We start from the raw sequence: 57,671 nt of genomic DNA, 5'->3' as shown, positions 1-57,671 counted from the left end.
CCTTGCCGAACTCCATCCCCACGAGCGCCCCGGACACCGTCCTCCAGGTGGCCCCCCTGCTCCCCGCCCTGGAGGGCGCGCTGGCCGAGCACTTCCACACGGTCCGCCTGCCTGAACTCTCCGACCCCGCCGCCTACGTGCGCGACCACGGGAAGGACGTGGTGGCGGCGGTGACGAGCGCGCGGGCCGGCGTGAGTGACGCGCTGATGGACGCGCTGCCGCGACTGGGGGCGATCGTCCACTTCGGTGTCGGCTACGAGACGACGGACGTGGTCCGGGCCCGGGCGCGGGGCATCGACGTCAGCAACACCCCCGACGTACTCACCGATTGTGTCGCCGACCTCGCGGTCGGCGCCCTGATCGACGTCATGCGCCGGATGTCGGCCGCCGACCGGTACGTGCGCGCCGGGGGGTGGGCCGACGCCCCCTTCCCGCTCACTTCCCGGATGAGCGGGAAGCGGGTGGGCGTCCTGGGGCTGGGCCGTATCGGCCGGGCCGTCGCGCAGCGGCTCGACGGCTTCGGCGTGCAGGTCTCGTACTGCACGCGCTCACCGGTCGCCGGCGTCGGCTACCGGTACCTGCCCACCGCGGAGGCCCTCGCCGAATGGTGCGACGCGCTCGTCGTCACCGTCGCGGGCGGACGCGGCACCGAGGGGCTGGTCTCCGCGGCGGTGCTGGACGCGCTAGGCCCCCAGGGGCACCTGGTCAACGTCGCGCGGGGCAGTGTCGTCGACGAGCCGGCCCTGGTCGCGGCGGTGGAGGCGGGACGGATCGCGGGTGCGGCACTCGATGTCTTCACCGACGAACCGAACGTGCCGCCGGCCCTGTTGGAGTCGGACCGGGTGGTACTGCTCCCGCACATCGCCAGCGCCACCCGGGAAACCCGTGCGGCCATGGGCGACCTGACCCTGCGCAACGTGCGGCGGTTCATGACCGAGGGAGTCCTGCTGACCCCGGTGCCGGAAGCCTCCCCGTCGGCCCATTGACGCCGCAGAGCATCCACACATACAAATGTTGTCCATAGATGAGAACGCTGCTCACCTGAGGATGGCCTGCATGGCACGCACCTCCGAACGCATCGCCGACGTCACCGTGACCCCCGTGGCCTTCCGTGACCACCCCCTGCTCAACACGGTGGGCGTGCACGAGCCGTACGCGCTGCGCACCGTCGTGGAGATCACCACGGAGAGCGGGATCAGCGGCATCGGCGAGACCTACGGCGGCACGGTGCACCTGGAACGGCTGCGCCGCGCTGCCACCGAGCTGACCGGCATGGACGTCTGGAGTCTCAACGATCTGACCGCGCGCACCACGCGTGCGCTGGGAGCCGACACCACAGGTGGCGACGGCATGTCCGGGATGGTCACCGGCAGCAGCACCGTGGACCGGATCATGGCACCGTTCGACGTCGCGTGTCTGGACATCCAGGGCAAAATCGTCGGCCGGCCGGTATCCGACCTGCTGGGGGGAGCCGTGCGCCCCACGGTGCCCTACAGCGCCTATCTCTTCTACAAGTGGGCCGGGCACCCCGGTCAGGACGACGACGACTGGGGCGCGGCCCTCGACCCGGCGGGCCTGGTCGACCAGGCCCGCCGCATGATCGGGACGTACGGCTTCTCCTCCATCAAGCTCAAGGGGGGCGTCTTCCCGCCGGAGGAGGAGATCGCGGCGATCAGGGCGCTGCGGAAGGCCTTCCCGGACCTTCCGCTGCGCCTCGATCCCAACGCCGCCTGGAGCACGGAGACATCGCTCCACGTCGCCCGCGAGCTGGACGGCGTCCTGCAGTACCTGGAGGACCCGACGGAGGGCATCGAGGGCATGGCGTCCGTGGCCGGGCGGACACCGACCCCGCTGGCGACCAACATGTGCGTGGTCTCCTTCGACGACCTGGCCCCGGCCGTGGCCCGGGGAGCCGTCGGCATCGTCCTTTCGGACCACCACTTCTGGGGCGGACTCCGGCGGTGCGGCCAGCTCTCCGCGATCTGCGAGACCTTCGGGCTGGGCATCTCGATGCACTCCAACTCGCACCTGGGCATCAGCCTCGCGGCGATGACCCACCTGGCGGCGGCCACCCCGCGCCTGACCTACGCCTGTGACACGCACTGGCCCTGGAAGCGGCCGGACGAGGACGTGGTGGATCCCGTGCCGCTGCGGTTCAGCGAAGGCAGCGTCACCGTACCGACGGCTCCCGGTCTGGGCGTGGAGCTCGACCGCGACGCACTCGCACGGCTCCACCGCCAGTACCTCGACTGCGGACTGCGCGACCGCGACGACACCGGCTACATGCGCCGTTTCGACCCTTCGTTCTCGGCCAAGACCCCCCGGTGGTGACCCGCTCGTGCACATCATGATCGATCACCGCATTCTCAGCCGGTTCCATGAACCGCTCACGGCGCGTACGGAGGGCCGGCATGTCTGGCTGGCCGCCTCCGACTGGGACGCCGACCGGATCTCCGACGCCCTCCCTGACGTCGAGGTGTACGTCGGGTCGAGACTCCGGGCCGAGGACGCCCGGCGGGCAGCCCGGCTCCGGCTCGTGCACGTCGTCGGCGCCGGCTACGACGGCATTCCGTTCGACGCGCTCGGCCCCGAGGTGACGGTCGCCACCACCCACCACCACGGCCGCTCCATCGCCGAGCACGTACTGATGTCCGCACTGATGCTCTCCCGCGACGTACTGTCGGCCGACCGCGCGCTGCGCGCCGGACGCTGGCGCAACGTCGCTGTCGATCCCGGACTCCCGTTCGGGTCGACGCTGCACGGCCGGAGGGTCGGGATCATCGGTTTCGGCGAGACCGGGACCGAGGTCGCCCGGCTGTGCCAGGCGGTCGGGCTCGGGGTGCGTGCCGTGCGGCGCGACCCCACCGCACCGGTCCCAGCCGACCTGCGGCCCGACTGGGTCGGTGGCAACGGCCGGCTGCCCGAACTCCTCGCCGAGTCCGACATCGTGGTGGTCACGGTCCCCCTGAGCCCCGCCACCAGAGGGCTGATCGGCCCGGCCGAGCTGAAGGCCATGGGGCCCGGGTCGTTTCTGGTCAACGTAGCCCGGGGTCCGGTGGTCCAGGAGGAGGCGCTCTACGAGGCACTCCGCTCCGGTGCCATCGGCGGCGCGGCCCTGGACGTGTGGTGGTCCGGACCGCCGGACCCGCCGAGCCGGCTTCCCTTCCACGACCTGCCCAACGTGCTCATGACCCCCCACAACTCGGGCCACACCACGGACACCTTCGCGGCCCGTGCAGCGGAGATCGCCGACAACATCGGCCGCCTGCGACGCGGCGAACCGCTGGTGAACGTGGTGCGCGCCGGCTACACCCGGGCGACGCCGACAACCGACGCTGAGCCCAGTGACCCTGCCCGTCCGTCCGGCGGTCCCCTCTCGTCCGGCCGCTGACACAAGGACTTCTTCCACCCCTTGGTCCGGCTGCGGCGACGAGTGTCCGGTTACGCGGTGGCACTGGTGAAGGCAGGGGTGACCCTGGCGGGAGTCAAGGCCGGACCGGTCCGCCCGCCTCTGACCTCCTTCACCGATCCGGAGATCGAGGAACTGTCCGCCATCATCGCCGGGGAAGGGCGGTGCTCGCCCCCTGAGCTGACGGACAGGACCTCGCGCCGTTGCTACAGGCTCATCTCGTATGCCCCGGACAGCGCCTCGACCCGGTCCCAGACCCGTGCCGAGCGAGCGGCGTCCACGACAGGACGCCGCACCGCGGCGATGGCCCAGCGCTGCTGTCCCTCGGTCGCGGAGTCCTTGCCGTGCAGCTCGACGGCGTTCGCGGAGAAGTCGCGGACGAGTACGGAGAACAGCTCGTCGAGCACGTCCTCGTCCAGTCCGGTCAGCCTCGCCTGCTCCAGGATCAGCTGCCCGTGCACCACCAGTGCGAAGAGCTGGCCGACGGACAGCAGGAAGTCGAGGTCGCGGCTCTGCTCCTCGTCGGGCGCGGAGTCGGACACGAAGTCGCACAGCGCGTCCGCCTGCTCCCGGAAGCGGGCGACGTTGGGGAGCGCGGCGTAGGCGTCGTAGGCCGGACGCCAGTCGTGGAAGCGTACGGAGCCGAGGCCGCGGGCAGGTCCCTGCCGGAAGAGGAACGCGTCGTCCGCGGCGTCCAGACGCGTCGCCACGGGTTCGTACCCGGCGGGGTCCAGCAGGTGGTTGCGCATGAACTTCAGGATGAGGGCGAGGTTGACGTGGACCGTGCCCTCCAGCTTGGGCAGGCTGCGGATCTCCACGCCCGCCTGGGCGAAGTACGTGTCCTTCTCGAAGCCCTTGGCGGCGATGACGTCCCACATCAGGTCGATGACCCTCTCGCCCTCCGTGGTCACCTTCATCTTCGTCATCGGGTTGAACAGCAGGTAGCGGCGGTCGTCGGGGCCGGCCGAGCGGAAGTAGTCGACGGCACGGTCGCTGAACAGCTTCATGCCGACGAGCCGGACGTAGGCGTCGGCCAGCTCACGGCGGACGTGCGGGAAGGCGGTGACGGGGCGGCCGTAGAGGATGCGGTTCTGCGCATGGGTGACGGCCTCGTACATCGCGTGCTCGCAGATGCCGATCGAGGCGGTGCAGAGGTTGAACTTGCCCACGTTGACGGTGTTGAGGGCGGCGTCGAAGGCGGCGCGGCCGGTGTGCAGGACGTCGTCGGGGCCGACGGGGTAAGCGGCGAGGCGGAACTCGCTGACGTACTTGGAGGAGTCGACGACGTTCTTCACCAGGTGGTAGGCCGGGTGGCGGCTGTCGGCCGCGAAGAAGACATAGCCCTCCGGGCCCTCGACGTCGGTGCGCCTGCCGAAGACGGAGACGAGTCCGGCGGCGTTGCCGTTGCCTATGTAGTACTTGGAACCGGTGGCCAGGAAGCCTCCGTCGCCGTCCGGCTCCAGGAGCATGTCGGTGGAGTAGATGTCGGCGCCGTGCGACTTCTCCGAAAGGCCGAAGGCGAACACCTCGCCCTGGGAGAGGAGTTGTGCCGCGCGGCTGCGGGCGGCGGCGTTGTCGCTCTGCCAGACCGGGCCGAGACCGAGGATGGTCACCTGCCAGGCGTACCAGTAGTCGAGTCCGTAGAACCCGAAGATCTCGTTGAGCGCGGCGATCCGGGCCGTGTCCCAGCGCTGGTCGTCTCGCTCCGCGGCGGAGGCGGGGGTGAGGAAAGTGGCGAAGAGGCCTTCCTTCGCGGCGAATTCGAGGAAGTCGCCCAGCCAGGCGCGCGACCGGTAGTCCTCGATCAGCCGGCGCTTGCCGCGGGCCTCGAACCAGTCGACGGTCGCGCGCAGAAGCCTGCGGGTCTCCGGGTCGAAGTGCGCCGGGTCGTAGGTACGCGGGTTGAACAGCAGCGGGTCGGCCATGGTGGCACGCCTTCCGGGAGGTTGTGGGCGGGAGGATGCGGGACGGGTTCAGCTGCGCGGGTGGTCCGCGCCGAGCCGGTGGAGAGTGGCGAGTACGTCGTCGAGCCAGGCGACCGTCATGCGCTCGTAGGCGATGCCGCCGCGCAGCACGACGTGCTGCAGCTCCTGCCCCGCGTCGAGCGGCGCGGGGGCGCCGGGGCCGGTGAAGTCACGCAGCTCCCCGGCGAGGTAGTGCGCGAGCCGGTCGCTGTGCACCCGGTGGTGCCGCTCCACCTCGTGGAGCAGCGCGCCCGGGTCGTCGAAGGCCGCACCACGGATCTTCACGGCGAGGTCGTGGCGGAGGCTCTCGGGTTCGATCGGTTCGTGCAGCCAGCCGGAGAGGGCGGCGCGGCCGGGGCCGGCGACGGAGTACTCCTTCTTGTCCGGTCGGCGCTCCTGCGGGACGTCGCGGACGTCGAGCAGGCCGTCGCTCTCCATGCGCTTGAGGACGCGGTAGATCTGCTGGTGCGTGGCGGTCCAGAAGTATCCGATGGACCGCTCGAACCGCCGGGCGAGCTCATAGCCCGAGCCCGGCTGTTCCAGCAGGGAGACGAGGATCGCGTGTTCGAGCGCCATGCCCCGATCGTTCTATGCAACTGGTTGCATAGCAAGCGGCGGCGGGCGGGTGAGACGCTCCTCACGGCTGCCTCGGCCACGGCGGACAGGCCGCCAGGTCGAGACCGACGAGCCAGGTGTCCGAGCCCGGAGGAGCACGGCGTACGGCGGACGGCGCGCGCCTCAGCTCCTCCGCTCCTCCGCGGCCGGACCGGCCGTCAGCTCGGAGGGCCGGCCCTGGCCCGCGGAGCGGGTTCGTCCTCGGTGCGGGATCGGTGCAGGGCCAGCATGGCCTGGTCGTCCTGTGGCCGGCCGCCGACGTGGCGCCGGACGTCCTGGATCAGCGTGTCCAGGATCTGCCCCGGAGCAAGGCGTCCGCCGGAGCGCGCCCGTCTGCCGAGGACGAGCGGCAGGCGTGCGACGGGGTCGTAGAAGCGCCCGGCGGCATCGCGCGACTCGGTGACGCCGTCGGTGAAGCAGAGAAGGGTGGAGCCGGCGGGGAAGGGGAAGCTGTCGACCGGAGAGGACCACGCGCCCAGATCGCTCATCCCCAGCGGGGGCGCCTCCTCGGATGCCTCGAGAAGGGTGGTGCGGCCCTGTGCGTCCAGGAGTACCGGGGGCGGATGGCCCCGGTTGACCAGGCGTACGGTCTCCAGATCCGTGGAGAACTCGGCGATGAGCGCTGTCGTGAAGCCCTCCGACTGCTGCTGGCCGCCACGCCGGCCGCCCTCGCGCAGGAGGGCCCGCTCCAGCCGGGTCACGAGCTGCGGGAGATCCTCGGCCTCGTCCGCCGCGTACCGGAAGGCGCCGAGGTCGGCGCTGACGGCGCTGACCGCCCCGAGGCCCTTCCCCCGTACGTCCCCGACCATGACCCGGATCCCGTACGGCGTGCTCTGCACCACGTACAGGTCGCCGCCGATCAGTGCCTCGCTCTCGGCGGGCACGTACCGCGCGTCGATGTGCAGGTCCCCCAGACGCGACGGGGGCCTGGGCAGCACGGCCCGCTGGGCGACGGCCGCGACGTGCTGGGCGCGCCGGGCGCGGGCGTCCTGTCTGCGCAGCGTGCGGTGGATCAGGACGGCGAGGGCGGTGACGGCCGCCAGGGTGATCTGGTTGGCGATGTCCGCGCGCCAGCCGAAGGTTCCGTCGAGCCGTGCGAGGAACGCGTGGACGACCATCGCCGTGAGTCCGATGCCGATGATCGCGCGGATGCCGCAGAGCGGCGCGGCGGCGACGGGTGCCGCCATGAGCAGCGGCGCTGACGTCACGTCGTGCGGGGTGACCAGGTCGACCACCACGGCCAGCACGATGAGGCCTACGGGGATCCACTGGGTTCTCAGCAGCTGCGGCACTCCCCCACGCTGCCCGCAAGCACGGCCCACCGCATCCCCGGAGCCACGGTCCGGCGTACATGGCGGGGCTTCTGACGGGCATGAGCCTCTTGTGGTCGCGGGGCGGGCCGGTGTTCTTCCCGAGGTGATGATCTTCGGTCCGGCGCGCACCTGTTCGCGGGACAGTCGCGTGCATTGCCCACGTAAGTGCTCGTACGGAGCAGCCGGTGCCTCATCTCAGGGGACGTCATGCGCCTTCGGAAGACATCCGCCGTCATCGCCGCGGCAGTGGCGGCCGCCCTCTCCCTCACCGCCTGCAACGGTGAGGACACCAGCGAGAGGGGCGCGGCGGCGTCCGCGCCGGCGGAGACGTCCGCCGGCTCCGGCAGCCCGAGCAGTGCCGGTGCCACGGACACCACGGAGGGTTCCGGCGGAGGGGACGGCCAGGCCTCGGCATCCGCCTCGGCCTCCGGGGCCCCGTCCGCGTCCTCGGCCGGGGGTATCTGCCGGACGGCGGACCTCTCCTTCAGCAGTTCCGGCGGCATGGCGGAAGGCGAGGTGCTGATCAACCTGGAGAACACCGGCTCCGCGTCCTGCTCGATGCACGGTTTCCCCGGCCTGGACCTCACGGGCGAGGACGGCACCGTGAGCGCCGAGCGCAACAGCGGCCGGTCGGTGCCGAGTGTCACGCTGGCACCCGGGGAGCGCACGACCTTCTCCTTGTACTTCCCGCCGAACACCAGCGGCGGCTCGGGCGTCACGTTCACCTCGGCGGTCGTGACGCCGCCGGACGAGACCCGTTCGCACACCATGCCCCTCTCCGTGAACATCCCCGCGGGGTCCGGCTCCGCTTCCCGCGTCACGGTGACCCCGGTGGGCTCGGGCAAGTAGGCATGACGGCACCTCAGGACCCGGGGGCGGCCGGCTGCTAGGCTCGCCGTGGACATCGCTCTCTCGGTGAGGAGACCGGACGTGGTGGGAGACGACGACATCTCCGGGTGACACCCGGATGTGATCGCCCGTGGGCAGGTGCGCGACAGCGCCGCTGCCGCGAGGCCCTGTGTCGTTCCCGTTCCCCCTGCCCGCCCCGGGCGGAAGCCTGTCCGCCCGCACGCACACGAGGTCATCTCCCATGTCCGACGCCTCCGCAGCCCTGCTCGCACGCGACATCGTCCGTTCCTTCGGCGACGGGCGCGTGGTCGACGGCTTCTCCCTCACGGCACCCCCTGGCCACCGCATCGGGCTGATCGGGGAGAACGGCGTCGGCAAGTCGACACTGCTCCGTCTGCTCGCCGGGGCCGACGAACCTGACGCGGGAAGCATCACCCGCCCGGCCGATCTGGGCTTCCTGCACCAGGAGATGCCGTTCGCCGCCGCCGCCACGATCGCCGACGTGCTGGACGAGGCACTGAGCGAGGTCCGCGACGATCTCGCCGAGGTCGAGCGCCTCTCCGGAGAACTCGCCCGCGCCGACGAGGACTCCCCCGGATACGCCGCGCTGCTCGACACCTACGGCCGGCGGCTGGAGCGCGCCCAGGAGCAGGAGGCATGGGACGCCGACCGGCGCGCCACGATGGTGCTGGAAGGCCTCGGCCTCGGCGGGATCCGGCGGGACCGGACGCTCGGCTCCTTGTCCGGTGGGCAGCGCGGGCGTCTCGCCCTGGCTTCCCTGCTGGTCCGGAGGCCTTCTGCGCTGCTGTTGGACGAGCCGACCAACCATCTCGACGACCGTGCCGCGGAGTTCCTGGAGGAGCAGGTACGCGGCCTGCCCGGCGCCGTCGTCGTGGCGAGCCACGACCGGGCCTTCCTCGACGCCGTGTGCACGGACCTGGTCGACCTCGACCCCGCCATGGACGGGCCGGTGCGGTACGGCGGCAACTACACCGCCTACCAGGCCGAGAAGCGGGCCGAACGGGGGCGCTGGGAACGGCGTTTCGCGGAGGAGCAGGAGGAGCTGGAGGCACTTCACCGGTCGATCGGCACGACCACGCACCGCGTCGCCCCGGACCGTGGACCGCGTGACAACGAGAAGATGGGTTACGGCGTCCGGGCAAATCGGGTGCAGAGCCAGATCTCGCGACGGGCGCGCAACGCCGCCCGTCGGCTGGACGAACTCGAACGGCACCGGATCGCCGAGCCTCCGCAGCCGCTGCGGTTCCGGCGCACCGCCCTCGCCGGGCCTTCCGGGGACGGGCTCCTCGTCTCCCTTCGGGACGTGCGGGTGCGGGGCCGCCTCGCCGTCGACCGCCTCGACGTGGCGGCGACCGAGCGGCTGCTCGTGACGGGTGACAACGGGGCGGGGAAGTCGACGCTCCTGGCCGTCCTCGCCGGACGTCTCGCGGCGGACGGCGACGTGCGGCGCAAGGGCGGCCTCTCGGTGGGGATGCTGGCCCAGGACACCGTTTTCGCACGGCCGGACCGCACCGTCCGGGCCACCTACGCGCACGCCCTCGGGAGCGAGCGTGCGGAGGCCGTACCACTGGGTTCGCTGGGGCTGATGAGCGAGGCGGACCTGGGCAAGCAGGTCGGGCGCCTCTCCGTCGGCCAGCGCCGCAGGCTCGCGCTGGCCCTCCTGGTGGCGCATCCGCCCGAGTTGCTGCTGCTCGACGAGCCCACGAACCACCTGTCCCCCCGGCTCTGCGACGAACTCGAGGCCGCCATGGGTGCGGGCCCCGGAGCGATCGTCCTGGCCGGTCACGACCGCTGGCTGCGGAGGCGCTGGCAGGGGCGCGAGCTGCGCCTCCGGCCCTGGTAGGCGGGGACTTCGAGTGGACGCATCCTGGACATCGCGTCCGCATGGTGAGACGCGTTTGCGAAGGCCCACGCCTGCGGCGTCTCATCGCGCCTGTGCAAACCGAACAGATATCCCCTGATCAACCGGCCTCCGACGACAAGGCGGCGAGGCGCGCCGTCACGGTGTTCCCCGTCCTCGTGCTTGTGGCGGGCGTAGCCGGTCTCGTCACCCCCGGCACGTTCGACGGCTGGACGGAATCGGTTCCGTACCTGCTGGGGATCGTCATGTTCTGCATGGGCCTGACGATGACTCCCCTCGACTTCAGGGGTGTGGCGAAGCGCCCGTGGGCCGTGGCCATCGGGCTGGTCGCCCACTACGTGATCATGCCGGGGCTGGGCTGGGCCATCGCCCACCTGCTCGGGCTGCCGCCGCAACTGGCGGCCGGACTGATCCTGGTCGGCTGCGCGCCGAGTGGCACGGCGTCGAACGTGGTGACCTTCCTGGCCCGCGGCGACGTGGCACTGTCGGTCTCCGTCGCCACCGTCTCCACCCTGGTCGCCCCTCTGGTGACGCCCCCGCTCACACTGCTGCTCGCGGGTGCGTACCTGCCGGTGGACGCCGGTTCGATGATCACGGACATCCTCAAGACGGTGCTGCTTCCGGTTCTCGGCGGCCTCGTGGTGCGGCTCGTCGCGGGCAAGCTCATCGACCGGGTGCTGGGCCTCATGCCCTGGCTGTCGTCGCTGGCCATCGCCGCGATCGTCTGCGCCGTCGTGGCGGGCAGCGCCGGCACGATCAAGTCGGCCGCCGTGACCGTGCTGATCGCCGTCGTGCTGCACAACGGCCTCGGACTCGCGCTCGGTTACGGCGCGGGCAAGATCTCAGGGCTCGGCCGGCCCGCAAGCCGCGCCATGGCCTTCGAGGTCGGCATGCAGAACTCCGGGCTCGCCGCCTCGCTGGCGACCGCTCACTTCAGCCCGCTGGCCGCCCTGCCGGCCGCGGTGTTCTCCGTGTGGCACAACATCTCGGGCGCACTGGTCGCCGCCTGGATGGCCCACCGGTCACGGCGTGACGAGTCGGCACCGGCGGTCGCCGCCCCGGCACCGAGGACCGCGGCCGCCGAGGAGTCCTGACCGGTACTCAGCCAGGCTCTCCCACCGCTCGAAGGCGTTCGTCCGGGGTTCCGGACGAACGCCTCGCGCGTTTCGCGGCCGGGACACCGCCCGCCCCCGGACAGGGCCTCAGGAGTACGGCCGGACAGCTCTGCGGAGGAGCTCACGCGGAACCGGCCGACATGCTCCGTATCAGGCTCTTGGGCCGCAGGTCCGTCCAGTTCTGCTCCACGTAGTCGAGGCAGGCCTGACGGGTGTCCTCCTGATGGACCACGGTCCAGCCGCCGGGCACCTCGGCGAAGGCAGGCCACAGCGAGTGCTGTCCCTCGTCGTTGACGAGCACCAGGTAGGTGCCGTTCTCGTCCTCGAAGGGGTTGGTCACCGGAACTCCTTGAACTTAGGTAAGGCTACCTTCACTTAGTTGCTGTCACCTTACCCGGCCCGCTCCCGGTTGACGCCTCACAGGTCACCGACGGTGGCTACGTGGATGGTGCGGCTGCGAGGACGCCCAGGAGACGCAGGCCGTCGTGGGAGGCGTGCCGTGCGCGGCGGTCAGGGCGATGAGGTCCGGGTCGGACGCGTCGGTCAGTGCGGACCGGTCGAGGGCGAGTTCGCCCCACGACCGGGTGGCGAAGCGCCTTGGTTCCCGCCGTCCGTGTGCCACGCGGTGGTCGCCCCACCACGTCAGGAACTCCGGGTCCCCCACCGGCACTTCTCCCACCAGCGTCGTCAGGCGCGGATTCTCCGGATTCCGTCACCGCACCGAGGGACGCCGGTGTGTGGCCCAGTGTTCGGCGGCGGTGATGCCGAGCAGCACCACGTCGTGGTAGCCGCCGGCGAAGAACTCGTGCTCGCGGAGCCGGCCCTCCTCGACGAAGCCCAGCCTGCGGTAGAGCGCGAGTGAGCTTTCGTTGAAGGCGTAGACCTCCACCTCGCACTTGTTGTAGCGCTGCTCGGCGAACATGTAGGTGAGGACGAGTTCCGTCGCCTCGGCCGCGTACCCTCTGCGGCGGTGGTCGCGGCTGATCACGATGCCGGTCCTGAACCGTCCGGCACGGCTGTCGGTCTCTCCGACTGTCACGGACCCCGCGAAAGCCCGGTCCGCCAGCCCCTCGACCACCAGGCGGAAGGCTTCGCCTCCCGGCGGGCGCCCGGCCCGATCGGCGGTCCAGGACCGGAAACTCTCGGCGGAGCGCGGAGGTTCGACCTGGTCCGCGTCACGGACGTCGAGGGTGTTCCGGGCCAGGTCGCAGAAGCCCTCCCAGTCGTCGGGCTCGACACCTCGCAGACGTACCTTCTCCCCGGTCCACATGTCGCTCATAGCGCCCACCCGTCCTGTGTCGGTTGCATGGCGCTCACGGCCATTTGCCTTTCGGACGGGAACACTAGCGGCGGCGCACGGTCGCCGGCCCGGCGGGCACGGGGCCGGCTATCCCAGAAGCGCGGCGACGGTGATCAGTACGGGGATCGAGGCCACGGTGGACAGCAGGATGGACTCCCGGGCGATCTGTTCGCCGACCCGGTACTGCGAGGCGTAGGTGTAGAGGTTCTGCGCGGCGGGCAGCGCCGAGGTCACGACGACGTCGAGGAGAGCGGCGCCCTGCAGATGGAAGACGCCCGCGCCGATGCTCCAGGCGATGAGCGGCTGGACGGTCGTCTTGAGGGTGGCGGACAGGACGATGGCGGGCCGGTCGTCCCCCCGGGCTGGTATGCCGCTGCCTCGCAGGGAGATCCCGAAGGCCAGCAGGACCGCGGGGACCGACATGTTGCCGATGAGGGTGAGGGGTTCGAGGGCCGGCGACGGGACGGTCCATCCGGTGGCGGCCACGATGACACCCGAGAGTGAGCCGACGGCCATCGGATTGCGGAGCGGTGTGGTCAGGCGCTGCGCGAGAGGACGGGGCTCGCCGGGCCGGTTCAGGTCGAGGATGGTCAGGGCCAGCGGGGTGACGACGATCTGCTGGAAGAGCAGGACGGGGGCGACGAGGGAGGCGTCGCCCAGCACGTAGACGGCGATCGGGATTCCGAGGTTGCCGGCGTTGACGTAGCTGGAGCACAGGGCGCCGATGGTGATCCGTCCCGTGCCCCATCGTCGTAGGAGTCCTACGGTGATGAAGAGGGCGGCCGCGGAGGCGGTTCCCGCCGCGGTGACGAGGAGCCGTTGGGAGAAGATGACCGACAGGTCCGCGCCCGCCAGGGTCGTGAAGAGCAGGGCGGGGGTCGCCACGTTGAAGGCGAGCCTGGTCAGGACCGTCCGGCCTTCGTCTCCCAGGTGTCCGCGGCGCCCGAGGACGTAGCCGATGCCGATGACGACGGCGATCACCGCGAAACCGGTGAGAACTCCCTGCATGGACTTCCTTGCTGATGGATCGTACGCGTCCGGTCAGCGGGCGGGCCATGGCCGGCCTGTGCCGGAACCGCGCAGGGCTCAGGCCCCCCGCCCCCGCTCGGAAGCCGCCCGCCGATGCGTTGACCAGGGCTTAGCCTACGGTCACCGTGGCGCAGTGCTCAGCGACCGGTCGCCCGGAGCGGGGCTCTGCGCGCGCCCCCGGCCCCTGCGGCCGCGAAGCGGGACGGCGGCATGCCGAAGGCACGCGTGAAAGCTGCGGTGAACGCGGCGGGAGAGGCATAGCCGAGGCGGCCACCGACCTCACTGACCGACGCGGTGCGCAGGAGCGGCACAGCCGCGAGCAGACGGGCACGGGCCCGCCAGACAGCCGGGCTCTCACCGGTCTCCATGCGGAAACGCCGGGTGAAGGCCCGCTCGCTCATGTTCGTTCCGGCGGCCCAGGCGGCGTTGGTGACGCCGGCGTCCGGGGCCGCCAGGTACGCGCGGCAGATCCTCGCGAGATCGGTGGAGGCCGGGATCCCCACGTGGAACGGCAGGGGGGCGCGCTCGGAGATCTCGTGCAGGAGGAGCGCGGTGATGGTTCCCTCGCGCCCCGACAGGCTGTAGTCGGGCTCGAACTCCACGGCGGCCAGAAGCAGTTCACGCAGGAGGGGAGGAACGTCGACGACCGTGCAGGTGGCGGGCCACCAGGGGATGGCGTCCGGCTCGATGTACAGGCTCCGGGTGCTCACCCCGAGCATGCGGACACGGTGCCGGGTAGCGGCCGGAATCAGCACGGCACGCTCGGGCGGGACGGTCCAGGTCCCGTCGGCGGTGTCCACGACCATGACCCCTGTGGCTCCGTAGAGGAACTGCGCGCGGCGGTGTTCGTGCCAGTCCAGTACGTGACCGGGCGGGTAGTCGGTGCCGATCGGCAGGACGACCCGGTCGACGTGGTCGACCTCGGTCAGCGGGATGTTCCTCACCCCTCAACCGTACTGGCTGGAACGCGAAAGAAGTGCGCCGACCATCGCATGCGGGACGCCCTCTGCGGCTGGTGGAGTAGGGCGCATGGACGTGGTGATGCTGACAGGGGTCGGGCTCCTCACCGGGGTGACGACGGTGCTGTTCGGGTTCGGAGGCGGATTCGTCGCGGTGCCGGTGGTGGTGTGGGCCGACGCCGCACTCGGCGGGGACGCGATGCGGGTGGCGACGGCCACCTCGGCCCTGGTGATGGTGGTGAACGCGGGATTCGCCACAGCCGTCACACCGCGGCGGGTACTCGTCGCCCTCCGGGGCAGCCGTCCGCTGCTGCTCCTCCTGTCGGCCGGCGCCGTGGCCGGCGCCCTCGCCACGCGCCTCGCCCCGGCCGGGCCGACCCGCTGGGCGTTCGTCGCCTACGTCGCTCTCACCGTCGCCGACCTGCTTCTGCGCCCCGGCTTCCTGCGTACGGCCGCCCGGACCCGGGCGGCCTCGGACGCTCCACGGCCCCTGCCCGCCGTCCTCTGCGCGCCGGTCGGTGCCGTCGCGGCGTTCCTCGGGGTGGGCGGCAGCGTCATGACCGTGCCCGCCATGCGGCGGGCCGGACACACCATGCACACGGCGACCGCGCTGGCCAACCCTCTGACCCTCGCCATCGCGCTGCCGGCCACCGCGGTGTCCCTGGGCGCCGCCGCTGTCCCCGCCGCCATCGACGCGCACGTGCACCTGGTGGGGCTCATCGACGTCCGCGCCGCCTCGGCGCTGCTCCTCGGGGCTCTGCCGGTCATCGCGGTACTGCGACGCATCCCGCCGCGGATCCCCGACCGCGCCCACGCATGGGCCTACATCGGACTGCTCATCGCCGTGACCGCGGCGATGGTGGGGTCGGCGTAGAGGAACGGCTCCCCACGGCTCCCCCGGGTTCCGCGGGCGCGGGCATGTCGAGCGCCCGCGCGAAGGAGGCGGTGTGGGGGCACCCGGTTTCGCACACCGGCCGGTGCGGAGCCGCAGCCGACGTCAGCGGGGCTCGGGGCCCTCCGTGCTCTCACGCAGGACGAGTCGGTGAGCCACCACGCGGTCCTGAGGCGCCTGGACACCGAAGCCCCCGGGGTCGTCCGTCCGCGGGGTCAGCGCGGCCGCTTCCTCGATGCGGTGGTTCAGGAGCTGGACGGCGACCCTGGCCACCGCCGCCTTGTCCGGCGCCACGGTGCTCAGCGTCGGGACGCTGAACCGGCCCCCCTCCACATCGTCGAAACCGATCACCGCCACGTCCTCGGGCACGCGGAGCCCGTGTTCGTGGAGCGCCCGCAACGCCCCCAGTGCGAGCTGGTCGTTGAGGCACAGCAGAGCGTCCAGCCGCAGACCGGCATCGAGTGCCCGGGTCACCGCCCGGGCGCCGGCGGGCATTCTGAAGTCGTCCACCGCCAGCAGCGCGTCCGGGTGGTGGGTGAGGCCCTCCTCGGCCAGGGCCGCGAGGTAGCCACGCGTGCGGGCCTGGGCGGTCCCGAGGCCGGGGGCCTCGTGTCCACCGACCGCGAGGATGTTCCGGCGCCCGAGGGCGATCAGATGCTCGGTGGCCTGACGCGCGGCCTTCTCGTTGTCGATGGCGACATGGTCGGCCCCTTCCTCCAGCAGTTCCCCGAGCAGCACGGTCGGCGGAACACCAGCCCGCTGACGTACGTCGTCCGCGGTGAGGGCGAGCGGGCTGAGGATGATCCCGTCGACGAAGTCGGAGCCGAAGCCGGCGAGTGCGGCCAGCTCGTGCTCGCGGTCCGCTCCGCTCTGATGGATCAGCACCGTGAGGGAGAGCTGCTCCGCCTCGCGGATCACGTGCCGGGCGAGCTCAGCGAAGTACGGGACGTCCAGCTCCGGAACGACGAGGGCGATGATGCCGGTGCGCCCCTTCCGCAGATGGCGGCCCGCCAGGTTCACCCGGTACCCGAGGTGCTCGATGGACTCGCGGACCACGCGCCGGGTCCGTTCGGAGACATGGACATAGTCGTTGATCACGTTGGAGACCGTCTTCTCCGACACCCCCGCGTGCCGTGCGACGTCCTTGATCCTGGGCCGTGCCACGGCCGACCTCCCTGCCCTCGAACGCTGCCGATTCTATGTCCCGGCGCTCCGGGGGCCGTCGGAGGCGTCGGACACGGTACGAAGCGCGCCCCGCAGGTCTCCAACACCCGTACCGCTCGAACTCTTTACAGCCAATGTACATCGATGTAAAAACATGTGACCGCACCGTTTCAGCCAGTGCGGCCCCCACCTGTCGTGTGCGGTGGACCCGCCCGCACAGGCGGGTCCACCGCCGATCCGGCATGAGCGTCCGGCCGTCGAAAGGTCCGCGATGAGTTTTTCGTCCTCCGCCCACGAGGCGTCGGCCGTGCCCGGCTCCGGCCCGGCACCCGGGATCGGCCGTCGCCGGTTCCTGCGTCACGGAACAGCCGGGGCGGGCGCGCTGCTCGCCATGGGCCCACTGGCCGGGTGCTCCTCACCGGCCTCCGCCTCCGATGCCTCGGCGCTGAGCGTCTGGGACCTGTTCCAGGGCGGTGACGGCATGCTGATGAACGACATGATCAAGGCCGTCTCCCAGGGTCCCGAGGGCTTCCAAATCGACCGCACGATCCTCGACTGGGGGCCGTCGTACTACACGAAGCTCGCCGTGTCCGCCGCGGGCGGACGCGCCTCCGACGTGGCGGTCCTGCACCTGTCCCGGCTGGCCGGTTACGCGCCCGGCGGCCTGCTGGACCCCTTCGACCTCGATCTGCTGGCCGAGTTCGGCGTCACCGAGAAGGACTTCACACCGGCGGTCTGGTCCCGTACGAAGCATCAGGGGCGTGTCTACGCCATCCCCCTGGACGTCCACCCGTTCATCGTCTTCTACGACCGGAAGGCCGCGGGCGAGGCCGGTCTCCTCGACCCCAAGGGCGAACTCGCCCCCATGGGTTCACCGAAGGCGCTCCTGGAGGCGGGCAAGGCCCTGGCCGACGTCACGGGGCAATCCGGCATCCTCTTCGGCCATGTCACCGACACCGCACAGAGCTGGCGGCAGTTCGCCGCGCTCTACGCGCAGACCGGGGCGGCCTTCACCCTGCCGGACGGCGGCCCGGCCGAGATCGACACCGACGCGGCGGTACAGGTCGTGTCGTTCATGCAGCAGCTCTTCGACGGTAAGACGAATCCCAACAACCTGGACTACAACGGCGCGCTGGCCGGTTTCCTGGGCGGTCGCGGAGGCATGGCCATGCTCGGGGAGTGGGAGCTGCCGACGCTCCAGAAGTCCGAGATCCCGCTCGGAGCCGCGCCCTTCCCGCAGGTGTTCGGCCGGCCCGCCGTCTACACCGACTCCCACAGCTTCGTCCTGCCGCACCAGAGCAGCCCGGACCCGGCCCGCCGCAGGGAAGCGCACCGCTACGTGGCGCAGATACTCAAGCAGAGCCTGACCTGGGCGAGCGCGGGTCACATCCCGGCGTACCAGCCGGTGCTCGCCGAGCCGGAGTACGCGGCGCTGAAGCCGCAGTCCTCGTACGCCGACGCCGGGGAGGTGGCGGTCCTCGATCCGCCGAACTGGTTCGCCGGGGCGGCATCGAACTTCCAGAACCGCATGTGCCAGCCCCTCCAGTCGGCGTTGCTCGGCAACACCTCCGCCGAGAAGGCGGTGCGGCAGATGGTCCGTGAGGCGAACACGCTGCTGCGGCAGCCCAATCCGGTGGCCTGACCGAGCAGAAGGAGTTACCGACGTGACCACCACCACGCCCGTCGCCGCCCCCGCGCCCACCGGCGGACGGCCCCTCCCCCCGCCTCCCCGTCGCGGCTCCCGCCGGCGCGGCCCGGGCCTGCTCTTCGTCCTGCCCTTCGCGGTCCCCTTCGTGCTCTTCCTGGTGTGGCCCGTGGTCCAGGGCGTCTGGATGAGTTTCACCGACAGTTCCCTCGCGCTGCGCGACACATCGTTCGTCGGATTCGACAACTACGCCGAGGCCTTCGGCGATCCGGACGTCTGGAGCAGTCTCGGCAACACGGTCCTCTTCACCGCCCTCTCCAGCATCCCCCTGGTGCTGGTCGCCCTGGTCATGGCGCTCCTGGTGCACAGCGGGCTGGCCGGCCAGTGGGTGTGGCGGCTGTCCTTCTTCGTGCCGTACCTGCTGCCGGTGACCGTCGTGACCCTCATCTGGACCTGGCTCTACCAGCCGGACATCGGCCTCGGCAACGAACTGCTCAGGACGCTCGGCTTCGAACCGGTCGGCTGGCTGTCCGACGAGGCCGTCGCGATGTGGTCGGTGGCCGCTCTCACGGTGTGGTGGACGGTCGGCTTCAACTTCCTGCTCTACCTCGCCGCTCTGCAGTCCCTGCCGACGACGTACGACGAGGCCGCCGCGCTCGACGGCGCCGGCGCATGGCGCCGCCTGTGGTCCGTCACCCTCCCCCAGCTGCGCAGGACCACCGTCCTGGTCTCGATGCTCCAGATCCTCGCGTCGCTGAAGGTGTTCGACCAGATCTACATCCTCACCAAGGGCGGCCCCAACGGCTCGACCCGCCCCATCCTCGAGTACGTCTACGACGTCGGGTTCACCGGTTACCGGCTGGGCTACGCCTCCGCGGTCTCCTACGTCTTCTTCGCCCTCGTGATCGTCGTCTCGCTCGCGCAGCTCCGTCTCTTCCGCCAGGAGGACTGACCCATGTCCACCACCGCAACCACCGTGCGGACCCGGCGCCGCCCACCCAGGGACTCGGCCGGATCCCCTCTGCTCCTCGGCCACGGCCGGCTGCCGCGCGTCCTGGCCGGGACCGCGCTCACCGTGCTGGCGGCCGTCTGGCTGCTGCCGTTCCTCTGGGCGGTGGCCACCTCTCTCCAGAGTGAGCAGGACGTGTCCAAGCCGGGGCTGTCCCCGTTCAAGGGCGCCTTCACCCTGTCCGCCTACGAGCAGATCCTCGAACGCGGCAACGTGGTCCTCTGGGCGGCGAACAGTTTCCTGGTGGCCGGACTGGTCACCCTGATCACCGTCGCGATCTCCACCCTGGCCGCCTACGGCTTCTCGCGCGGGACGTTCCGCGGCCGCCGTGGGCTGATGGCCGTGACCGTCGCAGCCGTCATGGTCCCGCCGCAACTGCTCGTCGTGCCCCTGTTCGAGCAGATGATGATGTTCAACCTGGTGGACACCTACGCGGCGATGATCCTGCCCCAGGTCGTTGCGCCCATGATGGTGTTCATCCTGAAGCGGTTCTTCGACGGCATACCCCGGGAGCTGGAGGACGCGGCCCGGCTCGACGGCGCGTCCGAGGTGCGCGTCTTCCGGTCGGTCGTGCTGCCGCTCTCCCGGCCGATCGTGGCGGCCGTCTCCATCTTCGTGTTCATCGGTGCGTGGAACAACTTCCTGTGGCCGTTCATCGTCATCAACGATCCCGACCTGATGACGCTCCCGGTGGGGCTGGCCACCGTCAAGGACGCCTTCGGGATCCAGTACGCCCAGGCCATGGCATCGGCCCTGCTGGCGGCGCTGCCGCTGGTCGTGGTGTTCCTGCTCTTCCAGCGCCGCATCGTCAGCTCGGTCGCCACCACCGGGCTCGGCGGATCCTGATCCGCCCCGCACTCCCCTTCCTCCGCACCACCCCGGGGCCGGCGGTCCGCCGCCGGCCCGACGACTCACTGGAGCATGTGTGCCCACTCACTCCGTACCCCGCCCGGAGTACCCGCGACCGCAGTTCGTCCGTCGCGACTGGCTCAACCTGAACGGCCTCTGGCAGTTCGAGACCGACAGAGGCGACAGCGGTCTCGAGCGTGGTCTCCTCACCCGTGAGCTGGACGGGGAGATCCTCCTCCCCTTCCCGCCGGAGTCCGAGCTGTCAGGGATCGGCTACACCGACTTCCTGGAGGCCGTCTGGTACCGACGGGTTCTCTCGCTGCCGGCCGCGTGGGCGGGACGCCGGGTTTTGCTGCACTTCGGAGCCGTCGACCACGACACGACCGTCTGGGCGAACGGCACCGAGGTCGCACGTCATCGCGGCGGCTTCACCCCGTTCTCCGCCGATCTCGGCGACATCGCCGGTTCCGGGGAGGACGTGGTCGTCACCGTCCGGGCCCGCGACCCCCGCTCGGGCCCGCAGGCCCGTGGCAAACAAGCGATCAAGTACGCCAACCACGACTGCAACTACACGCGTGTGACCGGCATCTGGCAGACCGTCTGGCTGGAGCCCGTCCATGAGGTGCATCTGAGGCGTCCGCGCATCACCCCGGACCTGGCCGGTTCCGCTTTCCACCTGGAGCTCCCGCTGTCCGGCAACGTGCCGGGCCACCACGTGCGGGCCGTCCTGAGTGACGGGGACGGAGAGGTGTGCCGGGCCGAGGCACGCGCCGACCTCGACCTCGCGCCCCGCCTCCACCTCCCGGTCCCGGAGGAGCGGCGGCGCGAATGGGGTCCGGACGACCCGCACCTGTACTGCCTCCGGCTCGAACTCACCGACGAGCGGGGCGAGGTGCTCGACTCGGTGGAGAGTTACGCCGGGCTGCGCGCCGTCGGCGTACGGGGCAAGGCGGTCACTCTCAACGGGCGCCCGCTCTTCCAGCGGCTCGTCCTCGACCAGGGCTGGTATCCGGACGGGCTGATGACCGCGCCGACCGACGAGGCGCTGGTCCGCGACATCGAGCTCGCGATGGACGCGGGCTTCAACGGGGCCCGGCTCCACCAGAAGGTCTTCGAGGAGCGCTTCCTCTACCACGCGGACCGCCTCGGTTATCTGGTCTGGGGCGAGTTCGGCGACTGGGGCTGCGAGACAGGCGGTTCGTCGGGGAACAACCAGCAGCCCGACGCCTCCTACGTCAGCCAGTGGCTGGAGGCCGTGGAACGCGACTACTCGCACCCCTCGATCGTCGGCTGGTGCCCGCTCAACGAGACGTACCAGAAGCTGCACGACCGCATCACCGGGCTCGACGACGTCACCCGGGCCATGTTCCTCGCCACCAAGGCGCTGGACACCACCCGTCCCGTGATCGACGCGTCCGGCTACGCCCACCGGGTCGCGGAGACCGACATCTACGACGCCCACAACTACGAGCAGGATCCGGAGACCTTCCGGCAGCTCATGGCCGGTCTGGCCAAGGGCGCGCCGTTCGTCAACGCCTACGAGAACGGGGCCGCCTACTCCCAGCCCTACCGGGGGCAGCCGTACTTCGTCAGTGAGTTCGGCGGCATCTGGTGGAACCCCGAGGCCGCGGCCGAGCTGTCCGGCGAGGACCGCACCGTCTCCTGGGGTTACGGCGAGCGGGTGCGCAACGAGGAGGAGTTCCACGAGCGCTTCAGCGGCCTCACCGGCGTGCTGCTGCAGGACCCCGCGATGTTCGGCTACTGCTACACACAGCTGACCGACGTCTTCCAGGAGGAGAACGGCGTCTACCGCTTCGACCGCTCCGCCAAACTCGACGTGGAGCGCATCCGGGCAGCCCAGTCCCGTCCCGCGGCCATCGAGGAGCCGGGCGGCCACTGACGCACGGGGACCGGTGCTCTCGCGGCGGTGCGCGCCGCGAGGGCACCGGTCACAGCTCCGGCGAGGGCCCCGTGGTCAGCGGGTCACCGTCCACTTCTGTGCGGGGACACCTGTGCAGGTCGCGATCTGCAGCCGGGTTCCGTTGGCGGTGTTCGCACCGCTCACGTCGAGGCACTTGTCCGCCTGCGGATTCACGATGTCCCTGGCCGCCGGTGTCGCCCACTGCTGTGCCGCCGAGCCGTTGCAGTCGTACAACTGCACCGGCGTACCGTCCGCCGTGCCCCCTGACGTCACGTCCAGGCACTTGCCCAACGCACGGATCGTGCCGTCGGCACCGACGGTCCACCGCTGCGCCGCCGTGCCGTTGCAGTCGTACAACTGCACCGCCGTGCCGTTCGCCGTCGCACCGCCCGCCACGTCCGCACACTTCCCGGCGAGACCGGTGATGGGCCCGCCGCCGCCCGGCTGACCGCTGTCGGAGCTGACACGGACGTAGTCGACGACGAGTTGCTGCGGGAAGGTGGTGCTGCCGTCCGGGTCGCCCGGCCAGTAGCCGCCGACGGCGAGGTTGAGGATCACGAAGAACGGCTTGTCGAAGACCCACTGCTTCCCGCCGAGGTCGGCGGGGGTGCGCCGCTGATACACGGCCCCGTCCACGGACCAGGTGATCGCGTTCGGGCTCCAGTCGACGGCGAAGGTGTGGAACGCGTCGGCGAACACCTGTCCGCCGGGGAGGGTGTAGCCCGCCCCGATACCGCCGCTGCCGGAGTAGCCGGGGCCGTGCAGGGTGCCGTGGACGGTGGACGGTTCGAAGCCGACGTTCTCCATGACGTCGATCTCACCGCTGTTGGGCCAGCCGACGCTGCCGATGTCGGCGCCCAGCATCCAGAACGCGGGCCAGATGCCCTGCCCGCGCGGGATCTTCATCCGGGACTCCACCCGGCCGTACGTGGTGGTGAACTTGCCCGCGGTGTTCAGTCGTGCGGAGGTGTACTCGCACCGCCCGTACCAGCACTGGTAGTTGCCGGGGTTTTCCTTGCGCGCGGTGATGACGAGGTTGCCCCGGCCGTCGAGTGCGGCGTTGCTGCTGCCGGCCGTGTAGTACTGCCGCTCGTGGTTGTTGACGTTGTCGCCGGTCTCGATCTGCCATTTGCCACCGTTGACGGCGGATCCGGCGGGTCCGTCGAAGTCGTCGGAGAACGTGACAGCGGCCGGTGCGGCCGCGACGGCGGGGGCGGGCTCCGGCGTGGGCGCGCCGTGCGCCGGCCCGGTGGCCAGCGAGGCGAGACCGAGCACCATGGCGAGGGACACGACCAGACGCCGGGACGAACGTGGGGAACGCATGCCTTCTCCCTTCGGGGAGCGTGAGGGGACTGACGGGCACATGTCAGATCCGCGCGAGTCGGGCAGGCACCACATCGAGCATTCCCCATACGCCCCTCGCCGAGCAGGAGGAGAGGACGCAGAGGCACTTACTTCACTACTTGATTTAAGGAAGGGACGCCGAGCGTGTCAAGAGGTTGGTATAGACCGGAGCTGTGCACCCCTCCGGCACCGCACGGCAGCCCCCCGCAGACCGCCCGGCCGAACTAGGGTGAGGCACCGGACCTGGACGACGAGGGGGACACGATCAACACCGCCGAAACGGGCCGGCGCCCGCTGGACTCCGCCGGCGTCACGAACGCGAAGAACACTCTCGTCGAGCTTCTCGGGCGCGCGGGAGTGGTCCGGGACGAGGCGGAGGAACTGATCGCGCTCGTGGAGGCCGGCGCGATCGCGGACGCACACAGGGAGGCTGGCGAGGCCGGGATCGCCCCGCCCGGGAACGGGGAGCCGTACGGGATCGGCTGGCGCGACGGCGCCCGGGCCGTCGGTGACGGGCTCCTCCGGGTGGCGGATCGCGCCCTCGACCGCGCGATCGGCCCGGCGGCGTCCGGTTCGGCGGAGGGCGGCCCACGGGGCCGTCACCCCGTCGGGAAGGTGGACGTGGAGCGCGCGAAGGTGGCCGTGATGCCGCTCTATCTCGCGTTCAGTGACATCTCGGATCTCGATCCCGAGGTGTCGGACGAGGTCCTCACCGCGGCTCTCGGCACGATGAGCGTCGTGGGACGGGTCGCGTACGCCGGGCTGCTGGAGCATTTCACCGAGTCCCACGGGGAGCGCCTGAGCCGGCTGTACGCGCGGTACGGGCCGCGCAGCCGCATCGCGGTCCACGGCCGCTACTCGCTCCTCCATTCCCCCGCCAGCATCGCCGTGCTCGAACGCCTCACCGGTGCACCAGCGGCGCTGCGGGCGGAATGGGAGGACGCGGAACTGCCCCCGGCCTGGCTGGAAGGACTCGCCTCCGCATGGCAGGCGTCGGAGGTCCCTCCGGGGTGACATCCCCTCCCCGGGCCCGAGGGCGCGGGGCACCTGCTGTCCGCAGGCGCCCCGCGTCCTCGGCGCCGAGCCTCAGCTCAGCGGTTCGACTCGGATGTCACGGAACCGCACCGTGTTCCCGTGGTCCTGGAGACGGACCGCCCCGGCCGATGGGCCCTCCGGTGCACCCGCACCGGTCGGTCCGTCGATCGCGACGTCGTCGTGGACCTTCCTGCCGTTCCACACCACCGTCACCCGGGCGTCGGCGGTCTTCTGACCGCTGTCGTCGAAGCGCGCCGCCCGGAACGTGATGTCGTACGTCTGCCAGGTCTCCGGGGCGGTGGCCGCGTTGACGTCCGGCGCCCTCTTCTCGTAGATCGCCCCGGCCTCGTTCGTGGCGGGGGTGGTGTCGCCGTACGAGTCGAGGATCTGGAGCTCGTAGCGGTCCTGGAGATAGATGCCGCTGTTGCCCCGGTCCTGGCCGGTCACGTCGTCCGGCAGCAGCGGTACCCGGAACTCCAGGTGCAGCTTGAAGTCCTGGTAGGCGTCCTTGGTACGGATGTCACCGCAGCACACCTCCATCGACCGCTCGGCGGCCAGGGGCCATTCGACGCGCCGTCCGTCCGTGTGCTGCCACTGCGCCTGGGAGGCGGTGGTCCCGTCGAAGAGGGCGACGGGAGTGCCGTGAGGGCGCACGGTGATCAGGTCGAGGTTGACATGACCGGTGTCACCTGGGTCGAAGCGGTACGAGACGGTGTTCGGCCCCGCGTGCAGGCGTATCCGCTCGGTCTGCGTCGACCACGCGTCCCAGGTGCCGGTGGAGGCGAGTTTCGTCTGTTTCAGCTTCTTCCCGTTGACGTAGAGGGAGAGGGACTTGGTGCCCTGGAAGGGGTTGGGGCCGTTGGAGTAGCGCAGGTTCACGTCGTAGTCGCCGACCTCGGGGGCTGTCACGTCGAAGGTCGTGGCGGCCTGGTCCTCGGTGTCGTAGCGGTCGACGAAGCCGCTGCCCGAGTAGCCGGTGTGGTCGGTGTGGATGCCTGCCGTGCCGGTGAGCCGTGCCTCCTCGGCCTCGTACAGCGTGGCCGGCGGCGGCTGCTTCCCCGGCAGGACGTTGAGCGTGTACCAGGCCTCCGTGCTCCACAGGGTCTCGCCGGACTCGGAGGCGAAGGGGCGCGGTGAGCGGAGGTGTACGACGCGGTCGGGCTTGAGTCCGTCGAGACGCAGCCGCACGGTGCGGCTGTCCTCGGAGAGGGTCGCCGAGCTCACCGCGAGCTCCTCCTCGGCGATCTTCGGACCGCCGTAGTCGGACCCCGGCGTCGGTGCTCAGGGACTCGCTCGGAATGACGCCGAAGTCGTCCGCGCCCGGCGGCTTCCACGCGAGGGTCAGCTGCTGCTCGCCCCCGCGCTCGAAGTAGTCGACACGGAACGGGTGTGAACCCGCGGCGAGTTGGACGGATCCGTCCTTGGGCTCGGCACCGTGCAGACCGTCGTGGTCGATGACCTCCCGGTCGTCGACGGTCAGCCGGGAACCGTCGTCGCTGTTGAGCCGGAAGGAGTACGTCCCGTCGGCCGGGACGACCAGATAGCCGGACGCCTCCGCCACGAAGTTGTCGGCGTAGCCGCCGAAGTCGTCGGCCGTGGACCAGTCCACGGTGGGCATCAGCTTGTCGTGGTTGGGCGTCTGGCCCGGCTTGAGCGTGCACAGCTTGCTGAGTGGCACCTGGGTGTCGAAGACGCGCAGGGTGACGCCGGGTTCCTGGGGCGGGATGTCGTCGGGCACGGCGGCGGCCGGGTGGCCGGCCCAGACGCCTCCCGCGAGAAAGGCGCCGACGAGCAGGGTGGTGAGCCGTCTTCGGGTACGTGACAACAGCCGTGGATGCATCGGTCCTCCAGCAGGGGGTGGCACTCCGGTCGGGCTGTACTGATCCGCGCATTAGCACCACGCCTACGGTGGCGCCGCCACGCTAGGGGACTTCTGCCGGGGAAGTCCATACTTTGTCATCTGCGAGTTCAAAGTTCGGCTCACGCCCCAGACGACCTCGGAGAAGCAGTCACTGACGACGCGTCAAGGTCTGTTCACAGGGGCCGCCATGACGTTCTGGCCTGCGTACGGGACAGCCTCGTGGCCCCTGCCGCGGCCAGCAGGCAGAAGCCGAGCACCCACCAGAAGGTGTCGGCGAACGCCGAGGAGATGTCCTGGCCACGGGCGGAGAGCCGGCTCTGGAGGACCACGTCGAGATCCCGCCGAGGGTCACCCGCAGCAGACCGGCCCCGACCATGGCGGTTCGCACCACCTCGGTCTCCCGGATGCCGATCGGGTAGCCCACCTTCTCGGCATGGAGGCCCGCACGGTCACGCCCATTGATCTTGGGCGTTCGATGAGTTCGTCGCACCGGCCGGGACGCGGGGGTTCGCCCTCGCGTCCTTCCACGGCGGCCCGGTGTGGGAACCGTCCTGCCGATCGTGGTTGGTAGCCTCGAAGGATGACTGCGATCTTCGACGAAGCCGTCCGTGCCCGGCTGCAGGCTCCCCACATCTGGTACGTCGGCACCGTGTTCGCCGACGGCGCGCCGCAGGTCAGCCCGATGTGGGTGGACCTGGAGGGCGAGGGCGAGCTGACGTTCAACACCTCGGTGGGCCGGGTGAAGGAGGAGAACCTTCGCCGCGACCCGCGCGTCTACCTCTCCCACGCGGACGCCGCCGATCCCTTCGACCGCGTACAGATCAGCGGGCAGGTGGCCCGCTTCATCGAGGGCGAGGAGGCGCACACGCGGATGGACCGGCTGGCACAGAAGTACCTGGGCAGCGAGCGGTTCGAGTGGCTCATGCCCCAGGAGCAGCGGGTCGCCGTTATCGTGCGCCCGCTCAAGGTGCGGCACATCGTCGGGGTCGAGCGGTTCCGGCCCGGCGGCCCGGTCCCTGAACAGCCCCTGGAGGGAAGCCCGTACGCCTGACCCATGGACAAGCCGCACAGTCGAGGCCGTGGCCCGGGCCGGGTCACGGGCCCGGCCGTGCGGCGACGGCTTACCGGGGTGCCCGCGCGGTGGATCCCCGGGGAGTGAGCGACGGGGTCGGGCCCTGGAGGGATCCCGTATGCGTGCCCTCGATGAGCGAGAAGAGGGTCCGGGCGACCTCCGCGCCGAAGTGGTGCACATCGTGGCTCATGGCCGACAGGGTGGGATGCGTGATCCGGCACAGCTGGGAGTCGTCCCATGCGAGCAGAGAGACGTCGTCCGGCACCACGAAGCCCATCTCCGCCGCGACTCCGGCGCCCGCGACCGCCATGATGTCGTTGTCGTAGATGATCGCGGTGGGGCGGTCGGCCGACAGCAGCAAGGACCGGGTCGCCCGTGCGCCTTCTCTTTCGTCGAGGCCGGTCGCCGTCTGCCGCCCCTCCTCCAGCCCGAGCTCACGCACGGTCTCGGCGAAGGCCTTGGCCCTGACGGCACTGTGTCCGAACCCGACCGGGCCCCCTACCCGTGCGAGGCGCCGGTGTCCCAGCGCGGCCAGATAGCGGACCGCCTCGGCGGTCGCCGTCGCGTCGTCCGTCCAGACCGCGGGAAAGGATCCGGTGAGTGACGGATGTCCGACGGCGACCGCGGGCACTGACCGGACGTGGACCCGGGGCCGCAGGGTAGGCGCGAGTGGGCGGTCCGCTTCAATGCTGTACGCGCTCACCACAAGGGAGCAGGAGCGCTGGGGCTTCGGCCTTACGGCTGCGACGGCTTCGCCGACGTGAGGATCTCGGCTCCGTCCTCGGTGATGGCGATCGTGTGTTCGGTGTGTGCTGTCCGGCAGCCCGTGGCGCTTCGGAGCGTCCACCCGTCGGCGTCGGTGACGAGTTCGGCGGTGTCCGCCATGACCCACGGCTCCAGTGCCAGCAGCAGCCCGGGGCGCAGTTTGTATCCCCGGCCGGGCCGTCCGGTGTTCGCGACGTGCGGGTCCTGGTGCATCGTCGACCCGATGCCATGCCCTCCGAATTCGGTGTTGATCGGATATCCGGCCTGGCCGAGGACCGTGCCGATGGCGTGGGAGATGTCGCCGATACGAGCTCCGGGTCCGGCGGCGGCGATCCCTGCAGCCAGCGCGCGTTCGGTCGCCCTGATCATCGCGATGCTCTCCGAGGGCTGCGCATTGCCCACGACGAAGCTGATGGCGGCGTCTGCAGCGATCCCGCGCTTGGAGACGGCGAGGTCAAGTGTGAGCAGATCACCGTCGGCGAGGGTGTAGTTGTGGGGCCGCCCGTGGAGCACGGCATCGTTGACGGCCGTGCAGATGTAGTGGCCGAACGGACCTCGCCCGAAGGACGGCGCGTAGTCGACGTAGCAGGATTGCGCTCCCGCCTCGGCGATCATGGCCTTGGCCCACCGGTCGATGTCCAGGAGATTCGTGCCGACGGTGCTCCGGCCCTTCAGCGTCTGCAGGATGTCTGCGACCAGGGCGCCTGTGTCTTTCGCCCGGGCCAGCAGGGCGGGGTTCAGGATCTCGATCATGTGCCACTTTCCTCACGGAACCAACAACTATACCGGTCAAACTATACCGGTATTAGAATCGGGGTCGTGGTCGGCCTGCCGCTCGGTCCCGCAGAGGTCGCACACCGCCGGCGCCCTGGCACCATCCCGCGTCGGGCCCGGGGAGAACGCTCGACGCTCGAGATTGCGCTCGGCGGCCTCTCCCTCGACGCGATGCGGGCCGAGCTCAGCCCCCAGCCGGTCCGACAGGGGCGTCGGACCGCGGACGCTGATCACTGCGCATGTGAGCAGCTGACCGCGTAAGGTCCCGCCCCACAGCCGCGTCGGGGAGCCGAGGCGGGCACGGAATCCACATGTACGGGGTCTACGAACACGGCCGCCGAGGTGCAGGACTATCTGAACTACTTCGTGAACAACCAGCTCCCCATCGTCGTGGGCGAGTTCGGCGACCAGCACAGTGACGGCAATCCGGACGAGGACGCCATCATGGCGACCGCACAGTCCCTGAGAGCGGGTTACATGGGCTGGTCCTGGAGCGGCAACGGCAGCGGAGTCGAGTACCTCGACATGGTCGACGGCTTCGACGCCGGCTCGCTCACCACCTGGGGTACCCGCTTCCTCACCGGCACCAACGGCATCTCCACCACGTCGAAGCCCGCGACCGTCTACGGCGTCAGCGGTGGAAACTCCGGCTCCACCGCCCCCAACGGCTACCCGCACTGCGCGAGCAGCTCCTCCGACCCCGACCCCGACCCCGACGGCGACGGCTGGGGCTGGGAGAACAGCCGCTCCTGCGTGGTCAAGGGCGGCTCGGCGGACGCCTGACGGCCCGTCCCCGTCGAGGCACTCGCCGAGCGAGCGCCCTCCCGCCCGCACCCCGGGCGGGGGGGGCACGCCGGCGGTCGGGCACCTCGGCCTCACCACACGGCGGCGTTCAGCGGGGAAGCACCCAGTCCGGCGCCCAGGTCCCGGCGGCACCGTGGCCGGTCGCGCCGGCGGCGAGGTGGGCTCGGAGGGTGGCCAGCGCCGGGTGGGGGTTGTCGCGGTGCCAGAGGAGTGAGTGCGGATATACGGGCGTCGGGCCGGTCACCGGGATGCGGCGCAGGCCGTGGCCGGCGGGCCAGACGAGGCGCGTCCGCCCTCCCATGAAGGTGGCCAGGCCCGGTGTGTCGGCGACGGTGTCCAGGAGGGCGTCGGAGCCGAAGTTGGGGCCGGTCGCCTCGATGGTGAGGCCGAACTCGGCGACGAGGTCGTCGTAGTACGCGGCCCACTCCGTACCGGGCACGATGCCGGGCATCCAGATACGGTGCCCGGCGAGCTGGGCGACGGTCACCGATCGGGCGCCTGCCAGCGCGTGGGCGGGTCCCGTGAGAAGTTCGAGCGGCTCGTCGAGCACCCGGACGGACTCGATGTCCTCCGGGAGGGGCCGGCCGGGCACGGCGACGGCTCGGAAGGACGCGTCGATCGCACCGGACCGGATGGCAGCTACGGCCGTCTCGATTTCGAACAGCATCACCACGTCGAGGTCGATCTCGGGGTGCGCCCGGTGGAAGTCGCGCATCAGGCCCGAAACCGCACCACGTGAGTTGATCACGTCGACGCGGAGCGGACGGCTGCCGGCGTGCACGGACGCGACGGCGCGCTCGGCGACGCGCAGCAGCTCGCGGGCATGGGGCAGGAACGCCTGCCCGTCGATGGTGAGCCCGGCTCCGCGCGCGGTGCGGGTGAACAGTCGTACGCCAAGGGTTCGCTCCAGCGCGGCGATGCGCTTGGAGACGGCCTGCTGGGTGACCGCCAGCTCGGTGGCGGCCTCCTGGAACTGCCCCGCGTCGGCGGCGACGACGAAGGTCCGGACGGCGTCTAGGTCCATGTCCGACACCCTACGGCCACAACTGTTGGTTGTGGCTTTCGGCCCTGCGGTTGTTTGACCCCCGGTCACAGGGCTCGCTTTGATGACACCGATCGCGGATCGGTTGTACGGGGGAAGGGCGAGGGGCCGGGCATGGAGAGCGGGCACCGGCTGGGTCGGCGGTTCGGGTGGTTCTGGGGAGCGTACGCAACCAGCGCGCTCGGCACGTGGCTCGCCTTCGGCGCGTTCCCGCTGATCGCCGTCCAGGTGCTGCACGCCGGATCGGCCGAGGTCGCGGCACTGTCCTCCGTGGGGGCCGCGGTGGGCGCGGCGGTCGCGGTGCCGCTCGGCCCGTGGGTCGAGTTCCGCCGCAAGCGGCCGGTGCTGATCACGATGGATCTGGTCCGGTTCGCGGCGCTGCTGACGGTCCCCGCCGCGTTCGCGCTCGGCGCGCTCACCTTCGTTCAGCTCCTGCTGGTCACGGTGGTCGTCTCGGCAGGGGACATCACCTTCCGCGCCGCCTCCGGGGCGTACCTGAAGACGCTGCTGCCGCCCGAGGACCTACTGATCGCCAACGCCCGGTTCGAGTCCACGAACTGGACGACCACGATCATCGGACCGCCGCTGGGCGGCGCGTTGATCGGGCTTTTCGGTCCCGTGGCCACGCTGGTGGCCGACGCGGTCAGCTACCTGCTCTCGGCCCTGGGCATCCGCGCGACGGGTGGGCACGAGCCGCTGCCGGGACAACGGGAGTCTGCCCGTATGCGGGCCGGGGACCTGCTCGACGGCTGGCGGTACATCCTTGCCGACGCGACGCTGCGTGCCCTGTTCTTCAACACCGCCTTGTTCAACGGCCTGGTGATGGCCACCCAGCCGCTGCTCGCCGTTCTCATGCTCGGCCGGCTCGGGTTCGCACCGTGGCAGTACGGCCTCGCGTTCGCCGCTCCCGCGGTCGGCGGGCTGCTCGGTTCACGACTGGCCCGGCCGCTGGCCACGCGGTTCGGGCAGCATCAGGTCCTGGTCGTGGCAGGGACCCTGCGCGCGGTCTGGCCCGTCGGCCTGGCCTTCCTGGGGCCGGGCACCGGCGGGCTGCTGCTGGTCATAGGAGTCGAGCTCGGGCTCATCTTCTGCTGCGCCGTCTTCAACCCCGTCCACGCCACCTGCCGCCTGGAGCGCACCGCCACCGACCGGGTCACCCGCACCCTGTCCGCCTGGGCGGTGACGACCAGGACGTCGGCCGCGCTCCTGACGGCCCTCTGGGGAGTACTGGGCAGCCTGCTCGGCCCTCGTACGGCCATCGGCCTGGCCGGCGTCCTCGTGCTGGCGACCCCGTTACTGCTCCCCCGCCGGGGATCCCGATCCATAACCTCGAAGTCGGAATCAGAAAACTCGATATTTCTGCGTTGACACCTTAGAAATCTCAAGCTGCAAATGAAGAGCGAGAGTCGCCGGGAGTGAAGGGCCGAGGGTGGACCGGCAGGAACTGACGGACCTGACGCGTGGACAGCCGTTCGTGGTCGAGCGGGTCCGCCTCACGGACAGCGGCGTCGCTGTCGAGGGGCAGTTCGAGCCGCCGCAGCTTGCCCAGCCCGGCATCGACGACCAGGTGTTCGTCGCAGCGTTCGTACGGTCGCACGGTTCGATCAAGGAGATGGAGCGGATCTTCGGGGTGAGTTACCCGACGATCAAGTCCCGGCTGAAGCGGATCGCCGAACACCTCGACTTCGTCGACACCGACCCGGCGCCCACCGGCGCCGCCGACGTCGTCGACCGGCTCCGACGCGGGGAGATCAGCACCCAGGAGGCGATTGCCGAGCTGGAGAAGCCCCGGTGATCCCGCAGTTGGTGACGGTACGCCGTCGCCCTCCTGACGGCCGATGGCGGCGGCTGTACATCCCGGTCCTGCCGGCCCTGCTGGTGCTGTCCCCGCTGCTGCTCGCCGTGGTGGCCGGGCTGGTCGCCTGCCGCGCCACCGGCGTGAGCCCGGGAGGCGCGCTGCGCGGGGCAGGTGCTCCGGGCTCTGCCCGGCACCCGGTTCGAGCTCCGCGCGGTCGGCGAGATAGCCGTCGTCAACGTGCTCGCCGGCCTCCTCCCCGTCCTCGACGCCATCGACCAGGCCCGAAAGCCGGGACAGGTCACCGGCGGCTTCCAACTCGGCGCCTTGGGGCTGCGGTCTGTCGGCACGGCGGGAGATCCCTTCGACCCCGCCGTGCACGAGGCGTCTCCTGCACCCTCTCCTACCATGTCGAACAGGCCACCTGCACGGCGATCCTGCGCCCCGGCTATCTGGTCGGCGACCAGCTCCTGCGGCCCGCTCAGGCGGAAGTCACCGAACCGTCGGCCGGGCGGTAACGAGTCGGGCGTACTCGCCGCCGGCGCAGCGGGCACCGGCGTCCTCGTCACGACCGGCCGTACCTGCCCGAGACCCATCGGGCGGCGAGCGGCACGCAGAACCATGTGCTCGGCTCCTCCGCCGACCTGCCCGGCCTCCTGGAACGCCCGGCCCGGGGCTCCGACTGAGCCGGATGCGGCGCACGGCGCGAGAATGGTGGTAGGGAACACGCCCGCCGTCGTGGAGAGGCGGCCAGACATGCCGTTCGTAACGGTCACCGCCCTGAGCCACCCAGGGCTCATGCGCGATCACAACGAGGACAGCATGGCCGTCGGGCCGTGGACACTGTGCGGAACCGTGACCGAGAACCCGCAGACACTGGGATTCGCGCTCGGTTACCCGCTCGTCGTCGCGGTCGCCGACGGCATGGGAGGCCCGCCCGCCGGCGAGGTGGCCAGCAGCCTCGTCGTCCGCCACCTGGCTGCGCTCGGGCCCACGCTGGACAGTGAGCAGGCCGTCCGGGACGCGCTGAACGTCTGCAATCAGGCCGTGTACACGGCCGCCGAGCGCGACCCGGATCTCACCGCCATGGGGACGACGGTCGCGGGTGTCGTGGTCCTCGCCAGGGAAGTCCTTGTGTTCAACGTCGGTGACAGCAGAGTGCTCGACGTGACCAGCACCCGTGAAACGCTGCACCGGATCAGCGTCGACGACAGCCCACCGTTGGCGCCGGGCCGGCGCACCACGTCGGTCGTCACGCAGGCGCTCGGCGGTGCCTCACGGTTCAGCGCGATCACGCCGCACGTCAGCAGGGAGCCGCTCACCACGGGAGAGCGTTATCTGGTGTGCACCGACGGCTTGACCGACCCCGTGCCCGAGGACGCGCTCGACACCGTGCTGCGGGCCCACGACGGCGGCCGTGCGGCTTTCGAGCTGTGGAAGTCGGCCATCGAAGCCGGCGGCCCCGACAACATCACCCTGGCGTTGATCGGCATCGCCGATGAGGCGAGCAGCCTGTCGGGCGGCGGCGCCGACGCCCCGACACAGCGCGGAGGGCAGGCTTGACCACGCTGTTCTTCTGCGGCGACGTCATGCTCGGTCGTGGCGTGGACCAGATCCTGCCGCACCCCAATGACCCGGAACTGCGCGAGAGCTATGTACGGGACGCCCGGGAGTACGTCCGCCTCGCGGAGATGGAGAACGGGCCGATACCGTGCCCCGTCGACTTCGGCCGGCCCTGGGGGGACGCGTTGGAGATCCTGGACGCGGCCGCACCCGACGCCCGCGTCATCAATCTGGAGACCAGCGTCACGCGCAGCGACTCGTTCGCCCCCGGCAAGGACATCCACTACCGGATGCATCCCGCCAACCTCCCCTGCCTGACGTCCGCCCGTCCCGACGTCTGCGTCCTGGCCAACAACCACACCCTGGACTTCGGCCGCCCCGGCCTCGCGGAGACTCTCGACTCACTGTCCGCCGCCGGGCTGCGGACGGCCGGCGCGGGACGGGACGCCGCTGCGGCGCACCACCCGGCGATCGTCCCCCTCGACGGTGACCGCCGGCTGCTGGTCTTCGCCTTCGGTATGCCATCGAGCGGCGTCCCGCAGGACTGGGCGGCGACCGAGGACCTCAGCGGCGTGAGCTTCGTGGCCCGTCATGGCGACGTCACCGCGACCGAGATGGCCGAACACGTACGGAGGACGAAGCGGCCGGGAGACGTCGCGGTGGCCTCCGTTCACTGGGGTACCAACTGGGGCTACCGCGTGTCCCGGGACCAGGTCGCCCTCGCCCATGCCCTGATCGATGCCGGGGCAGACGTCGTACACGGCCACTCCTCCCACCACCCCCGCCCCCTGGAGATGTACCGCGGCAAACTCGTCCTGTACGGCTGCGGCGACCTGATCAACGACTATGAAGGAATCACGGGCTACGAGTACTACCGCGACGACCTGCGGCTCCTCTACCTCGTCTCCCTCGAACCCGACACGGGCCGGCTCACCGACGTACGCATCGCCCCCCTCCAGGCCCGGCGCATGCGCCTGTGTCACGCCTCGACCGAGGACGCCGACTGGCTGCGCACGCTCCTGCACCGGCTCGCCCCAAGATTCCGGCCGTGCCTCGCGGCGGGCTCGCGGGACTCGCAGGGAGTCACCCTGACGCTCCGGGCAGCGTGACCGCCGGCTCCGTGTCGCGTTCCGCTTGCTCGCTCGTCGGCCTTCCTGAGCCGCGCAGCTCACCATTCCTCCGGTGGTACGGCGAAGCGAGCGTCGACATGCCGTGCCCCAGGTGTCGGATCTCCGGTTGACAGTCCGAGGCTGCTCGGCCGAATCGACTGAGGGGACACGATGGAAGTCCGCGACCTGCACCACTCCTACCGTCGTCGCGTGATCCTGCGGGGCATCGACCTACGGCTCGCGCCCGGTGTGCTGGCCGGGATCGTGGGTGAGAAGGGCGCCGGCAAGACGACCCTACTGCGCATCCTCGCCGGCGAGCTGCCGCCCGACCGGGGCGCGGTGCGCCACCGGGGACGCTTCGGGTACTGCCCGCAGGACGCGGTCGTCAACGACGCGCTCACCGTGCGACAGCACACCTCGAATTCTCCAGGACGGCCTTCACGCTCCCGGACCTGCGGCGCGCCGAGGAGGTCATGGAGGTGCTGGGCTTGTCCCGGTACGCCGATGTGCGCGCCGGGGTGCTCAGCGGCGGTACTCGGCAGAAAATGAACCTGACGCTCGCCCTGATGCACGACCCGCAGGTGCTGCTCCTGGACGAGCCCTATCAGGGTTTCGACTGGGAGACCTACCAGCGGTTCTGGGAGGTGGAAGGCCTCCGCACCTAGAGGGTCACCCCAAGTCCTCTGCCGCAACGCGCACTGACCCAGGAAGAGTTCGAGCAGTCCGTACCCAAGGCCGTCCCGCCCCGGCCTGCAGTCACGACCCCGGCCGAACCGTCGACCGCAACATTCCGGTGATTACGCCTGCCTATCGCCACAACGGTTGACGCACAGGGGAACCAGACAATACGTTAACCGAACAAACGGTCGTTCACTGTAGGCCTCGGGGAGAGTCGCTTGACCGCTACTGACGTGCATGCCGCGCTCGACGTCGGCAGGCGCCCCCGGCTCGGCATCGCCGATTCAGCCGCACCGATGCAGTTCTGACCTGTACGCCCTCCGACACCCCGGCCCCTCCACCATGGACGCAACTCGCACACCCCCAGCGATACTTCCGGCGCGGGCATTCTCAACGGCACATGTGCCACCGGAGCAGCGGTTGCGGGCCTGGGAGGAACACAACGCGGAAGCCCTGATCGCGTTGGAGTGCAGGACACGAACGGGCGAAGAGTTTCGGGCTCGGGAAGACAACGTCCAGATCGGCCGAGTTCACCTGGCTCGCGTGCGGAGCACCGCACACACAGTCGAGCGCTCCCCCGATCTCATCGGACAGCAGCCCACAGGCGCCGTGGCCCTCTTCGTCTCCCTGCGTGGAGAGGCGCTGTTCCAGCAAGGGGGGCGACGACAGTTCCTGCGTCCCGGCGACCTTCTCGTCTGTGACGCGGACGGTCACTTCGTCCGTGGGTTCGGCCACGGCATGGAAGAACTGGCCCTGCGAGTGGACCGCCGTGTCCTGCCGGAGGAGATCTGCCCTCCCACACCCGGGGAGCAGCCACTCATCATCCGGAAAAGTGAGGCCAGCCCGTACGGTCGAGCGATTGCCCGTCTTGTGGGGCGTGCCGTCGGCAGCCAGGATCCGGCGCCGCCCGACGAGCAGACGATCGTGGACCTCCTCTCCGTCCTCGTGAGCAACGGCGCCATGCGGCCTCACGTCGTACACCGGGCGCTCGCATGTGCCTACATCGAGGACAGGCTTCGCGATCCCCACCTGTCGGTCCCCGAAGTCGCCAGTGCGGTGGGCATCAGTGTCCGCCAACTCACCCGCGTCTTCGCCGACATGGGAAGGACCTTTCCACAACACGTACTCGGACGGCGGCTCGACCTCGCCCACACGCTGCTGGCCGGCACGGACGCTCCCACGTTGTCCACGGCGACGGTGGCGGCCATGTGCGGATTCCGCTCAACTGCGCACTTCTCGCAGACCTTTCAGGCGCGCTTCGGCATCGCCGCCGGGGAACTCCGCCGTGCAGCCGCGAAACGCCTCTGAGCCCACTGCGTCGTACGGATTTCGGCCGTCATCACGTCGATCCGGCCGGGTGGGACAGCACCGATGCCACGCTGCTCGCAGAACACCGCTCAGCAGAAGGTGAGGCACTGACGTGTCCGAGTTCAACGACGGTCTGGCAGAGACCGCACTTCCGACGTCATCGCTGGTGGAGACCGACGTCCTGATCGTCGGCTCCGGTCCGGCGGGTGCCTCGGCGGCACTGTTCCTGTCGACCTTGGGGATCGACAACATCATGATCACCAAGTACCGCTGGACTGCGAACACGCCCCGCGCGCACATCACCAACCAGAGGGCGATGGAGATCTTCCGCGACATGGGTATCGAGGACCAGGTGCTGGCGGACGCCACTCCTCACGACCTCGTCGGCGACACCGTCTTCTGCACCTCCATCGCGGGCGAGGAGATCGGCCGCATCCACACCTGGGGCACCAGGCCCGACCGGGAGGCGGACTACCGGCTGGCCTCACCCTGCCTCACGGTCGACATCCCGCAGACCTACCTCGAGCCGATCCTCGTCAAGAACGCCACCGTGCGCGGGACCCAGACCCGCTTCTCCTCCGAATACCTGTCACATACACAGGATGACGCGGGCGTCACGGTCCGGGTGCGCGACCGGCTCACCGGCCACGAGTACGACATCCGGGCGAAGTACCTCATCGGTGCCGACGGCGCTCGGTCGAAGGTCGCCGCGGACATCGGCCTGCCCTACGAGGGCGCGATGGACATCGCCGGTTCGATGAACATCACGTTCAAGGCCGACATCGCGGCCTACGTCGGCCACCGGCCGTCCGTCCTCTACTGGGTGATCCAGCCGGGCGCCAACGTCGGCGGTATCGGCGCCGGGCTGGTCCGAATGGTCCGGCCCTGGAACGAGTGGCTCATCGTATGGGGCTACGACATCAACTCCGAGCCCCCGGTGGTGGATGAGGCCGAGGCCATCCGCATCGTCCGGCAGCTGCTGGGGATGCCGGATCTCGCGGTGGAGATCACCGGCACCAGCCTCTGGGGCAACAACGAGATGTACGCGACCCACCTGCAGAAGGGACGTGTCTTCTGCGCGGGCGACGCCATCCACCGTCATCCGCCGAGCAACGGCCTGGGTTCCAACACCAGCATCCAGGACTCGTACAACCTGGCGTGGAAGATCGCTGCCGTGCTCCGCGGGCAGGCCCACGCGTCGGTGCTGGAGACGTACTCGCAGGAGCGGGCACCCGTGGCCGAGCGGATCGTCAAGCGGGCCAACAAGTCGGGCCGCGAGTTCGTCGACATCTTCGAGGCCCTTGGGGTCATCGGCGCCAAGGACGAGGCGGAGATGCAGGCCCGTATCGAAGAGCGGAAAGCCAACACCCCCGAGGGTGCGGCCAAGCGGGCCGCCCTGGTGGCGGCGATGGAGACCAAGAACTACGAGTTCAACGCCCACGGTGTCGAGCTGGGGCAGTTCTACGAGTCCAGCGCCGTCGTATCCGACGGCACGCGGCCCGCGGCCGGCAAGGACGAGGACCTCTATCACGTCATGTCCACGTCGCCGGGTGCCCACCTGCCCCACGCCTGGGTCGGTGACCACCTCACCAAACTCGCGATGATGGACCTGGCCCCGTACTCCCGCTGGACCCTGATCACCGGCATCGCCGGTGAGCAGTGGGCGGGGGCTGCCGACAAGGTGGCGCAGGAGCTCGGGATCCCGCTGGAGACCGTGGTGATCGGCCCGGGCCTGGACGTCACGGACCTCTACTACGACTGGACCAAGCTTCGCGAGATCGAGGAGTCGGGCGCGATCCTGGTCCGCCCCGACAAGCACATCGCCTGGCGCTCGATGGACCTCGTCGAGGCCCCCGAGGCGGCGCTCCGGAACGCTCTCACCAAGATCCTCGGAAAGGACTGAACCGTGCGGTTCACCCATGAGACGCTGGGGCAGCGGGTCGTCTTCGCCTCCGGTAAGGCGCCCGCGGCGGTGGCCGCGGAGGTGGCTGCGCTGGGCGCCTCGCGCGTCATGCTGATCGCTGCTCCCGCGGAGGCGGCCCTCGCCGACCGCGTCGGTGCGGACCTGCCTGTCGCGGTCCGCCACTCCGAGGTCGTCATGCACGTTCCCGTCGAGGTGGCCGACCGTGCCCGGGAGGCCGCGACAGCGGGTTCCGTCGACGCGTTGGTGTGTGTCGGCGGCGGCTCGACGACCGGCCTCGCCAAGGCGGTGGCGTTGACCACCGGCCTGCCGATCGTGGCAGTCCCTACGACGTACGCCGGTTCCGAAGCGACGAACGTCTGGGGCCTCACGGAGGGCGAGGTGAAGACCACCGGCGCCGACGCACGTGTCCTGCCGCGCTCGATCGTGTACGACGCCTCACTGATGCTGAGCCTGCCGGTGGAGATGTCTGTGGCCAGCGGCCTCAACGCGCTGGCGCACTGCGTCGATTCCATGTGGGGGCCGCGCGTCGACCCGATCGACCAGGCCCTCGCGGGTGAGGGGATCCGGGGACTGGCCCTCGGACTGCCCGGGGTCGCCGCGGATCCCGCCGGGCTGGAGGGCCGGGAACAGACGCTCTACGGCGCCTATCTGGCCGCTGTCGCCTTCTCCTCGGCCGGCTCCGGGATGCACCACAAGATCTGTCACGTGCTGGGCGGGATGTTCGACCTTCCGCACGCCCAGACCCACGCCGTGGTGCTGCCCCACGTGCTGGCCTTCAACGCCCCCTCCGCAGCCGAGGCCGAGCGGCGCATCGCCCAGGCCTTCGGAAGCCCGACGGCGGTCGAGGGCCTCTCGGGCCTGCGCAAGGTGCTCGGCGCTCCGCGTGCACTGCGCGACTACGGAATGCCCGAGGACGGCATCGCCCGCGCCGTGGCGCCCATTCTGAAGGCCGTCCCCGCCGACAACCCCACTCCTCTGACCGAGGAGAACCTCACCGCGCTGCTCCGCGCGGCCTGGGAAGGAAGTGAACCCGCATGAGCACACCCACGCGCGACGTCTCGCCGGAACAGGCCGCCCGCGAAGAAGAGCTGATCGCGCGCGTACAGAGCTCGTTCGACACCTGCGAGGACCCCCGCCTGAAGGAGGTGATGCAGTCGTTGGTCAAGCACCTTCACGCGTTCGTCCGCGAGGTGCGCCTCACCGAGGAGGAGTGGAGCAAGGGCATCGACTTCCTCACCGCCGCCGGACACATCACGGACGACAAGCGCCAGGAATTCATCCTCCTCTCCGACACCCTCGGCGCGTCGATGCAGACCATCGCCATCAACAACGAGGCTTACGGGGACGCCACCGAGGCCACGGTCTTCGGCCCCTTCTTCGTCGAGGGATCTCCCCGGGTCGAGCTGGGCGGGGACGTGTCCTTCGGAGCCGCCGGCGAGCCGTGCTGGGCCGAGGGGACCGTCCGCAACATCGACGGCAAACCGATTGCCGGGGCGAAGATCGAGGTCTGGGAAGCGGACGAGGACGGTTTCTACGACGTCCAGTACGACGACGGCAGGGTCGCGGCCCGAGCACACCAGTTCACCGACGCCGACGGGGGCTACCGCTTCTGGGGCATCACGCCGACGCCGTACACGATTCCGTTCGACGGCCCCGTGGGGAAGATGCTGGAGGCGACCGGCCGGTCGCCGATGCGTGCCTCCCACCTGCACTTCATGGTCGACGCACCGGACTGCAGGACCCTCGTGACCCACATCTTCGTCCGAGGTGACGAGCTGCTCGACTCCGACAGCGTCTTCGGTGTCAAGGAGTCGCTGGTCAAGGACTTCGAGCGGCAGCCGGCAGGCACTCCGACACCTGACGGACGAGTCATCGACGGCACGTGGGCGAAGGTCCGCTTCGACATCGTGCTCGCACCGGCCGATGTCCGGGGGTGACCCCGGCCATGGTGGGCCCGTAGCGCCCATTTGTTCGCTACGGGCCCGAACCGTGGTCTACTCTCCGGTCATGACCACCGAGTTGGACGAGCCCCGACTGGAACAGCTCGAGCGAGCCATCGCTGTCCTCCGGGTGTTCGACGGAGAGCGTCCCCGGCTCACTGTCAGCGAGGTCGCGTAGCTGACCGACACGACGCGGGCCTCGGCGCGCCGACTCCTGCTGACCTTCAAGTCACTGGGTTTCATGCGGTCGGACGGCAGGCACTTCTCACTCACCCCGCGCATCCTCGAGCTGGGGTGGAACTACTTCGCCTCCCTCGGCGTCGAGGAGATCGCGAAGCCCTTGATGCGGGATCTCGTCGACGAGATCGACGAGTCGTGCTCGATGGCGACGCTCGACCTGCCTGACATCGTCTACGTCGCCCGGGCCCACACCAAGCGGGTCATGACCATCGGGGGCGGCATCGGGGCCCGGCTGCCCGCCCACGCCACGGCGTCGGGCCTCGTCCTGCTCGGCACACTCAGCGACGACGAGTTCGACGAGTACCTTGCCGCACCCCTGGAGAAGTACACCCAGCACACGATGACGAACCCGGAACGACTTCGGACGACAGTCATGACCGCCCGCGTCCGCGGCTGGGCCCTGAACGACCAAGCCCTCGAGATCGGCCTCCGCGGTATCGCGGTACCGGTGCCCACTCGGTCGGGGGAAGTCGTGGCCGCGCTCAGCGTTTCGTCGAACTCCGCCCGCACGACTCTCAAGGACCTGCGGGAACGGTGTCTGCCCGCCCTCCAGGAGACAGCTCGCGCCATCACGGCCGGCCTGTCCCGCGGGAGACGCCCGGGAGAGCCTGGCCTAGTGGACCCCTGCCGGCTCCGGTCATACGTGAGGTGTGACCGCTGACGCGGCATGCCCAGCGAAGTACGTTCAGGGAACATCTGGGCGTCTAGCGAACAGGGCCACAGTGACCACATACTCGGAGCGCCTCAGCGAATTCGTCGCACAGCTCAAGGTCGAGCACGGATGGGCCAGCGGAGCTCCCGAGGACTCGCGGGGGGCTGTCGGGGCTGGTGGTCACCTCGGGCACGCGGGGATCCTGGGTGGCGCTCACAGCACAAGGATGCGCCCGGTGGCCGGACTTGGCGCCCCGAGCAAGTTTCACCCTTGAGTGCATTCCTTGAGTTGAACCCTTGTGATCAAGGCAAGGGTTCGCCTGCTCGGCTCATGACAGAAAAGAAGCCCCGCCTCATCCCCACCGGCACGTGCTGGTGCGGTTGCCAGAAGGAAGTCGGCCTCGGCAAGTTCTTCGCCCCCGGGCACGACAAGGTCGCCGAAGCCGCTCTCGTCGCCTGCTTGAAGGGCGGACGCCTCGGTCTTGTTCCGGTTGAGGTAGCCGTCATTGAGGCAGCCGGCGTCCGGGGCTCCGGTCGGGCACATCGCAGGGTCGTCCTCGTCACCGAAGAGATAGACGTACACCTCGCAGCCGTCGGCCAGGAAGACCAGCGACAGGACGCTGCCGTGGGCGGCGGTCGCGTCCGCTTCATCGGGCTGGTCGGCTTCGGATGAGGCGAAGAAGGACCAGCTGCCGGACGACAGGGCCGCGGGGTTCTTGCAGTCCGACGCGACGGGCAACGTGTCGAAGTGCTCGGCGGTGAAGGTGTGGTCGTCGTGGAAGGTCAGGGACGTGCCCGCCTGGCTGGTCCACCGCCCCTCGATCTGATCCTCGGACACCTCCGCGGCATAGATCCCCGCAGCCCACCCGCAGGACACCGTCAGCACAACCGCCAAGCCGATCCAGGCGATCGAGCGCCACAACTGTCGGCTCACGCCTACCCCTCCCCCATCCCCCGGATAAACCGCCCTCCTCATGGTCTCATCGGCCGAACTCTGGCCGGCCTCGCTGTGAAGACCTCTTCAGGTGCTCGCGTTGATCGTCGGACCGCGTCCGCAGCTTGTTGGACAGACCCGTTGACGCCGGAACCCGGGGGGCAGCGGCCCGACCCTCTGAGCTTCCCGGCGGGGGGCCGCACTGCAGCAGATCCCGCCGAGCGGTGGGAGTTCGGGACTTCGGGATCCGTCCCTGTTCGCCTGCGGGCAGGTTGGCGCCGCCTCCGGCCCGGACCTGGAAAAATCCGGGAATGCTCATCAACCAGGCGCCGGTACTCGGCTTCGATATCGAGGGTGATCGAGTGGTTGTCCTCGCAGGCCAGCAGGTCAGGTGACTGACGCCGACGGCTGCGGTTCGTGGAAGGTGCCGTCGGGGACCATGGCGAACAGCATGTCGGCCCGGTGCCTCTGGCCAGGCAGAGCGGGGCCCCCGTCGCTTAGCCCTCGTCGGTGTGCGGGCCTGGCTCGCGCCCTGCACACCGACGCGGGTTGCCTATTCGTCCCCGGCCGGCGCAGGTTCCGGGAGGTCTCGCAGGCGCGCCATGAGGGAACGGCAGATGCGCTCGATCTCCAGGTCGGGAGCGACTACAGCACTCCAAGGGTCGTTGCCTCGGTGCGGTTGCGCGAGCGCCGTCTGGATCTGGGGCAGGGCAGGGCGTGCCGCCTGGCCCATGCGGTTCAGGCAGGCGAGGACATCGCGCGCGGTGGAGTCGTTGTCCTTCCAGGCGTTCAGCAGCGCCGACACGACGTTGTCGGCCTCACTGTCTCCGGCTATGTCCCACAGTGCTGATGCGGTGTGGACGAGAGTCCACGCGTTCCCCACGTTCAGTACGGCCGCATCGTCTTGCTCGTTCCGTGCGTTCATCTCCGTCTGCTCGTTCAGTATCTGTCGCAGGCGCGGCAGGACGGGAGCGGCGGAAGGTCCGATCCGGCCGGCGAGGCCGATGGCGGCGAAGTTCTGCTGGTGGTCAAGGAGGCGTTCCAGCAGCGGCACGACGCCTTCGGGGCAGTGCTCGATGTCCCAGACGGCGGCTGCCGCGGCCGTACGGACATCCGCGTTGTCCGCCTCGGTGAGGGGCCGGACGGTGTCCAGGGCGGAGGCGGCGCGGGTGCCGAACGAGGCGAGTGCCTTCAGGACGGGCTCCACGGTGCGCCACTGCTTGTGCCGGACGGCGGCCTGGGCGGCGTCGGTGAGGGCAGGTACGGCCGCCGGATCGCCCAGTTTGGCGAGGGCGGAGGCGAGAGCCGGGGGGCTGACATCGGGCCACTCCCGTGAGTGGTCGACAGCGGCGAGGAGGCGAACGAGTCGGGGCGTGAGTTCGGCGGCGGCTTGGGGCAGATGTCCTGCCGCATTCACGGCGCGCCAGGTATCAACACCTGTGTCCAGCGCAGTCAGTAGCCCGGGCGAGGCCCGCTCGTCTCCGAGCTGGGCCAGCGCCACAATGGCCTGCTGATGGGCACGGCGCAGCTCGGGGTGCGGGCTCGCCCACGCATCGGGCCTGTGTGTGGTGCGGTGGGTGGTGACGTAGGCGGCAAGGGTTTCCCGGGCAGGCTCGGCCAGCTGGCCCAGTGACCCGAGCGCCTCGGCCGCTGCCGCCGACGTGTAGGAGTCGCGCGGCAGCAGACACTCGGCAAGGAGCCGCACCAGGTGAGTGTGATCGGGATTACGGCGGCGCCGCGCCTGAGGCGCCCGGCCGGTCTTCTGCGTGATGATTGACGGGAGAGTCATCGCCGCAGCAGACGTGAGCCGGGGCCGTTCCGCCGAGCCGGCTCGGAAGGGGCGGCAGTCATGCCAACCTCCGGAACGAAGAGATCGGGCGCCGCCGCACTCGCCGTGCTCACGCTCGTCATCACCGCGGCCTGCGGCAGCTCGGACGGAGGGGAGACAAGTCCCACGACGGCATCCGCACCGCGCGCCGACGTCCTTGCCGTGAAGATCGACAACGTAGCCGCGGCCCGGCCGCCGACCGGACTCGAGAAGGCCGACATCGTCTACGTGGAGCAGGTGGAGGCAGGCCTCAGCCGCATACTCGCCGCCTACTCCTCCGACGTGCCGTCCGTCATCGGCCCCGTACGCAGCGCTCGCGAGACGGATCTGGAGCTGCTCCGGCAGTTCGACGAGCCCACGCTCGCGTACTCGGGCGCCCAGTCCGCCCTCCGGCCGTCGATCGAAGCGGCCCCTCTAGACGCGCTGCCGCCGTCGAAGGCACCGCACGCCTATTTCCGCAGTGGGGACCGCGCCGCACCGCACAATCTGTACCTGCGCCCGGGGGACATCCCGCACGCCGCCACCGGAGTGAACGCGGCCGAGGACCTGGGGATCCGCTTCGCTGCGCCGCCCCTGGGCGGCACCCCCGTCAGCCGGCGCACGGTGTCGTACCCGTCGGCACGGTTCACCTTCACCTGGTCCGCGGACGGGGATCAGTGGCTGGTGAGTATGGACGGCACCCCGGCCCGTACGGCCTCCGGTGACCGGCTGGGAGCGGCCACAGTGGTCCTGCAGGACGTGGACGTGCAGGATTCGCGCTTCCGTGACCGAGGAGGAAACACCTCGCCGTTCAGCGTAACGGTGGGGTCCGGCTCGGCGGCCGTCCTGCGTGGAGGCAGGTCGTACGACGCGGCGTGGGAGCGGAACACCGCCGAGTCGGCGACCGGCTTCACCACCGAGGACGGCGAGCCGATGACGTTCGCGACCGGCCAGGTCTGGATCGTGCTCGTACCGAAATGACGCAGGGCCGCCGGAGTCCGCACGTGCCGACTCCGGCGGCCCTGGTGAAGGAGAAGCGGCTCGCGCGGGCAGCCTGGACGAGGAGCGGAGCGTCAGGGCCGGTCTCCGCCCAGTGTCCGGCGCGCCGGTCGGCGACGTAGCCGTCACGGCGGACAGAGCAAGGGCGGCGGCGGTCCCCCGAACGGATCTGGCCAGGCCGCGCCCGACTCATCGGCCCCAGATCCGGTGCGCAAAGGCCGGCCGTGGAGTCTGCCGCTGGAGGACCGCGTGCTGCTGGTCGCCGCGCACTGGCGGACCAACCTGACCCTGCGCCACTGGCGCCGCTGTTCGGGGTGTCGAAGTCCGCGGCCGACCACACCATCGACCACCTCGGGCCAACGCTCGCGCTCCAGCAACGCAAGCGGTTCCGCAAGGACACCGTGCTCATCGTGGACGGCGCCCTGGTTCCCACCCGCTACCACATGGTCGCCGAGCAGTCGAAGAACTACCGGTACTCCACCAACCACCAGGTCGTCATCGACGCGGACACCCGGCTGGCCGTCGCAGTCGGCCGTCCTTTGCCCGGCAACCGAAACGACTGCACAGCACGGGAGCCGTCCGGTGCGAAGGCCGCCCTCGGGCAGGACCACAATCATCGCGGACGGCGGCTACCGGGGCACCGGTCTGGTCATCCCGCACCGTCGCGAACCCGGCCAGAGCGAACTCGATGCGTGGAAAGAGGAACACAACATCCAGCACCGCAAGGTCCGCGCCCGCGTCGAGCACGCCTTCGCCCGGATGAAGACCTGGAAGATCCTTCGCGACTGCCGCCTCAAAGGCGACGGCGTTCACCACGCCATGCTCGGCATCGCCCGCCTGCACAACCTCACCCTCCCCGGGTGACGAAGGAACGAGCAGGTCAGCGAACACGTCGTAGACCATTTAGGGGACAACGCTTAGGAGCGCGGGTGTGGCCGGCGGCGCAGCGGGAGTAGGACCAGGCGCTGCTCCACCGGCTACCGCCCGGCCCCTGATGGCCCGGAGCTGCGCGACGGGCCGCGGTGGAAAGTGCCAGCGCAGCGCCGCCCGTCTTCCCCGAGACCACGCCCGCCACCAGCCACAACCACCCACCACCACAGCAGGGCAGCCAGGCAGGAGACGGGAAGTATGAGCACTCACCACCCGAAAACCTCGGTCTGACCTGCAGTTATGCAAGGGGTGGGTGAAATCCAACGCGCCTGTTACTGGAAGGGTTAGCAGAGTAGTTGGTAGAACGGTTAGCGGAGTAGTTGTAGGGCGCCCCGCCCGGTGCCCGTTCGCTGCGGCGCCCACCGGGCCGCCGCAGCCCCCTTGAGCCAGCGCAGCGCCGCCGGATTCCCCGCGACCACAGACGAGCCCCCACCCCTCCCACATCCATATCCAGAGCGGGCAGGCCAGGAGTCAAGGGGAAGTCTGAGCACTCACCACGCGAAAATGGTGCTCCCACCAGCGCAAACGCAAGGAGCCGGGCCGCAGGGGTGCAACACCCTTCGCAACATCCTCTGCAACCCCCTTGCGCAACCTCCTGTGCAACTCCATGCGCAACTTGTGCGCAACATCTGCTGTCGGGAAGCCGCGGAGCCCTTCCCGCGCCTGAGACGGCGTCGATCCTGCAGGGCCGGCCCGGGTGTGCCGAGGCCGGCCGGAGAGGAGCTGGCCCGTATCAGCCGGCACCAGCACAAGGCCATGACGGCCAAGTTCGCAACCTGCATGCCGTTCGACAGGACGAGCTGCTGATTGCAACCAAGTGCGGGGAGACCTGCCCACAGTCTCAAGGGGCAACATCGCCGGGTCGCTGTCACTCGCGCGTGTGATACTTCACTGACGCCCGGTTCGAGAAGATTAACCCTCTCAGTGCCCTACCTCCGGAAGAGGGTTACATGAACCATACTCGTACCGTGAAGCGGCGTCTGTCCCGAGCCTCTGTCGCCTTGTGCTGCGTCTGCGCTCTCGGCATCACGCAGGCTGCACAAGCCCACGCTGCCAGCCGGACGGCGAACTTCAACTACAGCCACCTCTGGCTGACCCCCGAATTCAAGACCGGCGGTGGCGCTGTCCACTTCACCGTCAAAGACTGCAACTACCCCAAGCGGGACATGACCGTGCTGCTACGGGCAACGGACGGAATCAACACCGACATCGGCACCGAGACGATCAAGTGCCGTGCGGGCGAGAAGGCCGCTATTGGTGAGGGGCTCAAGCCGGGGACGTTCGAACTAGAACTCGGGAAGCTCGACGACGGCAAGTACTTCAAGGGAATGGGCACCATTTCGTTCACGGCCCCCAAGTAGCCACCTGTCGCCGACGGCCCGTGCAACCACGAGCGGTTGCACGGGCCGGTCAGGCAGGGTTGGGTTTCGCAGCCCGGCTCTAGCGCGTCATCGCCACGCGCGTCGAGGCCCTGCCCCCCTCAGGACTCCCGTGACCGCCTCACCTGGTGGCCAACCAGAGCGCTCCTGCGCCACACCCACCGCCACGACTCACACCTGAACCCATCGGCATGGTGTTGCAGCCTTCCGCCTGTCGCACCCCGGACATGCACTCAGAGCCGCAGGACCACGCGGGGGAGAAAGCAGACGTCGGCGGTTCGACGTGCTCAAAGGCCGATGCGAGGTGCAATCTGCTGTTTCAGCTGCTCCACACGGTGACATCAAGCTTCATGATCCCGTTGGTGGAGGGAAACACGATCTCCTTGATCTTGGCTGCCACCACGGCGTTCTTATCGGTGCGGATGCAGAGGGTGGCGCCCTTTCTGATTCCCGCGGATCGGTTCGACAGCTCGCTGTTGTCATCCAGTTCGAAACGCGTGATGCCGCCGCCGCTGCTCGCTTGCCTGCAGGCCTCGACTGTGACTGTCTCGTCCGGCTGTAGGGCTGCGGCACCGGATGCCGACAAGAACTCCACAGTTGGCGCTCCCCGGTCGTTCGTGTCCATGTCGTACCGCGACTTCTGGTCCTCAGTCATGGACTCGAATTCGTCATTGGCAATCCGGCGGGTCACTGGTTCGTCCGAAGCAGCGTCAAAGTCGATGGCTTCGTAACTGTCGCCAATGGTCAGAGTCACCGGGAAGGAGCGAATGACGGGCGCCTTCGGTGACGACGCCTCAGCTGAGGGCGTTGGGGATGATGACGAAGACTCTGTGGGCGAGGACGTCTGTGCTGGAGGCGCCAGTCCGGGGGCCGTGGGGGTGGAGGCCTTGTCATCCTTGCCTCCGTCATCGCTGGTGGCGGCAGAAATGACTGCGGGGACGATGACAGCGAGGAGCGCCACGACAGTGGTGATCACCCACTTGTGGTCTTTGAAGACGTCTCGGAAGCGCTTCGTTTCTGGCGAGTTGGAGCTGTTGTCAGAGGTGGCAGAGGTGTCAGGGCTGTTCGTGTCGCCCGTGGTTGTCATGGATTCCCTGTAGGTGTGCGACTCAGACTTCCAGGGGCGGCAGCACAGCGGTTCGGTGCAGCTTCCGGAGGCCCAGAAGAATGCACTGCGTGAGCAATAGCGCTGCGGCACAGGAAAACTGGGCTGTCTCCTTACGGCGGCCGTGGCTCTCAGCGCCGTACGCGAGGACGAGCGGGCCGGGCACGCGGAGCGCCTGGCGGAGCATACGCGCGTGCGGGCCGGGCCGTAGGCCAGCCGAGTACGGCCGCTACATGTTGGCCGGTCAGCCCGAGAGCCTGATCATTTGTGAACGAATGGAGAGCGCCCCGTTCCTCCTGTGCAGCCGGCGATGCCAGCACCTTGCGAACTCAGCGCAGCAGGCCAGAGGTCGACCGCGCTCACGACTGCGGGAGGCACGTGGCACTCATCTGCGGGTCGTACCGGCGATCACTCCTCGCCGGTGCGACCCGCTGACCAGTCTTGGGGAGCGTCGCAGTGTTCGCCTCGTAGATCGAAAGTTGTGTGCGGGCCTGGGCGGGGGCGGTGCCCCGGACCAGGCTGTGTGATTGTCCGACGAAGACGCCGCCCCCGGGGAAGACAACCATGCGGTCAAAGTGGCCCTCTACATGGAAACGCTCCAAGCACGGATGGACTCGGATCAGTACGGGGCTCTGGCCCAGGCTCTGCACGAGGCGTTCCATCTGCTGGCTGAAGGCCGCGAGGGCTCCGAAGACGACTCCACATTCACGCCGGAGATGAATCGCGAGTTCGCAACCGTGCTGACGATCCTGCTCACCGGCAAGATGGACCAGCAGATCGTTGAGGTGCCCGGATCCGACGGCCACTCCGGATTCGTCCTCATGGATCCTGAAGAGGCCGATGACCCCGCCAAGGTGCAGGAAGTCCGCGATTACGTCGACCAGTGGACCACCGAGCGCGAAGCCATGGACATCGAGCTGGACGGCATCGCGCGGGCCAGCAACCCCGAGCACCGACGACTGAGCACCTGTCAGCCAGGTCGCCTGGTATCGATCAGCGCGAGCACGTCCGCACGGCGGCCCGAAGCGTAGGCAGTTCAGTTCAGGCGAAGCGCGAGAAGTGCCATTCCTGCGGTGGCTGCGCGGTGTTGGTAGGCGCGGAGACCGGGGGCCCCGGGGGGTGCGGGCCGGCGGGCGTTGCGGTGCCAGTGTCCGGTGAGGGCGGCGAGGAACGCGGTGGAGGCCAGGGGGTCCGTCGCGGTGGCGGGGTGTCGGTCCAGCAGACGAGTGATGTCCTTGGGGGTGTGTCCGGCGAGGACGAGCTGGGGGGCGAGAGAGACGGCGTCGATGCAGGCGGGCCCGGTGGTGGCGTGGGCCCAGTCAACGAAGGTCACCCCGCGGTCGTGGTCGCGGACCATGTTGTCTGCGCGAAGGTCGCCGTGGACGATCCGGTCGCCGTGCGCGAGGCCGGGCCAGGCGGCCTCGAGTTCGGCGAGTTCGTGCAGCCGGTGTCGTACGTCGGGGCCCAGGTCGCCCGGCGGGTTCGCGCGCAGGACGTCCCAGCCGTGCAGGCCGGCCGCGCCGGAGGGCGTGCCGACGACCGCCGCGGTGTAGGCAGCCGGGGCCGGGCTGGAGGTGAGCTTGTCGAGCAGGGCCCAGGTCTGCCCGGCGTCGCCGGAGGCCGGGGAGAGGTCGGGGTGCGGTCCGTCCAGGTGGGCGATGACGACGGCGGTCCAGCCGTCGGCGCGGTGGATCCCCAGGAGCTCCGGGGCCGGGGCGCCGGGAGGCAGCACGTCCAGGACGTTGGCCTCATGGACGTTGGCGTCGGTCAGCGGGTCGTCGTCCGGAGCGGCCTTGACGAAGACCCGTCGGCCGCTAGCGAGGCGGAGTGCGGCGGCGAGCTGGTGGCCAAAGCCGCCCGCCGGGGTGACGACGTCCACGACGGAGGAGCCGAGGGCGATTTCGAGGCGGGTCCGCAGCGGGGCCGGGAGGTCGGTCCATCGCAGACGGCCGACGGGAGGGAGCACAGACATGGAGACAACTCACAGGAGCAGTGGTGGGCGGGGGCGCGGGGGTGAGCGCCGGCCCGGAACGTGTGAGGTGGTGCCTCAGTGGTCCAGACCGGCGCTTGGCGCCTGTCGCCGCATCACGCGCATGCCTTGAGTCCCTCGGAAGTCGGGAAGGGCACCCGTTTCGGGTGCCCTTCCACTGTAGCGGGGCGGGTGGGTCAGGTCGCGGAGATTGGGGTCAGGTGATGCAGGAGGGCCGGTCCGATGCGGGTGGGGGTCGGGCAGGAGGTGATGGGCTCCGGCCGTATGGAGTGCGGAGGGCGGGTGCCAGCCCCGGGTGGCGCCCAGGGCGAGGACGCCGGCGGCGCGTGCGGCACTCATGTCGCCGGGACTGTCCCCGACGAATACCGCCTGTTCGGGCTGGACGTCGACCCGGGCCAGGGCGGCGTGCAGCCCGTCGGGGGCCGGTTTCGCGGGTGCGTCCTGCCGGGTGATCACCACGTCCAGCAGGTCTGTGAGGGCGGGTGGCAGGAACCAGGACAGGCGGTCGCGGTCATGGAGGGTGACGACCCCGAGGGCGACGTTGACGCTGCGCAGGGCCAGCAGTCCGGTGAGCACGCCCAGGGAACGCACTGGGCAGCGCGGCGGCGAGCGCGCCGTCCCACCAGCGGGCGCAGGCGTCGTCCGGATCGGTGACACCGAGAAGAGCCAGGACCTCGGCCCGGGGGCGGCGCAAGGCGCCCGGTGGGAGGTCTGCCGGTGTGGTGCGGTGGCGGTCGCGCAGGTCGCGACCGCCACCAGGGCGGTGCGTACAGCCGGGCCGCTGTCGAGGAGGACACCGTCGAGATCGAAGAGCGCCGCTTGCCGGGTCACCGGACACTTCCCGGGTCGGTGAACAGCGCGGACAGCATCGTCCAGTGCTCGGTGGGCAAGGCTGCGGCCCCGGCGTCGCGGTTAAGGACACAGAGCGCGGTGATGACCTTGGCGCGCCTCCGGCTCAGCCTTGCGGGCCATCGCCCGAGGCCGTGGTCCAAGCCCTTGAGTTTAGAGTCACCGTCTGCGGCGAGGCCGAGACCCCCAAGGGTGTCCCGTCTGCAAGCTCATGGTGGCGGCGGATAGCGAGCGTGATGCTCCTCACAGAGATCCCTTCTCTTCCCGCCGGTTAGGTTGGCGGGATGAGCGATCAACCGAATACAGAAGGCCGGACTGCGCAGGTCGAGGCGGCGTGGGGCCGCCTCGTGGGGTGGCTGGAGCAGCACGCCCCCACCTCATACGCCTCCCTGCTGCCCCCCGCGGCGGAGACAGAGATAGCGAACGCGGACGCGGCGCTGAGGCAGCACCTCGAGTTCGCCCTGCCGTCGGAACTGGCCGCGCTGTGGCGGCTGTGTGGCGGTGTGGAGCACCAGTACATCGAGGCCAACGAGGAAGAGGGCGAGGTCGGCTCGGGAGCATTCTTGCCTGGCGGGATCCTGCTCGGCCCGATCGATGCGCTCAGGCCGCGGCTGCCAGAGATCGGCCGCGGCGACACGTGGGGTGCTGCGGTGGTTCCGTGGCTGACCGGCGACGAAACAGGCCCCGAGTCCGGGCACTACGTGGGCGCGGACGGCGTCGGCTACTGGTCGCTACCGGACAACCTGGCCTGCGACAAGCCGAGCTTTCATTCGATCGCCAGCTATCTCGAAGCTGTGCACCGCACGCTCACTGAAGGGCCGGCCGACGCGATGGGCCCAGAGGTGCCCGGCCTGGTGTGGGGCTGCCTGGTCTGGGATGACCCCGGCAGCCCTTTTTTGGACGATGCGCTCGAGCACTGGCACCCCGTCCACTGACCACGCCCGCTCGGGGGTCCGCCTGACTGACGGACCCCCTTCGCAGACGTGCGGCGGCTACGGCTTCTTCATCTCGCAGATGAGGTTCAGCCCACCGGTGTCGCAATTGCTGAACCACAGCCGACCGGGATCGACGGCGTACTCATCGCCGTCGATGACCCGCATCTGCGCCAGGAACTCGTTGCCGTACTTGCTCATCGCGCCTTGGTTGACGAACCCCGACATCGAGGAACGGCCGCACTTCTCACTGAACGTCGGCGCGTCGTAGCGGGTGTCGTCCAGGAGGTGTTCACTGCCGTCGTCGGCCTTCGCCGCCACGGTCTGGATGCACTCGCCACCTCCGGCCGTGCCGGCGGGGTTCATCCCGCCCGCAGAAGCGGGCAGACCGACGGACTCATATGTCGAGGCGAACGGCACCTCATCGCAGTTCACCTTGTCCGGATTCGGCAGGGGGACCTGCGGACGGAACTCCGAGTGGAGGAACGTCTTCGGGTGAGCCACGAATCCCTTGGTCGGGACGTACCCATCCGTTCGGGTTCCACCGTAGTAGCCGCAGACCCGGCTGCGGATCTTCTTTTTCGTCCATGTGGAGACCACACGGCCGTTGTCCGCGTCGGGACGGTAGTGCAGCGGCTTACCGATCGTCCCGAGGCCCTTGATCCCGGACTTGTTCTGAACCATCCATAGGTGAGCCGCGGCGGCCGGGTAGCGAGCAGCATCCATCTGGTACTCGGGAACGTACTGCGTCAGCACGCATCCCGGCACGCCGTAGGAACTGACCTTGTCACAGCGCACATCGATGCCGGGGGAGCGGCTGTCGCCGCTGTCGATCTCGTCGTCCTTGCCCTCGAGCGGCTCGTACTCGCTCTCCGGGTTGAAGATGAACCAGACCGGCAGATCCCTCGACAAGGCGGCATCGGAGGGTCCGGCGCCGGCAGTGGATCCGTCCCACTTGTGCGTGGCGGTACCGGTGGCCATGTGTGAGTCGGTCGGTGTGCCGTCGCCGCCGCCCTTCCAGCTGAGATCGTTGTAGAAGTCGAAGTTCTTCACATCCCTGCTGTCCGTGGCACCTTCGCAGGCAGCGCTGTAGCACATCGAGTCGATGTGCGCGATCGGGTTGCCGTCGCCGAACAGCACGGACCTGTCGTGCCCGGGGAAGTCGTTGTAGACCGGGTTCATCTGGATCCACGTCTTGATCGTCCCGTCGTGCCGGTCGGTCTTGACCTGGAAGGCGATCTCGAACTTGGCGTGGTGTTCCTCGGTCTCGACGCCGTTGAGGTAGTACTTCTTCGAGTAGTTCAGGTCGAAGAAAACGCAGGCTTCGTTGCGGGTGATCAGCGACTTCTGAGCCTCCCCGGACAGCGACGGCTGGCACCACGAACTAGTGACGACCGGATCAGGGTAGGAAGGGGCCCGCATCCTTTCCCGCGCGGCCAGTTCCTTCGCGGCCTTACGGGTTCCTTCCAGCGACTGCTCATCCTTCGGCGTGATGGTGACCGTCTCACCGCCCTTGCTCAGGGTGCGCGACGAGCTGCCCTGCTTCCAGTCGGCGATACGCTGCGGGTCGTTCAAGTACGCCGCGACGTCGGAGGTCAGGTCCGGCTGCGGCAGCTTGACGTCGATCTTCTGAGCGCGGTTGTAGTCCCGGTTCCCAGCGGTGAACCCGTAGTCCTTGATCGGGCCCACGTTGCCCGCCCGGTCCACGGTACGCGTCTGCGTCACGTGGTTGCCATCAGCGGCCGGCGTTGCGGTGTACGAGGCTTCGGGTGCTACGGCCCTGCCGGACAAGGCCGGCGTGGTGGTGTGTACGGATGACCAGCCATAGTCGTCGGCGTCGTCCTCGAACGGGTCGAAGCGGTACTGCACCTCATACGGAGATGCGTCGCCGGTCGTGACGTCGAAGGTGCCCACGATGCCGGCGCCGCCGCCGCCCCAGTTCTCCGGGTAGTCGGCCGAGCTGACGCTCCGAGGCTCGTCGGGGGCTGTGGTGTCGACGACGAACTGGGTCCAAGGGGACCAGCTGAGGTTGTAGTGGGTGCCGTCGTAGGCGTTGGTGCGGAACTTGTACGTCTTGCCGTCTGTGAGCTGCCCGGCCGGAACGGTGACGGAGGCGGGCTTCCCAGAGTCGACGAAGGAGGACACGATGAGGCCCTCACCGGCGGGGGTGGTGATGGGGGTGTTCGTGGCAGCGTCGTAGACCTGGAAGGTGCCGTTGACCTTGTCGGCGTCGGGGTCGGTGAAGGTGTCGCGCAGGGTCGGGGTGGTGGTGTTGACCGCCCACACGCCTGCGTACGACCGAAACGGCGCGCCGGCCTGCCGGTCCATGCCGTCCGAGGGACGGTAGTTGTAGGTAACGGACAGCTTGGGCTGGTTGGCCGCGTTGTTGGCTGAGTTGACCCGCTTCCAAGCCTTGACGTCGTCGGTGGCAGCGCGCAGGCCCATGTGGCCGCGGGTCGCCTTAGCCGACGCCCAGGACTGGACGAGGCTGTCGACATCCGCGTTAATCCAGCCGTCGGGCTGGGTGGCGGTGCAGTCCGGGTTGCCCCTGGTCTGCGTGGAGGAGTGGTACTGCTGATTCCACGTGGGCTGCGACGTCCACCGCGAGGAGGTGGAGGGTGCGCTGGTGTCCCAGACAGTCCAGGACTGGTTGGTGCAGTCGGTGTTGCCGGAGTGGAAGTTCCACAGCGCCAGGTTGGTGTCGACGATAAGCGCGTCCTGGATCGGCGTGGTGTTCCAGGTGATAAACGAGCGTGCGGTGCGCGGCGTGCCGTCGGCGTTCTTGGTGCCGGGGTTGCCGAGGTCGAGTTCAGTGTCGGTGGACCAGTCGACGGTCTCACCCTGCTGCACGTAGGTGTCGAAAGTGTTCGACAGCGCGGAGGTGGAGGGGTCGACGGTTACAGGGAACTTCGTGTCCGGATCGGCAAGGAACTCGGCTGAGGGAGTGACGACCAGGTCCACTCGTCCGGCGCCCTTGCTGACGACCTTCATGTCGACGCGTGCCCGGTTCATGTGCTCACCGGAGGTCTTGTCGACGGCCGCGTCCCACATCACCGGGGCGGGCATCGTGGCACGTTCGGCACCGGACTTGGCATCGGTGAAGGTGACTGAGCCGTCCTTGTTCGCCTTCGCCTTCAGCCCATTGGTCTGGACCGGGAGGGTGTAAAAGTAGGCGCCTGTGGGCCGCTCGTCGATCTCGACAAACTGCTCGAAGCCGGTACGGGTGGCCTCGATGATCACATCAGCGCCGGGCACGGCATCTTTGTAGCGGGCGCGGGTGCCGTCCAGGTCGGGCTGCGGCAGACCGCCCTTCCACTGGAGAGTCACCTTGCTGTCGCCGCTGCCGAGGGTGACGAGGTCGCGGGCGGTGTCGTCCTGCCCGGCGCGCAGGGACTTCGGCAGCGTGCCGCTCTTGCCGGAGAGGCGCAGGCCGTTGGGGTGCGCCTTGGGGGTGATGCTCCCGTCGGCAGCTTTGGTGAGGGTGGCGTCGGCTCTCTGCCACGTGCCGTTCTTCCAAACCCGCTCAGGGCCTGCGGTGAGCTCGGTGGTGAGAGTGCCGTCCGGGTTGGCGAGGGTGTAGGTGGTTGGGGTCGTCTCGTCGGTGGCGACGGTCTTCTTCCCGGTCCGCTCGGCCTCGGTAAGCGCCCAAGCCTTCGAACCGCGGGCACGCTCGGCCGCCCAGGCCAGGTCGGACTTCAGGAGGTCCGCCTTCGAAGGGCCGGCTGACTCGGCCTGCCCGGCGGGTCGCGGCTCGGGAGCCGGGGCGGCCGACGCGCTGCCGCCCGCGACGAGCGCGGCCTCAGCGACCAGCAGCAGCGCTGCTCCAGTCGCTATTCGAGCCCTTTGTCTGGATCTTGACGATCTATATGGAGACACGGAGCGTGATGCCCTTCCAGTGGAGACAATCAAAAGCATGTGCGATACACGTGGCGGGAGGAGCCTAGATAGGAGTTCGGCGACAGTAAAGAATGAATAAAGCCACTGTCTGAAAGCGCACTTTTGCAGTCTGCGGTCATGTCGGATTGCCGGGGGAAGCGGCACCTCAAACGTTGGATGGATCACACCGCGAGACGAGGCTCAGGGCTCTGGGCTCTTTTCGGGGGCCCGCGGCCTGTATGGGAGTTCAGCGATTGCCTTGCCACACCCTCGTGGCGCCCCGCCGAAGCGCATCTCGCCCTCGGTGACATCGACGCAGCCATCGACACCGCCCACGCCCGCATGGAAGGCGTCACCTCCGCACGCGGCACCAGCACCCTCAACGACCTCAGGCAGAAACTCGGCCGCCGCCGCGGCGTACCCGTCGTCGCCGACTTCCTCAACTACACCGCCGACTGACAGCGTGATCCGCTCGCCTCGCTACGTGGTGGTCGGGACGGGTTCCGTGAGGCGGTCCAGCCGTGTGTAGAGGGCCCGTACGAGGCAGGCGCGGTTCTGGGCGCAGCGGACGGTGCGCTCCAGCGGTGCGGACGGGCGGCCGTCGGCTTCGCGGAGGACGACTTCGGCGAGGGCGCCGCGGCTGTCGTTCTTGGGCAGGGCGGCGGCGTGGCGCCGGACGTCGGCGGCGACCGCGCGGGCGTGCCCGGTGAGCTGGAGAGCGATCTGTTCGTAGTCGCGGGGTTCGAGGTGCGGGTCGGTCCACGCGAGCACGGCGGTGACGAGCACTTCGTAGGGGGCGCGGTCCAACGGGAGTTGGGCTTCGATCAGGCCGTGGGGGTCGTGGAGCACTGTGTAGGTGCCGCTCATCGGTGCCCCGCCGTTTCGTCGCGGGGCCTGTCTTCAAAGTCCCGCCCGCCCTTCGGGCGACGACGCGACTTTGCGCAAACGGCCTAGATGTATTGCCCTGTGAGGTTGGGGACGCGGCTGGCGGGTGGTTTGCCTGCGAGCGCGGTGTGTCCGCGGTGGTGATTGTAGGAGTGCAGCCAGCGG

General features: G+C 69.7%; 48 protein-coding genes and 4 pseudogenes. 29 read left to right on the top strand and 23 right to left on the bottom strand.

Annotation, left to right across the window (positions count from 1 at the left end; translation table 11 throughout):
* Positions 1 to 2: 2 nt before the first annotated feature.
* From ACIBCU_RS37165 to ACIBCU_RS37155, 3 genes are all read left to right on the top strand, one after another.
* A complete protein-coding gene (locus ACIBCU_RS37165; protein WP_399236981.1) occupies positions 3 to 986 on the top strand; it encodes a 2-hydroxyacid dehydrogenase in 984 nt (327 codons plus the stop codon).
* Between the two features lie 70 nt (positions 987 to 1,056).
* A complete protein-coding gene (locus tag ACIBCU_RS37160) occupies positions 1,057 to 2,331 on the top strand; it encodes a glucarate dehydratase family protein (RefSeq protein WP_399236979.1) in 1,275 nt (424 codons plus the stop codon).
* Between the two features lie 16 nt (positions 2,332 to 2,347).
* Positions 2,348 to 3,391, top strand: coding sequence for a 2-hydroxyacid dehydrogenase (locus ACIBCU_RS37155; RefSeq protein WP_399236977.1), 1,044 nt, complete (start codon positions 2,348 to 2,350; stop codon positions 3,389 to 3,391).
* 224 nt (positions 3,392 to 3,615) lie between these two features.
* Here ACIBCU_RS37155 and ACIBCU_RS37150 read toward each other — a convergent pair whose 3' ends face one another.
* From ACIBCU_RS37150 to ACIBCU_RS37140, 3 genes are all read right to left on the bottom strand, one after another.
* Positions 3,616 to 5,334: an acyl-CoA dehydrogenase family protein gene (locus tag ACIBCU_RS37150; RefSeq protein WP_399236975.1), complete on the bottom strand. Its 1,719-nt coding sequence runs from the start codon at positions 5,332 to 5,334 to the stop codon at positions 3,616 to 3,618.
* Positions 5,335 to 5,382: 48 nt separating this feature from the next.
* The gene (locus tag ACIBCU_RS37145; protein WP_362930003.1) at positions 5,383 to 5,949 is read right to left on the bottom strand and encodes a PadR family transcriptional regulator; all 567 of its coding nucleotides are present in this window, start codon (positions 5,947 to 5,949) and stop codon (positions 5,383 to 5,385) included.
* Between the two features lie 197 nt (positions 5,950 to 6,146).
* Complete coding sequence (locus ACIBCU_RS37140) at positions 6,147 to 7,280, bottom strand: PP2C family protein-serine/threonine phosphatase (protein WP_362930001.1); 1,134 nt, start codon at positions 7,278 to 7,280, stop codon at positions 6,147 to 6,149.
* Positions 7,281 to 7,508: 228 nt separating this feature from the next.
* On the opposite strand from ACIBCU_RS37140, the gene ACIBCU_RS37135 reads away from it, so the two are divergent.
* The 3 genes from ACIBCU_RS37135 to ACIBCU_RS37125 all read left to right on the top strand — a co-directional run bounded on the left by ACIBCU_RS37135 (position 7,509) and on the right by ACIBCU_RS37125 (position 11,126).
* Positions 7,509 to 8,150: a DUF4232 domain-containing protein gene (locus ACIBCU_RS37135; RefSeq protein WP_399236972.1), complete on the top strand. Its 642-nt coding sequence runs from the start codon at positions 7,509 to 7,511 to the stop codon at positions 8,148 to 8,150.
* 241 nt (positions 8,151 to 8,391) lie between these two features.
* Positions 8,392 to 10,014: an ABC-F family ATP-binding cassette domain-containing protein gene (locus ACIBCU_RS37130; protein ID WP_399236970.1), complete on the top strand. Its 1,623-nt coding sequence runs from the start codon at positions 8,392 to 8,394 to the stop codon at positions 10,012 to 10,014.
* 41 nt (positions 10,015 to 10,055) lie between these two features.
* Complete coding sequence (locus ACIBCU_RS37125) at positions 10,056 to 11,126, top strand: bile acid:sodium symporter family protein (protein WP_399236968.1); 1,071 nt, start codon at positions 10,056 to 10,058, stop codon at positions 11,124 to 11,126.
* Positions 11,127 to 11,268: 142 nt separating this feature from the next.
* Here ACIBCU_RS37125 and ACIBCU_RS37120 read toward each other — a convergent pair whose 3' ends face one another.
* The 5 genes from ACIBCU_RS37120 to ACIBCU_RS37100 all read right to left on the bottom strand — a co-directional run bounded on the left by ACIBCU_RS37120 (position 11,269) and on the right by ACIBCU_RS37100 (position 14,420).
* Complete coding sequence (locus ACIBCU_RS37120; protein ID WP_362929993.1) at positions 11,269 to 11,487, bottom strand: MbtH family protein; 219 nt, start codon at positions 11,485 to 11,487, stop codon at positions 11,269 to 11,271.
* Positions 11,488 to 11,571: 84 nt separating this feature from the next.
* Complete coding sequence (locus ACIBCU_RS37115) at positions 11,572 to 11,811, bottom strand: hypothetical protein (RefSeq protein ID WP_399236966.1); 240 nt, start codon at positions 11,809 to 11,811, stop codon at positions 11,572 to 11,574.
* A gap of 48 nt (positions 11,812 to 11,859) precedes the next feature.
* Positions 11,860 to 12,426, bottom strand: a complete 567-nt coding sequence (locus tag ACIBCU_RS37110) for a GNAT family protein (RefSeq protein WP_362929989.1) — start codon at positions 12,424 to 12,426, stop codon at positions 11,860 to 11,862.
* Positions 12,427 to 12,534: 108 nt separating this feature from the next.
* Complete coding sequence (locus tag ACIBCU_RS37105) at positions 12,535 to 13,455, bottom strand: AEC family transporter (protein WP_399236964.1); 921 nt, start codon at positions 13,453 to 13,455, stop codon at positions 12,535 to 12,537.
* A gap of 158 nt (positions 13,456 to 13,613) precedes the next feature.
* Positions 13,614 to 14,420, bottom strand: coding sequence for a helix-turn-helix transcriptional regulator (locus ACIBCU_RS37100; RefSeq protein WP_362929985.1), 807 nt, complete (start codon positions 14,418 to 14,420; stop codon positions 13,614 to 13,616).
* An 85-nt stretch (positions 14,421 to 14,505) separates the two neighbouring features.
* Between ACIBCU_RS37100 and ACIBCU_RS37095 the strand changes: the two genes are divergently transcribed.
* Entirely contained in the window at positions 14,506 to 15,309 is an 804-nt protein-coding gene (locus ACIBCU_RS37095; protein WP_362929983.1) for a sulfite exporter TauE/SafE family protein, read from the top strand.
* Positions 15,310 to 15,432: 123 nt separating this feature from the next.
* On the opposite strand, the gene ACIBCU_RS37090 is transcribed toward ACIBCU_RS37095, so the two are convergent.
* On the bottom strand, positions 15,433 to 16,491 hold the full coding sequence (locus ACIBCU_RS37090; RefSeq protein ID WP_399236961.1) for a LacI family DNA-binding transcriptional regulator: 1,059 nt from the start codon (positions 16,489 to 16,491) through the stop codon (positions 15,433 to 15,435).
* Positions 16,492 to 16,762: 271 nt separating this feature from the next.
* Between ACIBCU_RS37090 and ACIBCU_RS37085 the strand changes: the two genes are divergently transcribed.
* From ACIBCU_RS37085 to ACIBCU_RS37070, 4 genes are all read left to right on the top strand, one after another.
* The gene (locus ACIBCU_RS37085) at positions 16,763 to 18,133 is read left to right on the top strand and encodes an extracellular solute-binding protein (protein ID WP_399236959.1); all 1,371 of its coding nucleotides are present in this window, start codon (positions 16,763 to 16,765) and stop codon (positions 18,131 to 18,133) included.
* Between the two features lie 22 nt (positions 18,134 to 18,155).
* The gene (locus ACIBCU_RS37080; RefSeq protein ID WP_362929977.1) at positions 18,156 to 19,088 is read left to right on the top strand and encodes a sugar ABC transporter permease; all 933 of its coding nucleotides are present in this window, start codon (positions 18,156 to 18,158) and stop codon (positions 19,086 to 19,088) included.
* 3 nt (positions 19,089 to 19,091) lie between these two features.
* On the top strand, positions 19,092 to 19,991 hold the full coding sequence (locus ACIBCU_RS37075; RefSeq protein WP_399236956.1) for a carbohydrate ABC transporter permease: 900 nt from the start codon (positions 19,092 to 19,094) through the stop codon (positions 19,989 to 19,991).
* A gap of 79 nt (positions 19,992 to 20,070) precedes the next feature.
* On the top strand, positions 20,071 to 21,894 hold the full coding sequence (locus ACIBCU_RS37070) for a glycoside hydrolase family 2 protein (RefSeq protein WP_399236955.1): 1,824 nt from the start codon (positions 20,071 to 20,073) through the stop codon (positions 21,892 to 21,894).
* A 75-nt stretch (positions 21,895 to 21,969) separates the two neighbouring features.
* Here ACIBCU_RS37070 and ACIBCU_RS37065 read toward each other — a convergent pair whose 3' ends face one another.
* Entirely contained in the window at positions 21,970 to 23,238 is a 1,269-nt protein-coding gene (locus ACIBCU_RS37065; protein ID WP_399236953.1) for a ricin-type beta-trefoil lectin domain protein, read from the bottom strand.
* Between the two features lie 378 nt (positions 23,239 to 23,616).
* On the opposite strand from ACIBCU_RS37065, the gene ACIBCU_RS37060 reads away from it, so the two are divergent.
* Complete coding sequence (locus tag ACIBCU_RS37060; RefSeq protein WP_399236951.1) at positions 23,617 to 24,273, top strand: hypothetical protein; 657 nt, start codon at positions 23,617 to 23,619, stop codon at positions 24,271 to 24,273.
* 72 nt (positions 24,274 to 24,345) lie between these two features.
* Here the strand turns inward: ACIBCU_RS37060 and ACIBCU_RS37055 are convergent.
* Both ACIBCU_RS37055 and ACIBCU_RS37050 read right to left on the bottom strand, forming a co-directional pair.
* Positions 24,346 to 26,089 (bottom strand): annotated as a pseudogene (locus ACIBCU_RS37055) (family 16 glycoside hydrolase).
* Between the two features lie 239 nt (positions 26,090 to 26,328).
* Complete coding sequence (locus ACIBCU_RS37050) at positions 26,329 to 26,484, bottom strand: hypothetical protein (protein ID WP_399236949.1); 156 nt, start codon at positions 26,482 to 26,484, stop codon at positions 26,329 to 26,331.
* A gap of 251 nt (positions 26,485 to 26,735) precedes the next feature.
* Between ACIBCU_RS37050 and ACIBCU_RS37045 the strand changes: the two genes are divergently transcribed.
* Positions 26,736 to 27,206: a PPOX class F420-dependent oxidoreductase gene (locus ACIBCU_RS37045; protein ID WP_362929965.1), complete on the top strand. Its 471-nt coding sequence runs from the start codon at positions 26,736 to 26,738 to the stop codon at positions 27,204 to 27,206.
* Between the two features lie 70 nt (positions 27,207 to 27,276).
* Here ACIBCU_RS37045 and ACIBCU_RS37040 read toward each other — a convergent pair.
* Both ACIBCU_RS37040 and map read right to left on the bottom strand, forming a co-directional pair.
* Positions 27,277 to 27,858: pseudogene (locus tag ACIBCU_RS37040) on the bottom strand (LacI family DNA-binding transcriptional regulator); the annotation flags it as partial.
* 104 nt (positions 27,859 to 27,962) lie between these two features.
* The gene (map, locus tag ACIBCU_RS37035; protein WP_362929963.1) at positions 27,963 to 28,745 is read right to left on the bottom strand and encodes a type I methionyl aminopeptidase; all 783 of its coding nucleotides are present in this window, start codon (positions 28,743 to 28,745) and stop codon (positions 27,963 to 27,965) included.
* Positions 28,746 to 29,108: 363 nt separating this feature from the next.
* Here map and ACIBCU_RS37030 point away from each other — a divergent pair, with 363 nt between their 5' ends.
* Positions 29,109 to 29,549, top strand: a complete 441-nt coding sequence (locus ACIBCU_RS37030) for a carbohydrate-binding domain-containing protein (protein WP_399236946.1) — start codon at positions 29,109 to 29,111, stop codon at positions 29,547 to 29,549.
* Between the two features lie 109 nt (positions 29,550 to 29,658).
* Here ACIBCU_RS37030 and ACIBCU_RS37025 read toward each other — a convergent pair whose 3' ends face one another.
* Positions 29,659 to 30,594: a LysR family transcriptional regulator gene (locus ACIBCU_RS37025; protein ID WP_362929961.1), complete on the bottom strand. Its 936-nt coding sequence runs from the start codon at positions 30,592 to 30,594 to the stop codon at positions 29,659 to 29,661.
* 132 nt (positions 30,595 to 30,726) lie between these two features.
* On the opposite strand from ACIBCU_RS37025, the gene ACIBCU_RS37020 reads away from it, so the two are divergent.
* The 10 genes and pseudogenes from ACIBCU_RS37020 (at position 30,727) to ACIBCU_RS36975 (ending at position 41,830) form a co-directional block, all read left to right on the top strand.
* Positions 30,727 to 31,980: an MFS transporter gene (locus ACIBCU_RS37020; RefSeq protein WP_399236943.1), complete on the top strand. Its 1,254-nt coding sequence runs from the start codon at positions 30,727 to 30,729 to the stop codon at positions 31,978 to 31,980.
* 61 nt (positions 31,981 to 32,041) lie between these two features.
* Positions 32,042 to 32,407 (top strand): DUF2089 domain-containing protein, encoded by a 366-nt coding sequence (locus ACIBCU_RS37015; protein WP_399236941.1) that lies wholly within the window; start codon positions 32,042 to 32,044, stop codon positions 32,405 to 32,407.
* A 756-nt stretch (positions 32,408 to 33,163) separates the two neighbouring features.
* Positions 33,164 to 33,970 carry a PP2C family serine/threonine-protein phosphatase gene (locus ACIBCU_RS37010; protein WP_362929953.1) on the top strand — a complete coding sequence of 269 codons (807 nt, stop codon included), beginning with the start codon at positions 33,164 to 33,166 and terminating at the stop codon, positions 33,968 to 33,970.
* Positions 33,967 to 35,079 (top strand): CapA family protein, encoded by a 1,113-nt coding sequence (locus ACIBCU_RS37005; RefSeq protein ID WP_399236939.1) that lies wholly within the window; start codon positions 33,967 to 33,969, stop codon positions 35,077 to 35,079. Before ACIBCU_RS37010 ends, ACIBCU_RS37005 begins: the two co-directional genes overlap by 4 nt.
* 171 nt (positions 35,080 to 35,250) lie before the next feature.
* Positions 35,251 to 35,726 (top strand): annotated as a pseudogene (locus ACIBCU_RS37000) (ATP-binding cassette domain-containing protein); the annotation flags it as partial.
* Between the two features lie 451 nt (positions 35,727 to 36,177).
* Entirely contained in the window at positions 36,178 to 37,065 is an 888-nt protein-coding gene (locus tag ACIBCU_RS36995; protein ID WP_399236937.1) for a helix-turn-helix domain-containing protein, read from the top strand.
* A gap of 112 nt (positions 37,066 to 37,177) precedes the next feature.
* Positions 37,178 to 38,968, top strand: coding sequence for an FAD-dependent oxidoreductase (locus ACIBCU_RS36990; RefSeq protein ID WP_399236935.1), 1,791 nt, complete (start codon positions 37,178 to 37,180; stop codon positions 38,966 to 38,968).
* Between the two features lie 3 nt (positions 38,969 to 38,971).
* Positions 38,972 to 40,027, top strand: a complete 1,056-nt coding sequence (locus ACIBCU_RS36985) for a maleylacetate reductase (protein ID WP_399236933.1) — start codon at positions 38,972 to 38,974, stop codon at positions 40,025 to 40,027.
* Positions 40,024 to 40,926 (top strand): intradiol ring-cleavage dioxygenase, encoded by a 903-nt coding sequence (locus ACIBCU_RS36980; RefSeq protein WP_399236931.1) that lies wholly within the window; start codon positions 40,024 to 40,026, stop codon positions 40,924 to 40,926. The genes ACIBCU_RS36985 and ACIBCU_RS36980 overlap by 4 nt, the downstream gene beginning before the upstream one ends.
* 244 nt (positions 40,927 to 41,170) lie before the next feature.
* Positions 41,171 to 41,830: an IclR family transcriptional regulator C-terminal domain-containing protein gene (locus ACIBCU_RS36975; protein ID WP_399236929.1), complete on the top strand. Its 660-nt coding sequence runs from the start codon at positions 41,171 to 41,173 to the stop codon at positions 41,828 to 41,830.
* 255 nt (positions 41,831 to 42,085) lie between these two features.
* Here ACIBCU_RS36975 and ACIBCU_RS36970 read toward each other — a convergent pair whose 3' ends face one another.
* Both ACIBCU_RS36970 and ACIBCU_RS36965 read right to left on the bottom strand, forming a co-directional pair.
* A complete protein-coding gene (locus ACIBCU_RS36970) occupies positions 42,086 to 42,754 on the bottom strand; it encodes a hypothetical protein (protein WP_399236928.1) in 669 nt (222 codons plus the stop codon).
* A 553-nt stretch (positions 42,755 to 43,307) separates the two neighbouring features.
* On the bottom strand, positions 43,308 to 44,543 hold the full coding sequence (locus ACIBCU_RS36965) for a HEAT repeat domain-containing protein (protein ID WP_399236926.1): 1,236 nt from the start codon (positions 44,541 to 44,543) through the stop codon (positions 43,308 to 43,310).
* Positions 44,544 to 44,603: 60 nt separating this feature from the next.
* On the opposite strand from ACIBCU_RS36965, the gene ACIBCU_RS36960 reads away from it, so the two are divergent.
* The 3 genes and pseudogenes from ACIBCU_RS36960 (at position 44,604) to ACIBCU_RS36950 (ending at position 47,851) form a co-directional block, all read left to right on the top strand.
* Positions 44,604 to 45,542, top strand: a complete 939-nt coding sequence (locus tag ACIBCU_RS36960; protein ID WP_362929931.1) for a DUF3048 domain-containing protein — start codon at positions 44,604 to 44,606, stop codon at positions 45,540 to 45,542.
* A gap of 219 nt (positions 45,543 to 45,761) precedes the next feature.
* A pseudogene (locus ACIBCU_RS36955) lies at positions 45,762 to 46,424 on the top strand (transposase); the annotation flags it as partial.
* A 1,034-nt stretch (positions 46,425 to 47,458) separates the two neighbouring features.
* On the top strand, positions 47,459 to 47,851 hold the full coding sequence (locus ACIBCU_RS36950; RefSeq protein ID WP_362942934.1) for a hypothetical protein: 393 nt from the start codon (positions 47,459 to 47,461) through the stop codon (positions 47,849 to 47,851).
* A gap of 337 nt (positions 47,852 to 48,188) precedes the next feature.
* Here ACIBCU_RS36950 and ACIBCU_RS36945 read toward each other — a convergent pair whose 3' ends face one another.
* On the bottom strand, positions 48,189 to 48,956 hold the full coding sequence (locus tag ACIBCU_RS36945) for a hypothetical protein (RefSeq protein WP_399236923.1): 768 nt from the start codon (positions 48,954 to 48,956) through the stop codon (positions 48,189 to 48,191).
* Positions 48,957 to 49,501: 545 nt separating this feature from the next.
* On the opposite strand from ACIBCU_RS36945, the gene ACIBCU_RS36940 reads away from it, so the two are divergent.
* Positions 49,502 to 50,005, top strand: coding sequence for a hypothetical protein (locus ACIBCU_RS36940; protein WP_362942928.1), 504 nt, complete (start codon positions 49,502 to 49,504; stop codon positions 50,003 to 50,005).
* Positions 50,006 to 50,010: 5 nt separating this feature from the next.
* Here the strand turns inward: ACIBCU_RS36940 and ACIBCU_RS36935 are convergent, their stop codons facing one another.
* The 3 genes from ACIBCU_RS36935 to ACIBCU_RS36925 all read right to left on the bottom strand — a co-directional run bounded on the left by ACIBCU_RS36935 (position 50,011) and on the right by ACIBCU_RS36925 (position 51,956).
* A complete protein-coding gene (locus ACIBCU_RS36935) occupies positions 50,011 to 50,946 on the bottom strand; it encodes a phosphotransferase family protein (protein ID WP_399236921.1) in 936 nt (311 codons plus the stop codon).
* 75 nt (positions 50,947 to 51,021) lie between these two features.
* Positions 51,022 to 51,795, bottom strand: coding sequence for an HAD family hydrolase (locus ACIBCU_RS36930; protein ID WP_399236919.1), 774 nt, complete (start codon positions 51,793 to 51,795; stop codon positions 51,022 to 51,024).
* Entirely contained in the window at positions 51,792 to 51,956 is a 165-nt protein-coding gene (locus ACIBCU_RS36925; protein WP_362942919.1) for a hypothetical protein, read from the bottom strand. Before ACIBCU_RS36925 ends, ACIBCU_RS36930 begins: the two co-directional genes overlap by 4 nt.
* Positions 51,957 to 52,097: 141 nt before the next feature.
* Between ACIBCU_RS36925 and ACIBCU_RS36920 the strand changes: the two genes are divergently transcribed.
* Positions 52,098 to 52,748, top strand: a complete 651-nt coding sequence (locus ACIBCU_RS36920) for a hypothetical protein (protein ID WP_362942916.1) — start codon at positions 52,098 to 52,100, stop codon at positions 52,746 to 52,748.
* 57 nt (positions 52,749 to 52,805) lie between these two features.
* On the opposite strand, the gene ACIBCU_RS36915 is transcribed toward ACIBCU_RS36920, so the two are convergent.
* Both ACIBCU_RS36915 and ACIBCU_RS36910 read right to left on the bottom strand, forming a co-directional pair.
* Positions 52,806 to 56,621, bottom strand: coding sequence for a DNRLRE domain-containing protein (locus tag ACIBCU_RS36915; protein ID WP_399236916.1), 3,816 nt, complete (start codon positions 56,619 to 56,621; stop codon positions 52,806 to 52,808).
* A gap of 480 nt (positions 56,622 to 57,101) precedes the next feature.
* Positions 57,102 to 57,488, bottom strand: a complete 387-nt coding sequence (locus ACIBCU_RS36910) for a restriction endonuclease (RefSeq protein WP_399236914.1) — start codon at positions 57,486 to 57,488, stop codon at positions 57,102 to 57,104.
* Positions 57,489 to 57,671 lie beyond the last annotated feature (183 nt).

Source organism: Streptomyces sp. NPDC051064 (assembly GCF_044455985.1).
In the GTDB taxonomy this organism is placed as follows: Bacteria; Actinomycetota; Actinomycetes; order Streptomycetales; family Streptomycetaceae; genus Streptomyces.
The sequence above is the reverse complement of the archived record's forward strand: the minus strand, read 5'-3'. Positions and strand labels throughout refer to the sequence as shown.

Coding starts and splice junctions, on each gene's coding strand:
- ACIBCU_RS36945 (WP_399236923.1), bottom strand. CDS start 48,956: ATGACAACCACGGGCGACACGAACAGCCCTGACACCTCTGCCACCTCT.
- ACIBCU_RS37155 (WP_399236977.1), top strand. CDS start 2,348: ATGATCGATCACCGCATTCTCAGCCGGTTCCATGAACCGCTCACGGCG.
- ACIBCU_RS37075 (WP_399236956.1), top strand. CDS start 19,092: ATGTCCACCACCGCAACCACCGTGCGGACCCGGCGCCGCCCACCCAGG.
- ACIBCU_RS37095 (WP_362929983.1), top strand. CDS start 14,506: ATGGACGTGGTGATGCTGACAGGGGTCGGGCTCCTCACCGGGGTGACG.
- ACIBCU_RS36960 (WP_362929931.1), top strand. CDS start 44,604: ATGCCAACCTCCGGAACGAAGAGATCGGGCGCCGCCGCACTCGCCGTG.
- ACIBCU_RS36935 (WP_399236921.1), bottom strand. CDS start 50,946: ATGTCTGTGCTCCCTCCCGTCGGCCGTCTGCGATGGACCGACCTCCCG.
- ACIBCU_RS37110 (WP_362929989.1), bottom strand. CDS start 12,426: ATGAGCGACATGTGGACCGGGGAGAAGGTACGTCTGCGAGGTGTCGAG.
- ACIBCU_RS37150 (WP_399236975.1), bottom strand. CDS start 5,334: ATGGCCGACCCGCTGCTGTTCAACCCGCGTACCTACGACCCGGCGCAC.
- ACIBCU_RS36920 (WP_362942916.1), top strand. CDS start 52,098: ATGAGCGATCAACCGAATACAGAAGGCCGGACTGCGCAGGTCGAGGCG.
- ACIBCU_RS37160 (WP_399236979.1), top strand. CDS start 1,057: ATGGCACGCACCTCCGAACGCATCGCCGACGTCACCGTGACCCCCGTG.
- ACIBCU_RS36910 (WP_399236914.1), bottom strand. CDS start 57,488: ATGAGCGGCACCTACACAGTGCTCCACGACCCCCACGGCCTGATCGAA.
- ACIBCU_RS37010 (WP_362929953.1), top strand. CDS start 33,164: ATGCCGTTCGTAACGGTCACCGCCCTGAGCCACCCAGGGCTCATGCGC.
- ACIBCU_RS36965 (WP_399236926.1), bottom strand. CDS start 44,543: ATGACTCTCCCGTCAATCATCACGCAGAAGACCGGCCGGGCGCCTCAG.
- ACIBCU_RS37105 (WP_399236964.1), bottom strand. CDS start 13,455: ATGCAGGGAGTTCTCACCGGTTTCGCGGTGATCGCCGTCGTCATCGGC.
- ACIBCU_RS37130 (WP_399236970.1), top strand. CDS start 8,392: ATGTCCGACGCCTCCGCAGCCCTGCTCGCACGCGACATCGTCCGTTCC.
- ACIBCU_RS37045 (WP_362929965.1), top strand. CDS start 26,736: ATGACTGCGATCTTCGACGAAGCCGTCCGTGCCCGGCTGCAGGCTCCC.
- ACIBCU_RS37025 (WP_362929961.1), bottom strand. CDS start 30,594: ATGGACCTAGACGCCGTCCGGACCTTCGTCGTCGCCGCCGACGCGGGG.
- ACIBCU_RS37135 (WP_399236972.1), top strand. CDS start 7,509: ATGCGCCTTCGGAAGACATCCGCCGTCATCGCCGCGGCAGTGGCGGCC.
- ACIBCU_RS36980 (WP_399236931.1), top strand. CDS start 40,024: ATGAGCACACCCACGCGCGACGTCTCGCCGGAACAGGCCGCCCGCGAA.
- ACIBCU_RS37065 (WP_399236953.1), bottom strand. CDS start 23,238: ATGCGTTCCCCACGTTCGTCCCGGCGTCTGGTCGTGTCCCTCGCCATG.
- ACIBCU_RS37125 (WP_399236968.1), top strand. CDS start 10,056: ATGGTGAGACGCGTTTGCGAAGGCCCACGCCTGCGGCGTCTCATCGCG.
- ACIBCU_RS36975 (WP_399236929.1), top strand. CDS start 41,171: ATGCGGTCGGACGGCAGGCACTTCTCACTCACCCCGCGCATCCTCGAG.
- map (WP_362929963.1), bottom strand. CDS start 28,745: ATGATCGAGATCCTGAACCCCGCCCTGCTGGCCCGGGCGAAAGACACA.
- ACIBCU_RS37020 (WP_399236943.1), top strand. CDS start 30,727: ATGGAGAGCGGGCACCGGCTGGGTCGGCGGTTCGGGTGGTTCTGGGGA.
- ACIBCU_RS37085 (WP_399236959.1), top strand. CDS start 16,763: ATGAGTTTTTCGTCCTCCGCCCACGAGGCGTCGGCCGTGCCCGGCTCC.
- ACIBCU_RS37145 (WP_362930003.1), bottom strand. CDS start 5,949: ATGGCGCTCGAACACGCGATCCTCGTCTCCCTGCTGGAACAGCCGGGC.